Below are 57,671 nucleotides of genomic sequence, written 5' to 3' on the forward strand. Positions count from 1 at the left end.
CAAAGTCGGGCAGCTTTTCGCCGGAGGACAGAGCAAGCTGCAGCTTTTGCTTGTAAGGGTCGTTGCCGGCAGGGTACCAGGTATCCTTGTGCTTGATGCCAAGCGTCTCCAGCATCCAACGGTCATGCACGTTGTTTTCCTTTGTGTCGCCGTTGGTGTATTTTTTGGGCATAATTACGGTGCTGATTTCGATCGGCGGATCGTATTTGCCTGCGGCAAACGCCGCTTCCGCTGCGTCCGATTCCACTGCGGCCGTTCCCCCGGCGTTAGAGCCGTTGTCCTTGCCTGCGTTGTTTCCGTTGCCGCTGCTGCAAGCGCTTAAAACGATGACAAGCGACAGCAAAAGCGCAAACGTTCTTCTGAAAGTAGCCATTGCGATTCCCCTTTGAAGTGAAATATGGAGCTTATTTCTGCGTCAGGAAAGGCTGGCTTTCCTGACGGCCTCATAAACAACTTTATCAACATGGCGGGGAGGCCATCTATATGATTTTGTTAGTTTACATATCACTCTGTCATGTTGTTTGTTGCCCGTTTCGGTACTCCTGAGGCGTTACCCCAAACTGTTTTTTGAACACTTTAATAAAATAGGCAGGCTCCAAATAGCCGATTTCGGCGCTGATTTCATATACTTTTTTATCGCTGGCGCGCAGCAGATGGCAAGCCCTCTCCATGCGAAGCCGCGACACATAATCGCTGATGCCTTCGCCCGTTTCGAGCTTGTAGATTTTGGACAAATGCGTCGTATGCAGGTTCACATGATCCGCCAAAGCCCGCAGCGAGACGTCCAGATGCAGATTCCTTTCGGCAAACTGCTGCACCTTCTTCACATAACGGGAGCGGGTATCGTTCATTTCATTCGCAGTCGCCGAACGAAGCGCTGACAAAGCGCCGATGGACCAGACCCGCAATCTGCTGATGGAAGAAAAAGCTTCCCCGTTCATCAGCTGCTCCGCATTGACCCCGGGGAGTCCCGACAACGCCAGGCCGTTTCGATGGGCAATATGGGTAAATGCCGCCGCAATCAGAAATCCGGCTTCCATGCAGTGCTCCAGGGAGTCTGAATAATGTCCGTCAAGCTCCCCCAAAATATCCCCAAGCTTCTCCTCCGCCGCATCCCATCGACCCGCTTCCAGCAAATGTCCCAGCAAAGGAGGCATATGAATGCTCTCCAACGTACCGTGCGAAGGCGACTTGTCCTCTTCGCCCAGCACCATAATAAATTCACGCTCATCGCCGACGATTTGGCGGAAGCTGCTAACCGAGCGCCGGTAACGCGCCGCCAAATCCTCCGGAAATTGAAAAGTTTCCGTCATCACGATCGACAACGAGCCTTGAAGGTATTGCTTTACCTTGCTTTGCAGCCTCACCATCAACCCTTCCAGCAGCTTATCGCCGCGACTTCTGGTTGCTTCGCCTTTGCGCTGAAGCAGAAAGACCAAGTAACCATGCTCGTCTTTGACACCCCATACTTGTGCATACTCGCCTACGATTTCTTCCGCGATGTTCATGACGGCATATTCCAGCAGATGTTGCCCCTTGTTGCGATATTGACCAAACTCCTCCTCCATCCGCACCAGCATCAGCCAGCTGTCGCCAAACTCCACCGGCAGACCGTAGCTCTCCAGCTTCCGGCTCCATTCCTCGCGGCGGAGTCGCTCCCCGCGCAGCGCCCCAAGCAGCAATTGACCGCGCAGCAAAGGCAAATTCTCACGCAGCGTAAACTGCGTGCGCTCGAAGGAGCTGACGCTTGCCCACTCCGCCTGCAGCTGGTCCCGAGCGGTCCCCACCGCCGCAAACAACTCCTCGTCCGAAGGCGGTTTCAGCACATATTCCACCGCCTGATGGCGAACCGCCTCCTTGGCGTATTCAAAATCGGAGTGGCCGGACAGGATAATACATTTGATTCCTTTATCCCTTTCGCGAATCTTTTGAATCAGTTCAATTCCCGTCATTTCCGGCATCAAAATATCGGAGATGACGATGTCGATGCCGTTGGCATCAATCAGCTCCAAGGCTTCCCGCGCGGAATAAGCCTTGTGCACGCCCGTAATTCCCAATGTATGCCATGGCTTGTTCATCGCCAAGTTATCTACCCAATGCGCTTCGTCGTCAACAATTAGCAGTTGCAATATTTGTGCCCCCTTGTGATGTACGGACTGTACTAACTGTTCATACTGTTCCGGCCAATGGTGATGCTCCTTTCATTTCTGGCAGAGCCATGCCTTGTGTTTCCTTTTCCTCGGGCAGCCGCCAGATCAGCTCTGTACGGAAGCCGCCCAGCGGCGATTCGCAGAACCGCAGGCAGGAGCCCTCGCCAAATAAATGCATCAGCCGGCGGTTTGTATTCCAGAGGCCGCAGCCCATTTCCTCCTGCAGCGGCTCCAACATTTTGCGAAGCAGCTGCTCCCGTCCTTCTTTGTCCAACCCCGGGCCGTCGTCATCCACAAAAATTTTGCAATAACCGTCCCCTATGCTGCCCGTAATGGCAATTTCGCCGGAAGCATACGACTTGGAGATGCCATGAATGATTGCGTTTTCAACAAGGGGCTGCAACATCAGGCGCGGCACCTGCTGCCGCTTCATTTCCTCCGGCAGCTCAATGCTGTAGCGGATTCGGCTGTTGCGCAACATCTGAATCTCCAGATAGTTGACAACCAGCTTCATTTCCTCCTCCAGCGCCGCCGTCTCCCGCTCCATGCGAGTCGTATACCGATAATAAGCGCTCAGGTTGTAGGCCATCGAAACAACAGCCTCTTCCTCCTTCATCTGCGCCATATTGATAATAAAGCCAAGACAGTTGTACAGAAAATGCGGATTGATTTGCGCCTGTAGCTGCTTCAGGGTTGCTTCCCGCGCTCTCAGTTTTTCGCCCAGCACCTTCTCCACCAGCTCCTGGATTTCCCTGGACATTTCGTTAAACCGGTAAAACAGGAAGGAAAATTCATTGTTCACTTTTGCTTTGATTTGGACGGAAAAATCGCCCCTTTGTACACTTTGCAAGCCGCGAATAAGCTGAATGATGGGGCGCTGGACATTTCGGTACAGCAGTACGGAAGCGCTAATCCCAACCGCAAACAGCAGCCCCATGGTCAAATAAAACAGATTGCGGCTGGCGGCGATAGGCCCCAACATCTGATCCAGCGGCACCGCGTCCACCAAATACCAGCCCAACTGCGGCGACCGGATGGAGCTGACCAAATAACTTTGGCCGTCCAGCGTCACAATGTGCTGGGCCTTTTCGCCCAAATCCCGATCCTCCAGATCGCTTGCCAATTCGGACAGCAGGGATTGCGTCGCGCTTCTGTTTACAATCGGCATTTCGCCCTTGCGGTAAAGCAACGCATTGCCTTGCCCGCCCGCCTTGTATTCATCCAGCATATTCCGAATATTGTCGTGGCTAAAGCTGGCCTGGACAACCAGATTGCTGCCCTTCAGCGTCCCCTGATAACCGTAGGAATCCGTATAAAACCAGTTGAAGGTCCCATTCCCGGCAGGTTCGCTGTCCCGCCCGTCTCCATAGGTCCATTTTCCCGACATATTGGACTTCAAATAGTCCTCGTCATAGTTGACCGGAGCTGCCGAATTTGAAATCGCTTCCTTGTTTTGCTGTGAATATACGGAATAATTTACCGGCCATATGTTGTTTAATCCGGATTGAAGTCGCATTTTTTCCTGTACGACATATCTCGTCTGCATTCTGTCATAGCGGTCATCCCACATATTCAAACCGTTGAATTTCTCCACGTTGGGATCGCGCGAGAAAGAAATGACAAAGTTGACCGTTTGCGATATCCGGTTTTCCAGCTGACTCGACAAGAAGGCCAATTGCGTCATGTTGGACTCTTTCAGCTCCTTGCTGATGACATTGTTGGTCACCCCGTTGGAATAGGCAAAAAGGATGATAATGGGCACAAACAAAAGGATAATCAGGGCATTCATTTTGAGAAACAGGCTGTATCTTACTGCGGTTTTCCGATTGACGAATTCTTGGCTGCCTCCAGCTGCCATTTCTCATTTCCCCCTCTAAATGAATCGCCTAAGGGTGTGTCTTCAAGCTCGCTCAAGGACACTTGTCAGCGCCTTTTCGCCCCCTGATGCGTTACTTTTCCAAAGGCTTACCCCCGGTATGCCTTTGGAAAAGCGCCTTGCAGAGAACGAAAATTCGGCAATATTTGCTCCCTGCGGAGTTTGAAGACACACCCTAACAAAACGCTATCGATCCTAAAATTGTCTTATAGAGCGTATTCAACTCGCTTTGGTACTATTTATATCAGGGTTTGACGCAATACACAATTATGTTTTTTTGGGAGAGGGAGAAGGATGAAGGCTACAGCATTGCAGAACACACCCCCCGGACTCACGCAGAGCAAGGGTAAAAAGAGACGGAAACGACAGCCCTGGAGCCTGCATCTGATGGTGCTTCCCGCAGTCGTGCTCGTCTTTGTATTCGCCTATATTCCCATGACGGGAATTACGATGGCATTTCAGGACTATTCCGCCAGACTGGGCTTTTTGGACTCGCCGTGGGTTGGACTGAAGCATTTTCGCAGCATGTTCGAAAACGAATATTTTATCAAGATTACTTTGAATACGCTTCTGTTTGCCTGCTCCAAAATGCTGCTTAATCTGTTTATTCCCTTCCTCTTTGCGCTGCTGCTGAACGAGGTGCGGCATATGGGACTGAAGCGCGGCATTCAGACGCTGGTTTATTTGCCCCACTTTTTGTCGTGGGTAACGCTGTCCGGCATTTTGATCGACGTGCTTGCCCAAACGGGGCTGCTAAACCAATTTCTCAGCGGGGTGTTCGGCATTAAACCGATTTTTTTCCTCGGCGACGGGTTCTGGTTCCGGATTACCATCATTTTCAGCGACGTTTGGAAGGAATTCGGCTTTAATACAATCGTTATCCTTGCTGCGCTAGCGGGCATTAATCCGTCGCTGTATGAAGCCGCTGAGGTGGACGGCGCAACACGCCTGAAGCAGACGCTGCATATTACGATTCCGGCGCTTATTCCGATAATGATCGTTATTGCGACGCTGGCGCTGGGCAACGTGCTGAACGCCAACTTTGACCAGGTTTTTAACTTGTACAGTCCGCTGATCTACCAGCAAGGCGATATTATCGACACGTTCGTTTACCGGGAAGGTTTGTTAAGCGGCCAGTTCAGCTTTGCAACCGCAGTTGGCCTGTTCAAATCCGGCATCAGCCTGGTGCTGATCATTATTTCTTACCGTCTTGCCTACCAATTCGCCGGTTACCGGATTTTCTAGAAAGGGGGGAACTATCTTGTATCACAAAACGTTGTCCTATCGCATCTTCAGCATATTCAACAATATTTTTCTGAGCGTCGTTGCCGTTGTTTGTTTGCTTCCCCTATTTCACCTGCTGATGGTTTCGCTTAGCTCCGCTTCCGCAGCAAACGGCGGACTGGTCACCTTTTGGCCTATAGGCTTTACGCTGAAGGCTTATTCCATCACTTTTGAAAATGAAAATTTCATTTCGTCCCTATGGGTGTCGCTGCAGCGGACGGTGCTCGGCACAGCCTTCGCCATGCTGATTACATCGCTTGCCGCTTATGCCTTGTCCAAGGAAACCCGGGACTTCCGCGCCCGCAAGGTTTACATGTGGTATTTTGTCATCACGATGCTGTTTAGCGGCGGCTTGATCCCGAACTATATTCTGATTTTGAAGCTGGGACTGATGGATACGCTGCTGGCCCTGATTCTGCCCGTTACGGTATCCGTGTACAACCTGATTTTGCTGCTTAACTTTTTCAGGACGGTGCCGCGAGAACTGGAGGAAGCCGCCTTTATGGATGGCGCCGGACATTTCCGCACGTTTGTTTCGATTTATTTGCCAGTGTCGCTGCCGGCGCTGGCGACCATTTCGCTTTTTACGATGGTTATGCACTGGAACGCCTACTTCGACGGCTTGATCTATATCAAGGAATCCTCCAGGCTGCCGCTGGCGAGCTTCCTGCAAACCATCATCGTGCAAGCCGACATGACTCGTTTTGACCCAACCGTCGTCGAAAAGCTGTCGCAGCGCACCATCCGGGCTTCGCAAATCTTTATCGGCTCGCTGCCGATCCTTATTGCTTATCCCTTCCTGCAGCGCTATTTCGTCAAAGGCATCGTAATTGGCGCAGTAAAGGAGTAGGCGAAGGTGAAGGCGCGGACTGCGGGCAGTACTTCTCGCCGAAGATGGCGGGGACTTGGCTTCGGGCAGCTCTCCTCGCCGAAGATGGCGGGGACTTGGCTTCGGGCAGCTCTCCTCGCCGAAGATGGCGGGACTTGGCTTCGGGCAGCTCTCCTTGTCGAAGTCGGCAGGGACTTGGCTTCGGGCAGTTCTCCTCGCCGAAGATGGCGGGGACTTCAGGCGGTACTTCTAGCCGAAGTCGGCGGGGGGCCGCAGGCTGTTCTTCTAGCCTAAGGCTGCGAGGGTTTCCAACTATTATTGTAATGGATAATGGACATAAATGACCATTAGAGCACGTTTCGGACCTGCTGGTGACTTCTAACGGTCATATCTGTCCACTACAGCTCAAAATAATGCCAAAACTATTCTTTTTTAGGTTCTAATGGACAAAAATGTCCATTAGAAATTGATTTTTCTGTAAAAGCAGCTTTAATGGACAGATTTGACCATTAGAATAATTATCCTTTACAGAGTAGCCATTAACACCTTAAACCTCTATACTGCCGAATCGTTTTGCCATCTGACCATTAGCTCAATTGACATTTGCATCATAGTTATTTACACCATAGAGCTTAATTCCTCAAAATCTCAAAGTCTTGAAACATTGAAACCTTTAAACCTTGAAACCTTGAAATGATTAAACTTTGAACCTTAAAATCTTTTATTCTTTTTGACCTTTATGCCTCGAAACCATTTGATCATTTGACCAACTACCATTCGGCAGTTAACTGACCTGTGGACGATCAGTAACAGAACAGCGAACAATCAGCTGAAATAGTCAACACTTATAAGAAATGAGGTTTTATTCGACATGAGCGCAACATCACCCGAACATAATCAACAATTGCCTGAACAAGATCAGCACTCAACTGAACATGCTCAACCTCAACATTCATCGGCACCGACCGAAGGCGCGGAGAGCATCGGTTATCGGGGAAAAGGCACCTTGCCCCAGCTTGTGGCTCAAATGACGCTGGATGAAAAAATCGCCCAATTGATTCAGCTAGCCGTACCTTTTTTCGAAGGAGCGGAAAGCGCGGGACTCATTACGGGCCCAATGGAAGCGATGGGCATTACACGTGATACAGTAACAAATGCCGGGTCTGTCTTAGGCATGGCGGGAGCGGAGGAAGTGATTGCCGTACAGCGCACCCATCTGGAAAATAACCGTCTAGGCATTCCCCTGCTAATGATGGCTGATATTGTACACGGCTTCAAAACGATATTCCCGGTTCCGCTCGCAATCGGCTGCTCTTGGAATACGGAGCTTGCAGAGCGCAGCGCTGAAATTGCGGCGCTGGAAGCTGCCGTTTCCGGCGTCCACGTGACTTACGCTCCAATGGCGGATCTGGTGCGCGACCCCAGATGGGGCCGCGTGATGGAATCAACGGGCGAGGACCCTCATCTTAACGCCTTGTTCGCGCGCGCTTTTGTTCGCGGCTTCCAGGGAAGCGATCTTGCGGGCGACATGGGCCGCGTCGCGGCTTGCGTCAAACACTTTGCCGCCTACGGCGCGGCGGAAGCGGGACGCGACTACAATACAGTGGATATGTCGGAGCGGCAGCTTCGCCAGTTCTATCTTCAGGCTTACAAGGCCGCGCTGGACGAAGGGTGCGAAATGGTGATGACCTCCTTTAATACGGTTGACGGCATTCCGGCAACGGGCAACCGCCGTCTCATGCGGGACCTGCTTCGGAAGGAATGGGGCTTTGACGGCATTCTCATCTCCGATTGGGGAGCCGTCAGAGAGATTATTGCGCACGGCATTGCCGCCGATGAGCGCGAAGCGGCTCTCAAGAGTATTCATGCCGGGGTCGATATCGAAATGATGACCCCTTGTTATGTCAATCATCTCGGAGAGCTAATTGAAGCTGGCGAAGTAGAAGAGGCGCTGATCGATGAAGCCGTACTGAGGATTTTGACGCTGAAGGAAAAGCTTGGATTATTCCAAAATCCTTACCGTGCCGCGAATCCCGAACGTGAAAAAGAGGTCGTGTTCAGTAAGGAGCATCGCGAGGCTGCGTATGAGCTGGCGCTGCAATCCTGCGTGCTGCTGAAAAATGACGGCGCATTGCCGCTGCAAAGAAATGCCGAGATTGCGCTGATCGGGCCGTTTGCAACAAGCGGAGACGTGCTTGGCCCATGGTCCTGGACCGGCTCGCGCGAGGACGCCGTCAAGCTTGCGGAAGGATTGGCCGCAGGGCTGGCAACCGGCTCCGGCAAGCTGCATGTTGCGGAAGGCTGCGGCATCCTGCAGCACTCGACGGCATCCCAATGGGAGGAAGTATTGTCTGCCGCGCAAAATGCTGATGTTATTGTATTGGCACTGGGCGAAGATTCCGATATGAGCGGCGAAGCGGGATGCCGGGCCGATATCCGCTTGCCGCAGGCTCAACTTGAGCTTGTATCCAAAGTGAAGGCGCTTGGCAAACCTGTCATCGCGGTATTATTTAACGGACGCCCGCTTGATTTGCATGGTGTGCTGGATGAAGCCGATGCGGTGCTGGAAGCCTGGTTCCCCGGCTCCGAAGCTGGCCGGGCAATTGCCGACCTGCTGCTTGGCGATGCCAACCCGTCCGGCCGTCTGACGATGTCGTTTCCATACAGCGTTGGCCAGGTTCCGGTCTATTACAACGCCTTCAACACAGGCAGACCGCAAGGCGCGCCTGACGCTCAGGAACGTTACGTTTCCCAATATCTCGATATCCCTAACGAGCCGCTGCTGCCGTTTGGCTTCGGGCTAGGCTATTCCGCATTTACTTACAGCGATGCCGCCATTTCTTCCGAAATTCTGAGGGATGCTCAAGAACTGACCATATCGGTAACGGTAACCAATTCCGGCCAGATGGCGGGTATGGAGACTGTGCAGTTGTATGTACGCGATTTGTCGGGCGAAGTGGTTCGTCCCGTCAAGGAGCTGAAGGATTTCCGCAAAATAGAGCTGCAGCCAGGCGAAAGCAAACGTATCGCCTTTACTTTGACCGAGGAGCAGCTTCGGTATTATCATTCCGATCTGAGCTTGTCCAGCGATGCAGGGGCTTTCATCGCATTTGTAGGTCCAAACAGCAAGGAAAACACGGCTTTGCCGTTTCGGCTGGTCAAATAAGCAGCAGCCTTGCTCCGCCCCAATAGGATCAAAATAAAGCACGCCGCAATTGTTGTTTATTACAACAATGTTGCAGCGTGCTTTTTTTAGTCCCATTCAACTAAGACGTGAAGTTACAGGTCGGCAAGCACCTGATACCAGACTCCGCGTTTGGAATACAACGTTTCGCGAACATAATCCCAGCCGCCAAGATACGAAATATCGAAGAGACCTGAAGGAACCACATAACGATCCGCCGTCTCCTTCGCTACTTCCTCGTTAACGGCCCGGAAGCCGTATTCCACAAACTTGCGCTGCGCTTCTGGACTGTGAAGGAAAGCAACAAAAGCTTCCGCCACTTCGCGCGTGCCATGTTTGTCCGCATTTTTGTCCACCACGGCAGCTGGATTCTGAATCCGAATCGTGGATTCCGGGATCACGATATCGTAAGGAATGCCTTTGGAGATCCGCGCCAGCAATTCGTTTTCGTAGGTGACGATAACGTCCCCTACCCCGTATTCAAAAGCCGCCATGGAAGCCCGGCCGCTTTTGTCCAGCGACTCTACGTTGCGATGAATCGATTTCAGAAATTGCTTGGCGTAATCGGGCGACTTTTCGCCGGTTTGCTCCTCCGACTTTTTGAGTCCGGCGCCGTAAATTGCATTAATGTCCCATTGAGCGCCGCCGGATGTTTTGGGGTTGGGATAAAGCACTTTTACCCCGTCGGCAGCCAAGTCCTCCCAATCGGAAATGCCTAACGGATTCCCCGGCCTCGTTCCCAGAACAACAATGGATTCGGTTATCATCCCGTCATTTAGCGACCGCCAGTCATTCGTAATAAAACCTGCGTCCTCAACCTTGTCGATATCGCCCTCCATCGCCAGCACCGCGACATCAGCCTCAAAACCTCCGGCAATCGCGCGAGCCTGTGTGCCGGAAGCCTCATAGGATTCCTGGAACACGACCGTTTGTCCCGTTTCCTCCAGCCACTTCTGCTTGAACTCTGGAAGCAGCTCTGCAAAGGCGTCTTTTACGACGGAATAAGCGCCGATGACAAGCGTAACCTGGCCCTCCGCAGGCGGTTCGCCAGTCTCCGTATTATTGCCGCCATTTCCGCCGCTGCAGCCTGCAATTAGGAGCAGCAGCGCAAGCATTGCGATTGCCCGCGCCGCATTGGATCTTCCCTTTTTCATACCCATCATCACAACATCTCTTTCTCGAGAAAGTAGATTAAATCATTAAATGAACATCGGCATCGGATCTACTTTTAGCGGGTTTTCCAGCACCCAGCTCCGGGAATCATTAAACAGGTAAGCCCGATGCAGCAATACGTTAATCTGCTCTCCGGGATGAAGCACTTCCTTCTCCAGAGAACGGTATGTGATCAGCTTGGTCGAACCGATCTCCAATTCAACCATCCATTCACTGCCGCGGAAATGAAGATGTTTTACAATCGCAGGCATCGTAGCGGATGCCAGACTAATTTCTCCCGGCTTGCCCAGCTCGATATATTCAGGACGAATCAATGCCTTCGTGCCCGGTTCATTGGTTGCATGCTCAAAGCCCTTCAATTCGGACAAATTCTCCACAACGGTGGATTCTCCGATAAAGCTGGCCACAAACGGCGTTGCCGGGTCCTTGTAAATATCCCACGGACTGCCTTTTTGCTCCAGACGGCCTTTGCTGATAATCATGATTTCATCCGCTACCTCGATGGCTTCCTCCTGGTCATGCGTCACGAAGATAGAGGTAATGCCGACGCTTTCGATCATTTCCTTCAGCCACGTCCGCAGCTCGGAGCGGATTTTGGCGTCAATCGCCGCAAACGGCTCATCCAGGAGCAGCAATTGCGGCTCGGGAGCCAATGCCCGGGCAAATGCCACCCTTTGGCGTTGACCGCCGGACAGCTGATGCGGATAACGATGCTCAAAGCCTTTAAGGCCCGTAAGTTCCACCAAATACATAACGCGCTCGCGGATTTGCTCTTTGGTTTGTTTCTTCACTTTGAGTCCAAACGCCACGTTGTCATAAACAGTCATATGTTTGAACAACGCATAGTTTTGAAAAACAAAGCCGATGCCGCGCTCCTGAGGAGGAAGATCATTTACTCTTTTGCCATGAAAAACGATATCCCCGCTGGAAGGCGTTTCTAGTCCTGCCAGCATGCGCAGAATCGATGTTTTGCCGCCGCCGCTTGGCCCCAAAAGGCCAATCAGCTTGCCCTTTTCAATATCAAAGCTGACATCCCTGACCGCATGAAAGTCGCCGAAGCTTTTGTTTAAACCCCGTACCTCGATATGCATCCGCTAATGCACTTCCTTTCGTTTTTTGGACCATTCCATGAGCAGCAGCAGTCCTACGGAAAAAGCCGCAAGCACCAGCGCCACGCCATTTGCGGCGACCACATTAAAATTTTCGACATCTTGGTATACCAATGTTGTAGCCGTTTGCGTTTTATTCATAATGTTGCCCGAAACGACCAATACCGCTCCGAATTCGCCAAGCGAACGGGCTACCGTCAGCACCACGCCATAAATGACGCCCCAGCGGATAGACGGCCAGGTGACCATCCAGAACGTATACCAGGGATAAGCCCCCATCATCGATGCGGCTTCCTCCTGCTGTGACCCGATTTCCTGAAGCACCGGCATAACCTCGCGCACCATAATCGGGAATGTAACAAACAGGGTTGCCAGAATCATGCCCGGCAGCGCATAAACAACTTTAAAGCCAATATCTTCGAAAAAGGCTCCAATGACCGTATTAGGCCCCAGCAGCAGAACAATCATCAGGCCGCCGATGACGGGAGAAACCGCAAAAGGCAGATCCACAATGCTGTTCAACAGACGTTTAATCTTGGTTCCAAGCCATGTTCCGCGCACCAGATACAGCGCCAGCATGACGCCAAACAAAGTGTTGATTGCGGTAACCACCACAACAATGATGCCGGTCATCATCAAAGCGTGAAGCGATTGCGGGCGAAGCAGCGCGTCAACAAAGGACTGCGCTCCGTCGCTCCAGGCTCCGGCGGCAATTTGAATCAACGGCACGATAAGCAGCAGACCAAATACGACATACGTCAAGCCAATCCATAAACGTCTCATATTCATTGCCCCGACCTCCTGGACTGAATCATGCTGACGATCCAGAGAATCAGGAAGGAAAGAGTAAGCAGCAGCACGGAAACCGCCGCGGCTCCTTGAGGATTATTGCTTTCGATTTCTCCAAAAATAAATACCGATGCAACCAGCGTTTTTCCGGGAATATTGCCCGCCACCAGAACGACTGCGCCAAATTCGGCAAGTCCGCGCGAAAAGGCTAACATAGCGCCGCTGGCAATGCCGGGGGCCATGGTCGGCAATATTACCTGAAAAAAAGTTTTGGCTTTGGAAGCGCCCAGCGTATAGGCAGCCTCCTCCTCGGATTTATCCAGCTCCTCCAGCAACGGCTGAATGGCCCGGATCACAAACGGAAAGGTTACAAATACCATAGCTACGACGATGGCCGGCTCATGAAATACGATTTCAATGCCAATCGCTTGCGCCAAGCCGCCGATCAGGCTCCCTGGACCCAACAGCAATAGAATCAGCAAACCTCCAACCGCTGTTGGCAAAGCAAACGGCAAATCCACCAAGCTGTTCAGAATCGTTCTGCCAGGAAAGCGGTAACGAATCAGTACCCAGCCAATCATGGTGCCTAATGCCACATTAATCAGTGTTGCGATAACGGCCAGCTTGACGGTAAGCGCAACCGCCTTCCACGCAAGCGGTTCAGCGATACTTTCCCAAAATGCGGGCCAACCTTCCGATAGAGATTGAACATAAATTCCACAGATAGGCAATACAATCAGGCAAAAAAAGTAAAGCATAATTGCGCTCCGGAAACCGAAGCTCCAAGCCTTTCCCCGAAACAACGCATTCACTGTGACGTGACCCTCCAAACCATCGGCTCGTGCCGTAGGGTAATAAACCAGCTATTTTCATAATTCCTATTAAATTACTAGGTATTAATAATGTAGCATCCCGATAGCGGGTACGTCAATACGTTTTTACCACTTTGACAAAAAGAAAAGCTGTTTTTTTCTGCCGCGTTGGCAGAAAAAACAGCTTGCCAGCCAAGCGTATGGCTTGGCTGTATCTTTAACTATTCGCCTTCAATGCAATATCGGGCTTCGCCTTCCGCAATGACGGCTTGGCCTGCCGTTAGCTCCGTAATCCAAGCCATAAAGCTCTCTTTGTCGGGCTCCTCAGGCAAGCAACAAACCGTTACCTTGTCGGTAAACTCCGTGCCCCCGACACGCATGGAACGGGCATGCAGCTCATTTTCCAGCTTGCCGTACCAGGTGTAGTCTACCTCTACGAACACTTCGCGGTGCAGGACCAGCTCGATCTCTTCGGCTGCCTCAATGCCGGCGACCGCCCCATCCGTATAAGCGCGGACGAGGCCTCCCGCCCCCAGCATAATGCCGCCGAAATAGCGAGTGACAACAACCGCTACGTTTTTCAATCCTTTATTTCGGATAACCTCCAGAATCGGCTTACCTGCCGTTCCGCTTGGTTCTCCGTCGTCCGAGGCCTTCTGATGCTGATCCCTCTCGCCCACGATGTACGCGGAGCAATTATGGGTAGCCATCCGGTGTTGCCGCTTGATTTCCTCAATAAAAGCAACTGCTTCCTCTTCCGACTCCACCGGCTTGGCAAAGCCGATAAACCGGGATTTCTTGATCACGATCTCCCGGTTATTTTCCTTGCGCACCGTCCGGTATCTAATCAGCATGGAATATTGCGCCTCCGAGCCTTACAGACGTGCTTCCAGCTCTGCTTTTTCTTTTTCGTAGCCAGGTTTGCCGAGCAGAGCAAACATATTTTTCTTGTAAGCTTCTACGCCCGGCTGGTCAAATGGATTGACGCCAAGCAGGTAGCCGCTGATGCCGCAAGCTTTTTCGAAGAAGTAAACAAGATAGCCGAACGTATAAGGCGACATATCGGCGATGTTGACGATCAGGTTTGGCACTTGGCCGTCTGTGTGGGCAAGCAACGTGCCTTCAAATGCTTTTTTGTTGACAAAATCCATCGTTTTGCCAGCCAGGAAGTTCAGGCCGTCCAAATCGTCGGCATCCGTCTCAATCGTGATTTGCTCTGGAACTTCATTTACTTGAATAACCGTTTCGAAAATATTACGGTTGCCCTCTTGGATAAATTGGCCCATGGAGTGCAGATCCGTTGAGAAATCAACGGATGCAGGGTAGATGCCTTTATAGTCCTTGCCTTCGCTTTCGCCGAAGAGCTGTTTCCACCATTCCGATACAAAATGAAGGTTTGGCTCGTAGTTTACAAGAATTTCGGTTGCTTTGCCTTTACGGTAAAGAGCGTTTCTGGCAGCAGCATACTGATAAGCTTCATTTTCCGCCAGGTTAGGGTTGCTGTATTCCTTGGAAGCGTCAGCCGCGCCTTGCATCATGGCGTCGATGTCGATTCCCGCAACCGCGATCGGAAGCAAACCAACCGCTGTCAGAACGGAGTAACGGCCGCCAACATCGTCAGGAATAATGAAGGACTCATAACCTTCTTCAGAGGACAGCTTTTTCAAAGCGCCTTTTTCTTTGTCGGTAGTCGCGTAAATGCGACGGCGAGCTTCTTCCTTGCCGTATTTCTTCTCCAGCTCGGCGCGGAATACGCGGAACGCGATTGCCGGCTCTGTTGTTGTTCCGGATTTGGAGATGACGTTGATCGACCAGTCCTTGCCTTCCAGCAGCTTAAGAAGATGCGTCACGTAAGTGGAGCTGATGTTATTGCCCGCGAACAGCACTTGCGGAGTTTTGCGCTGCTCTTTGGATTGGATGTTATAGAAGGAGTTCGACAGCATTTCGATCGCGGCGCGCGCGCCGAGGTAAGAACCGCCGATACCGATTACGATAAGAACTTCGGAATCGCCATTGATTTTTTCTGCCGCTTTTTTGATGCGTGCAAACTCGTCCTTATCGTAATTGGCAGGAAGATCGATCCAGCCCAGATAGTCAGATCCGGCTCCTGTTCCGTTATGTAAATTCTCATGCGCCGTCTTAACCTGCGCCGTCAAATAATCGATTTCGTGCTGACCGATAAAACCAAGCGCTTTGCTGTAGTCAAACTTTACTGTTTTACTCATCTTGCATTGCCTCCCAACGTATTATGCGAAGCCTTGGCTTCACCTGTACAACAAATTCAACTATTCCTTAAGAATAGCCAATTTAACCCCGGAACACAAGCCTGTTCAACATGAACGGTTGATGAAGGAACATCGTGTTTTTCCTCAATAATAGGGGGATATCATCAAATACACGATTACGCCTGTGAGACTGACATACAACCAGACCGGCATCGTCCACCTGGAGATTTTGCGGTGTTTTTCGATTTGACCCGTCATTCCCCTCACCACCGACAGAAGCGCCAGCGGGACAACCACAACGGCCAGCACGATATGCGTGAGCAAAACAAAGAAATAAATGCCGCGCAGGATGCCTTCGCCGCCATAAGGCGTCGACTCCGTCAAATAGTGATAGGTCACATAGGAGGTCAAAAACAAAGTGGTTGTGAGAAACGCCATACCTACAAAAGTCCGGTGCATTTTAATGTTTTTACGTTTGATCGCAACCAGCGCCACAACCAGAGACAGGAACGTGAAGCTGTTGAAAATCGCGTTTAACATCGGCAAAATCTTAACGTTAAAGCCGATTTCGCCGTCATAGGCGGGCAGGAAAAACAGGATCGCAACGAGCGCCACGATAACCACGGTCAGGATTGCCACCAGCGGCGTATAATTCTTTTGCTTCATCAGTAAACCTCCATCATTTAATGCAGTCTATATAACTTTATCTCATTCCCCCCTTCGTATTCAATGCATTCTCTCACTTTGATTGTCACAAATTAACGAAAGTTTGCTTGTTCCAACATTTTCAGCTCGCCGTCATGTGAGTAATTGTACAAATGGTTTGCGGCAAGCAGGGTCGGGACAGGTTCCAAAAGAAAGAAAAACACGCTCCTTGCGGAGCGTGCCACTTTTAATCCGAACGCCTCTCCTTAGCTTTGTGAAGGAAACCGGACCAGTTCGTTTACCTTGACGGCTTGCCCCGTCTTGATGGAGCGATTTCCCGCAATGCCCGTCAGTATGGACATTGCTCCGTCGATATGCGACGCCGCCCGGTTGAAACGGTCGTGAGCCGGAGGTCCGAACAAATCGCGCAGCAGGACAGGATCGCCGCCGCCATGTCCGCCTTCGCCCGTCTCCACCTCGACTTCGTAAGCAGGTTCAAACATCGGAATAACCAGCAGACGTATGCCTTTTACAGCGCCCTCCTGCGATTTTTCACCGCCGCCGTTTACGTAAGGCTTTTCCACCACTCTCACTTCCAGGCGGCCTTTGCTGCCGTTAAACACAACCTGGAAGCCTTCCCAAGGCAAATACGCGTTAAGTGAATAGGTCAAAATCGCTTTGCTGCGATATTGCACCATCACACCCATCGTATCCTCAATGTTAATGCCGTCTCCGAATACGCTTTGATCGCGCTGGTAGCCGTCTTCATGCTCCGCATCCAGGTACATCGATTTCAAATAAGGATTTTGATCCAGATGCAGGGCAAAATGATCCTCTTTTGCGGCAGAGCTTCCGTGCGCCCGTTGATAAAAACGGGTTTCGCCGCGGCGTTCGGCGTTTTCTTTGCCGTAAAAGCGAAGATCGCCCATCGCAAAGACCGTCTGCGGCTCCGAACCAAGCCAGAAATTAACGAGGTCGAAATGATGCGTCGATTTGTGCACCAGCAATCCCCCGCTGTTGCGTTTATCCCGATGCCATCTGCGGAAATAATCAGCGCCATGCTGCGTATCAAGCAGCCATTCAAAATGAACCGAATTGACTTCGCCGATTACCCCGTCCATGATCAGCTCGCGGATTTTCGTATTATGGGGAGCATAACGGTAGTTGAACGCAACCCGAAGCGACTTGCCTGTCCGCTCAACAGCGTCCAGAATGTCCTGGCATTTATCTTCGTCGATGGTCATCGGCTTTTCCGAAATAACGTCGCAGCCGAGCTCCATCGCTTTTATGATATAGGTATGATGCGTGCGGTCCATGGAGGTTACGATGATGCAATCCGGCTTTTCCCGGGAAATCATCTCCTCGAATTGCTCTGCCCGGTACGTCTGAACCGGTGCATGGTCATATCGCTCCTGCAGCAAGGAGTTGGCGTAGTTCATCCGGGTGACATTGCTGTCGCAGAATGCGACAAGCTCGCCCTGATCCCTGAAGTCCCGTACCAGCGCCCCGTAAAAAAACTCTGCCCGCGAACCCGTGCCAACCAGTGCATATCTCTTTTTGCCCATATCTCTATTCCCGCCTTCGCCATTGGATTGTCTTAACCTTGAAACCATCTTAGAACAAAATAAGTCATCTTTCTTCTGAATATTTGCTGATCTTTTAAAAAAGATGCATATCTTGTGCTAAAATAAGAAAAAACCTTATCAAGAAACCCCTTATAGGGAAAGGCAGGCGTTAAGGATATGGAGAATTCCTTGTTCAAAATCGAGAGGCTGAAGCGCGCGGGCCATTTTACGATGGAAGAGGATGAAATCCATGACTTTTACGAGCTGTATTATTTGCTGCACGGAGAGCGAAGATACTTTATTCACGACATCAACATGCTCGTGCAGGCGCGCGACCTGATCTGGATTCCGCCCCATATCCTCCACCGCACCCTGGATACCGGAAAGCCGGATCACGAACGGATTTTGCTTCAGTTTCACGGCCGTTATCTCCGGGAGAATCTTGGCATAGATCCCGATTTGATGTTATCGGCATTGTCGGCAAGCCGCAGATTAACTCCAGATGTTAAAGAGCAGGAGCTGATCGAGTTTCTTTTGAACCAAATGATCGCCGAATCCCGCAAACCCGACCATTCGACTCCGCTATATCTGGCGTCCCTGCTGACTCAATTATTGATTCAGGTGAGGAGAATTGCGGAAAAGACGTCGGAGAAAAGCCCGGAACAGCCAACCGTGTGGGAAGGGATGATCCATTACATGCATGAGCATTTTGCCTCTCCGTTAACGCTTACGGATATTTCCAAACACTTCTATATGAGCCCTTATCATGTCAGCCGCAAATTCAGCCAATATACGGGCTTTCAGTTTACGGAGTACCTGGTTTGGCTGCGTATCAAAAAAGCCCGCGAGCTGCTGGCGGAAACAAATTTGCGGATAGTCGATGTCGCCCATGAGTCCGGCTTCAATAATCTTGCTCATTTCCAGCGCGTATTCAAGCGGCTGCTGCGCTGCACGCCCTTGCAGTATCGCAAGCTTCACGCGGCGAAGAAAGAATGATAGGACATACTAAGAAAGATTGAAAGCCCCCAAGTCTCGGGCAATAAAAAAGGGCCTCCGCGAATGCCGCGAGGCCCTTCTTGTTCATTACTCGTAGATGTACGAGCAGCAATAGTCGGTTACTTCCGCTACCTGCAGCTTAAACTTGGTGTTTGCAGGCACCTGGAATTCGCCTTCTCCCTGGATATGCAGCCATTCGGTTTCTCCTGGCAGCAGCACCTTGAGATCCCCGCCGAGAATCTCCATAATTTCCACGCAGTCCGTGCCAAATTCATAATCGCCGGTAAGCATGATGCCTAACGTTTTTTTCGTTCCGTCGGGGAACAAAACGACGCGGCTTGTCACCTTGCCGTCGAAATAGACATTGGCTTTTTTAACAACCGTTACATTTTCGAATTGCGACATATGAGGGGATTCTCCTTTATGTTGGGATTACAGAAGCGCTTTGACTTTGCTTACTACGTTTTCAACGGTAAAGCCGTATTCCTTGATTACGCGGTCGCCAGGAGCCGAAGCGCCAAAACGGTCGATAGCCAAAATGTCGCCGCCATCGCCTGTGTAACGCTCCCAGCCGAACGGATGCGCCATTTCGATAGCAAGACGGGCTTTTACGTCTGGAAGCAATACGGAATTTTTATATTCCTTGGATTGCTTCTCGAACAGATCCCAGCTTGGCATGCTGATGACGCGAACCTGGATGCCTTCTTCAGCCAGCGCTTTTTGAGCCGCTACCGCCAGTTGAACCTCGGAGCCTGTAGCCAGCAGTTGGGCTTGCGGCTTGCCGTTTGCCGCATCGGAAACAACATATGCGCCTTTGCGCAGGTTTTCGCGAGCGCCTTGAACGGTGCCTTCCAGAATCGGCAGGTTTTGGCGAGTCAGCACCAACGCAACCGGATTTTCTTTGTTTTCAACCGCATACGCCCATGCAGCGGATGTTTCGTTGCCGTCAGCAGGACGAATAACCGTCAAACCAGGGATGATGCGAATGGAAGCCAATTGCTCGATCGGCTCATGCGTAGGTCCGTCTTCGCCTACAGCGATACTGTCATGCGTCAGCACGTAAACGACCGGCTGGTTCATCAGCGCAGCCAAACGGATTGCAGGACGCAGGTAGTCCGTAAAGACGAAGAACGTTCCGCCGAACACTTTGATACCAGTGTGCAGGCTGATGCCGTTCATTGCTGCAGCCATACCGAATTCACGTACGCCGAAGTAAATGTTGCGGCCGTCGTAGCTGCCCGGCTTGAATTGCGTCAAGCCTTTCAGGTGAGTCATCGTGGAGCTTTCCAGGTCGGCGGAGCCGCCTGCGATGCTAGGCACGTTTTTGGCAAGGCCATTCAGTGCGTTACCGGAAGCTACGCGTGTCGAAACCGCATTGGATTCGGTCGTGTAATGCGGAAGGTCGGCATCCCAGCCCTCTGGCAGATCGCCGCTTGTAGCCAATTCAAATTGCTTGGCCAGCTCCGGATGTGCTTCCTTGTAAGCCGCAAACAGGGCATTCCATGCTGCATTAGTCGCTTCGCCTTTTGCTTTTACATCAGCAAAATGAGCGCGAACTTCGTCAGGCACATGGAACTGATGCTCTTCATTCCAGCCGTAGAATTGTTTGGTCAGCTTGGTTTCGTCAGCGCCGAGCGGGGAACCGTGAGGACCTGCATGGCCGCCTTTGCCGCCTTTGTTCGGGCTGCCGTAGCCAATAACGGTTTTAACCTCGATCAGGGTTGGCTTGCCTGTTTCCGCTTGCGCTTCCGCTACTGCAGCAGCCAAAGCTTCCACGTCGTTGCCGTCAGCAACGCGAAGCACTTGCCAGCCATAACCTTCAAAGCGGCTTTGAACCGTTTCGGAATACGACAGATTCAATTCGCCGTCCAGAGAGATATCGTTGGAATCATAAAGAACAACCAGCTTGCCCAGCTTCAAGTGGCCTGCGAGGGAAGCTGCTTCATGGGAAATGCCTTCCATCAAGTCGCCGTCGCCGCAGATGGAGTAAGTAAAGTGGTTAATGACGTCAAAACCGTCTTTGTTATATACAGCGGAGAGATGAGCCTCTGCCATCGCCATGCCAACTGCCATCGCTACGCCTTGGCCCAGCGGTCCAGTTGTTGCGTCAACGCCGGCCGTATGACCGAACTCCGGATGGCCCGGCGTCAGGGAACCCCATTGACGGAAGTTTTGCAGTTCTTCCAGCGGCAACGCGTAGCCGGACAGGTGCAGCAGGCTGTACAGCAGCATCGAACCATGTCCAGCAGACAATACAAAGCGGTCGCGGTTCACCCATTCCGGATTGGATGGATTGTGATTCATATTTTGAGCAAACAATTGATACCCCATCGGAGCTGCGCCCATCGGCATGCCCGGGTGGCCGGATTTAGCTTTTTCAATCGCGTCAATCGCAAGCGTACGAATGGTATCGATTGAAAGCTGTTGAATCGATTTTTGACTGACTGTCATTTCATTACCCTCCTGTTTTCTGCTTAAATCTCATTTTGACAATTTCAAAATCTGTATTCATTGTATCACTCATTGTCAATTAAACACAACAGTCTTGTTCTGGTGTACGAGCACGCGATCTTCAATATGCCATTTGACGGCCCTTGCCAGCACGACGCGTTCAATCGTTCTGCCTATTCTTTTCAAATTATCCACATTGTCGCGGTGAGTGACGCGTTGGACGTCCTGCTCGATGATTGGCCCGCCGTCCAGCTCCTCCGTCACGTAATGAGCTGTTGCGCCAATGATTTTGACCCCCCGGGTATAAGCTTGGGCATAAGGCTTGCCGCCGACAAAAGCAGGCAGGAAGGAATGGTGGATGTTAATAATCCGGTTAGGGAACTGCTCGATGAACTTGGGCGAAATAATCTGCATGTAGCGAGCCAATACAATCAGGTCCGCTTTGCCTGCCACAACCTCCATCTGCTTGCGCTCCGCCTCCTGTTTAGTCGATGGCGTGACAGGAATATGGTGGAAAGGAATGCCGAAAGGCTCTACCAGGGAACGCATATCGGGATGATTGCTGACCACCATAGCGATGTCGGCGTCCAGATCGCCGGCTCTCCACTGCCACAACAGCTCAAGAAGGCAATGATCCTCTTTGGATACAAAGATCGCCAGCCGTTTTTTGCGGCTTTCGCGGAAAATATGCCACTTCATCTGGAAGCGGTCCGCCACCCGCGTAAAATCTTCGACCAGTATCGGCAGCTCAGTCTCCACATCGTTCAAGTCAAATTCAAAGCGGATAAAAAACATGCCGCCTTCAGGGTCCATCGTATATTGATCCGACTGCACGATGTTGGCGCCGTGCTCATGCAGGAAATGGGATACGGCAGCCACGATACCTGAGCGGTCCGGGCAAGAAATCAACATTCTAGCGCGGCCGCCTTTGCCGGTTTGATTATTGTTTACATCAGCTTGCGTCACATTCATCGTCCTTTTCTCACATGAATTTGGAGCAGGGTACTAGGGCGTGTTTGCTAACACGCCCTAGCCTGCAAACCACGCCGTCAGGCGCTGGTTGATTTCTTCTTCGCTCAAATCTGCGCTGATTGGCCGTTCAGCCACCACCAGATCGTATAACCGCTCCATCGGCTCGCGCGGATCGGCTTTTTTGGCTTTGGCATCAGTTTTCAGCAGGTTCCAGGTATCCAGCACGAACTGGCGCCGGTCAATTTCACGCGTGGCAAAAAAATCGTTCAGGCGTTCAACATCCTCCAGGAAGCCCGCGCCAAAGCGCGCCTCCGCTTCGCCGCGCAGCAGCGCAATCTCGATCTCGTACATCGGACGAACCTTTTTGTCATCCTTCCCGATCCATGGCGTCTCCAGAATAAACGGACGTCCTTGCAGCTTCTCGTGATGAACAAGCGCCGACAACGCCTGGTGACCAAGCCATCCGGCACCGATTGGCGCATGGCGGTCCTTGCCCGCGCCGCGACCGTTTTTGCTGTCGTTGACATGAACGACGGCTACTCGGTCAAGGCCAACCACCCGGTCGAAATCCTCAAGCACGCCATCCAGATTGTGAATTAAGTCATACCCTGCATCATGCATGTGGCAGGTGTCCATACATACTGTCAGACGTCCATTGTTCCGCACCTTTTCTATAATAGATGCGATTTCCTCAAAGCTGCGGCCGATTTCCGTACCTTTGCCGGCCATCGTCTCCAGCGCGATATTGACGTCCAGCCCGTCCGTGCCTTCCAGCACCATATTCAAGCCTTCTGCAATGCGGTTAATCCCGTATTCGGCATCCTTGTCCGTATAAGCGCCTGGATGCAGCACGATATTGCGCACGCCAATGGCAGCTGTACGGCGAATTTCCTCCTGCAGGAAATTAACCGCCAGCTCGAAGGTGTCTTCTTTATAGGAGCCCAGATTAATGATATAAGGCGCATGCACAACGATTTCATTGATGCCCGCCCCTTCCATCAAGGCTTTTCCTTCATCGATATATAGCGATTCTATCGGCTTGCGGCGTGTATTCTGCGGTGCGCCGGTATAAATCATAAATGTGCTGGAGCCGTAGGAAATGGCTTCTTTGGCTGCAGTGACCAGCCCCTTGTCCGAAAAAGATACATGGGAACCTATCTTCAACATGAGCAAACACCCCTTTATAAGACTGTACAATTAACGTACGATTGTTGATCAAAGCTTATTTTACAGGGAATGCCGAAATAAATCTAGTAAGCGGCCTTAAACGAAAAGCAACGCTTAACGTTTTAAATCGTTAATAAATAAAGAGAAGTTTTCAAAAAATAAATGAAGCATCTATTTAAAAAAGTTGTTCAAAAAGTCCACTTCCCATTACACAGAATGCCTAGCGGAGTCAACTTCGATTATGACATCCAGCCGAAATCTCCAGTGCTCACTTAGCTTCCACTAAGCTCTGCTCCTCGATTTCTAGCTTTATGCCATCTTCTCGGTACTGAAATCCGAACTTTTTGAACACATACATAAAGGAGGAACTTTATAGTTCATGAAAATCAAGATTCATTTTAATGTCGCACCGGCTATTTGCACGGTATGTATAATAAGCTTCGGATTAATAGGCGTATTCATATCCAATGAGAAGGTCGCACATTTTGATCAAAACTTAATTAGTTTCATACAAGGGCTCGAACATCCGACTATCACCCGGATAATGAAAGTGTTCACGTTTATAGGAAGCGGCGTTCCAGTCGGCGTGATTACTGCAATTTCAATTTTATTTTTATATAAGGTGCTCCATCACAGAGTGGAGTTGGTATTATTAATGGGTGTCATCATTGGTTCGGCTCTGTTAAACCCTGTGCTTAAAGAAATTTTCCATAGAGCCAGACCAATGATTCACCGCATTATTGAAGAAAATGGATTCAGCTATCCAAGCGGACATTCAATGGCTGCCTTCAGTCTGTATGGAGCGTTGACGTATTTACTTTTGCGCCATATCAAGTCAAGTTCAGGTCGAACCCTTCTACTAATAATCAGCGGCATAATGATTTTGCTTATTGGTTTAAGCCGTATCTATCTCGGCGTACATTATCCAACAGATGTGCTTGGAGGTTTTCTAGCGAGCGGCGGTTGGTTAGCGATTGCGATATGGTTTTTTCAGAGGCGGTATCGAAAACAATCCGGGAATACGGTATAATTTATAACTGAGGTGACAAAGTCGTATGGGTGATACTTCCAGCGGGTTTATGTATTTTATCGTGTTTTGGGCGATTATCATGATTCTTGCTATGTCTGTCGGCGGTTTTTTTATGTTCCGCAAGTTTTTGAAAGTGCTTCCCATGCGGGACGGCAAGTCAAAGCTGGATTGGCAGAATTACTGGGTCGAACGCAGCCGCAGCATGTGGGGCGACGACGCCAAAGCGTTATTGGATGAATTGGTATCCCCTGTTCCGTCCGCCTTCCGCGATATCGCCAAACATTCCATCGCCGCCAAAATCGGCCAGGTGGCAATTGAGCAAGGCGCTGAAGCCGTAACCAGAGAACATTGCATAGAGGGATACATTCGGGCAACCCCAAGCCGCGACTACCGCAGCCTGGTTAATTTCCTGAACCGGAAAGGCATCGATTACAGCGCATACGAGCATCTTCTGAACAAATAGCACTCCCGATTTCAGTGCCGCCATCAAAAAAAGTGCAACCCTATAGGCGGCAATTTCGTTAAAACAATGAGGAGGTGCTTCATCATGAATACATCAAAAGCGAAAAAACGCAGAGATGCCGGAATAGCCACAGCCGTATTGTTAGCTGTCGCACTCACCTTGTCGGCATGCGGAACAACCAAAATCGACCCGATATCAGTGGAAAACGCCGGAGGAAATAACACCGGCGAAGGCGACCAATTGCCTTCAGACAACGGTATTATGGAGCCGGGTTCACCGGGAAGCAGCAATAGCGCTGACGGCGAAGCTGCAAACGAGGGAACACAAGACGGCGAAACGGGCAATCAAAGCTCTCAAGGGGATCCCGATACGGCAGTTGTAGTCGCAACGGGCACATTTAGCGGAATAATAGATAACAATTCGATCGAGATCATTACGGATGCCGGAGCAGACGCCTACCGGATTACGGAGGAGCTGGCTTCCGTTGTAAACGAACTTCCGGCAGATGCCAAGGTGCGCTTCCAATACACGGTAACTCCCCTGGAAGACGACCCTTCCGCACATCAGAACTGGCTTAAAGCCATTGAGCAGATAACACAATAACGCTTTAACTTACAAAAAACCGTTTCCAGTCCGCGAGCCAAGCTCGCGGCCGGAAACGGCCTTTTTATTTTTCAGATGATATCATTATTACAAGGTCGTAATTTTGAATACGACAGGGAAGGAGCTTTTAACTTCCTTGGTTTTAAGCACGAGAGCTTCTTCCGTTCTTGTCCATTCCGGCTTTTCATCAAAGCCCAATATCTCGATATCCTTGATGGCGCCTTGGAAATGATGTCCTTTTTCCTTCAGCGTACGGATTTGCACCTCGCCGTTTTCCGGATACGCCAGAACCGTTGCATATAACAAATTGCCTTTGTTGGTGAAGCGAATGTCCTCCGGCGTGAAAAACTTGGCTTCGCCGTCCGTGAACTGGCCTTCTGCGACAACTGTAGGGCCTTCACCGCTGATGCGCCAATAGGACGACCCATAAATAGCTTCACCATTAACGCCGAGCCATTCCCCTATTGCCAGCAAAATGTCGCGGTCCTCTTCCGGGATGCTGCCGTCGGCTCGCGGACCAACGTTTAACAGCAAATTGCCATTTTTACTTACGATATCGACCAAGCCTTGAATAAGCTCAACCGGAGATTTATAATCGTTGTTAATTGTGTAACACCAGGAATTTCTGGCTACCGCGGTATCCGTCTGCCAGTAATAAGGCTTCATTTCGGCAAATTGTCCCCGTTCTACGTCCGGGACAGCGCTTCCGAATGCAAACGCTTCATGTTTGTAGTTGATAATGCCCTGAAAACCTTGGCTTGCCGTTTTATTATAATAATAAGCAGCCAGCTTTTGGAGATAAGGCTTAAAGGCCGAATGCTGAATCCACCAGTCAAAATAAAGCACCTTGGGCATGTAATTGTCCACCAATTCGCAGCAGCGGATCAGCCAGTCCTCCAGGTACTCCTGATGTGGAGGAGATTCGTAAAGATTGTGGTGATCCGGTTCAGGCATTGCCGGCCAATAGAAGTCTCCACATTGCATCGGCTCCTGAATATCGGAAGGAAACTCCTTGCCATGCGACATAAAGAACCAATGCTCCGCCCGGTGGGTGGAAGCGCAAAATACGAGGCCTTGCTTCTCGTACGCTTCTTTCATTTCGCCAATCAGATCGCGTTTGGGTCCCATTTCGGCCGCATTAAAGACAGAAACATCGCTTTTGTACATCTGGAAGCCGTCATGATGCTCCGCTACCGGCATGACGTATTTGGCGCCGGACTTGCGGAACAGCTCCGCCCATTCATCGGCGTTAAATTTTTCCGCCGTAAACATAGGAATAAAATCCTTGTAGCCAAACTCGGTATGCTTGCCATACGTTTCGATATGATGCTGATACTCCCTGCTGTCTTTGATATACATATTTCTGGAATACCATTCGTTGGCAAATGCGGGTACAGAATAAAGTCCCCAATGAATAAAAATGCCGAATTTGGCTTCCTTATACCATGCCGGCACTTGAAAATGGCTTAATGATTCCCAATTATCCTGGTACGGGCCTTGCGCAATTACGGCATTAATTTGATTTAAATAAGCCTGCTTATCCATTATCAATCAACCGTCCTTTCCTGTTTAGAGGCACACCGTCATTTTAACAGGATGGATAACGGCCAAACATGTTGCTCGCTAACTTTTTTTTGTAAAAAACTAACCAATGATTCTACAAATCAATAAATGCGGGGTGCAGAATGAAATCCCAATACCTGCTGAACTATTATTTGTCCAACCTTCATGTGGATCTGTTTCTGGCTCATTGCACCACCGTGCACGACGGCTGGCGCGATATTGATTATACGCCCGGCTACAGCAAGTTCTATTTCTTTTTGGAAGGGAGCGGGTGGGTCCGCATCGGCGATCAGGAGTTTTACCCCAAGCCGGGACAATTCCTCCTCATGCCGGAGGGCGTATCCCAATCCTACTCCTATATCGGCGGGGAGCCTTACTACAAATTTTGGTGCCACTTTACCGCAAAAGTCGGAGAGGTCAACCTCTTTCAGCTTATCGACCTTCCTTTCCTGTGTACGCCGGAGGAACCAGATTTGACGAAAAAGCTGTTTGATGAGCTCGTTTATTACACAAACAGCAGCGAGTTGAATGCCGGCCTTCTTGCAAAAGCAAGATTGCTTGAGCTGTTCTCCCATTTTATTAGCCAGCACGCCAATGAAACACTTTCGCTCAAAAATGTCGCTCCCGTGCAAAGACTCAACGAAATTCTGGATTTTATCCATCAAAATATTCACAGGGAGATTTCAATCGGTGAACTTGCGGCGCGAGCCTGTCTGCATCCCAACTATTTTATCCGGATGTTCAAGGAACAAATGGGTGTGCCGCCCATCCATTATATAGGCCGAAAAAAGATGGAAAAAGCAAAAGAATTGCTGGCCCAATCCTCCTATTCGGTAACCGAAATCGGCGAAATGGTTGGCTTCCGGGATATGTATCACTTTTCCAAGCAATTCAAAAAAATAGCCGGGCTTGCGCCATCCGATTATCGAAAACAGCGGCTCGGTCATGGTGCAAATTCACTGGAATAAAGCCGGTGCCGGCCGCATTCCGCATTAAACAAGACTATATTGCGGGCCTTTTTCTCCGCCAAGATGAATAATATCTCCCCTAACAAGTTTATAAACTTTGTAAGGAACCATCAGGTTTCCGTTAAGTATACTTCCGTTGCGGGAGCCCAGATCTTTGGCGTGATGCTCCTCGCCGCTTCGCCCGATCTCCAGGTGCACCCGGGACACGCCATCCGCATTTTCCATATAGTTCGTGTTTTCGCCGGACCTTCCAATTCTGAAGATATCGTTGGACAAATGGATATCCTCTTCCACTCCGTTCCATTTTCTTCGCAATGCGGCGGGCAAAACCTCGTTGGTCGCGATGCCGCCTGGCTCTTCGCCGCCGCGGGAGAGCAGCACAGTAGGTTCGTATTGGGCTGATTTGACAGACCGTTGTCCAAAATCGCCAAAATCAGCCGAATTGCCTTGACGTTCTCCATACGTTAGGGATGCACCCGAGGGAAGACTATAATCCCCTATCGAAGCGGTCGTTCCTTCCCCTGCTTCAAGCCCGCTTTTTTTGATAGGCTCATCCCGCTGTTCCAACGCTCGAAAACGCCGGTTTGAGGCAGGCAAATAACCTGTATCTGGTTCAAGCGAGTTCCAGTCTCCTTCAACATCCTCATCTAGCTTTTGCACAAAAAACCGCTGCCCCCGCTTTATGATAAACAAAACAATCGCCAATAAAGCCAGAGTAAGTCCCAAGCTCAAATACAGATTTCGGGAAGATGGCTCCGTCATGTAGATAAACCGCCAAACCAACGCCGTGCCGATAAGGAATGCCGCCGCCCCCAGCCATCCCCGTGCCTTCCCTTGCTGATTTTCGGCAGTTTCATCCGGCTCCGGAAATGAAAAATCATTCTCCGAAGAACGGGTTGTTTCCTCTTCTGGAGCAGAAGCTTTGGAGGAAAACTGAAATTCAGCCTCCTTTAACGCCTGCTGCTTCTCGGCCTTCCCAAGCCTTGTTTCCCTTTGGGTAGCCGTTGCTAGCAACGGCTCATCGATAGACGGTATTACGTTTAATGGTTTTGCTCCTAAAGTATTTTCGTTAGATGGAGCGGATTTCCCGATAAGCTCCAATAATAATGCGCGCAGCCGTTCCAACGGCCATTTGCTGGTGCCAAACAGTTGCAAAATGCTGCGCAAGCCTTCCCCGTCAACCAGTTCTACATAAGAAAGCCATTTTACGGCCAGCGAAAGTAAATCCCCGTTGTTATAGCCATAATAACCTTTATGGTCAATGGGCACATAAACAAACCGCAATTCATGCATACGCTCGCCAACATAAATGAGCGATTCATCCAGCAGGCATCCTTCCGGCCGAAGCATATAATCGCCGCATTCCGTCAATGCGTCCACCGTACTGAGCAGCAAGCCGTAATATTGCTCCATTGTGATAGCATGTTGCTGAAGACGGTGAAGCAGAAGCTTGCTGCCGGATAACGCGTAGCGGAACGTTACAGCGCCATCGATATTGACCCAATCCATACGCAAAAGAGCCGAAATATCAGCAGCTTGCAGCATGTTAAGCTCCAACTCGTACAATTCGCTTCTCTGTATGCCAGGTTCACGCCCAAGCGTCATCTCATGTCCGGCATTCATTTCAAAATCGACCACAAATCGCGACATCATCCCGTTCTCCTCTCTTCAAATGCGTGGCTGCCGCTTAATGAAAAGCAGCCATCCATAGCAGTGTGACAGCAGCAGGCGCCACTGCCAGCATAAAAGGGAAGCTTCGACCTTCCTTCAGCCAAGCAACTCTCTCTACAAAGCCTTGCCGATAGCGAAGTTGTGGGGTACCCTTATTCCTCCCATCCCCGGCATTCTGCTGCCCTAGTCCCCCAACAAGACCCAGCTTGCGGACAAAAAGCAAAAGGGCCGCTAACGCTCCCGCATACAGGAAGGAATACAGCATTAGCTGAAGCACGGGCAGCACACCTAACCAGGCTCCTGCGGCTCCAAACAGCTTAACGTCCCCCGCGCCGATTCCTTTTGCCCAATAAAGAAGAAGAAGCGGAATAAAACCTGCTGTAGCGCCAAGCAAAGAAGCTTTTAAACCGTTCATTCCTTCAGAACAAACAAAAAACAGAAGAGCTGCGCAAAAGAAGATCAAATTTAGACCGTTCGGAATCTTCTGCGTTCGCAAATCGGAGGCAAAAGCGATCAGCAGCAGCAATGAAACGGCGGCAGTTGCCATACTACTCCACCTCCGCCCCGTCAGTTTGTTTTTTCTCCACCAGAAAATGCATCTTTTTCTCCCCTCTGCCATCGGCTGCCGCAGCCGTCACTTCCCAAACGCCGGGCGTTGTATTGCCGGATACATGCCACGTCCAGCTGATATAACCGTCGCCATCAGCCGTTGCATCGCCCAAATTTCGCGCTTTGCTTGCGCCGCTTTTATACACAACGCCTAATGACACTGTCATGCCCGGCTCAGTCAATGCTACAACGGTAGCTTTGCGCCCAGGCCGAACCGGTGAAGGGTCGATTGAAATAATCTGAAGAAAAAACGGATCATCATCACTCGTAGCGCCATAAGTCGCTGCTAAAGCATCGCTAGTCCACACACGCTCATAGGCGTATGCTTGCAATTGAATCTTTTTCCCCAGCAGCGGCACCGCAATGGGATAATCGTAGGTCAAGGCGATGCCGGCATACGGTTTTTCTTTTTTTTGCAGGTCCGGCAGCGTTAATCGGAGCAGAGATATCGCTTCAGGGTCGAGCAGGTAAGAATTGGCCTGCCTTCTAATAAACGGCTCCATTACCGAACGTCCAAGCTCTGTCGCGGCAATATCCCTTGCAGGTCCCCAATCTCCCCTCAAGCCTGAGGACAACACCTCGCCAAACGGCTCTGGCAGCCATTCAGCCGCGTCTGCCGCCGCTTCGCTCCATTCAGGAAGTTTCCTGCTGTCGGCGGGTTCCTCTGTTTCCCCATCTTTTCCGCCCATTTCAACTAAAGCGAGCTCTACGGGGCGAATATGAGCCGTTAGTTGAAGAAGAGACTGGGAAGCTGCGGATTGCAGCGCCATTTGCGCAGCGCATAATGAAATCAGCATTGAAAATGCAAGCAGCGCCAACAAAATTAGCGGCATAACAATAGCCGCTTCCAGCACAATGGAGCCGCTATTGCCGGAGCAGCTGCCGCCGGCTATTCCTGGTGAGCAGTTATCAATGCGGCGAGAACGGCCTTTAGTACGAATGACCCGCCAAATGATGAGCTTCATACCGGTTGCCAACCACCCTTCCCCCCATGCCTTGAGCGCGGTTCAACAGCTTCATGACGCCCGGCAGAAACCAAAGCTGCATGGAAACCGTCGCTTCGCCCGTCACTCCTGAGGGAACCTCTGCAAGCGTTATGCCGCAATTTTGTTCAATCACCGCAATCATTCGCGCCAGCCGCTTGTCCTGGCTTCCGCCGTGGAGCAGCATAAACAGTCGCAAATAGTCCTTATAGGCAAGCTCAACCTTGACGTATTTAGACAAAGGCGCAGACCCCTTTTGCGCGAATGAAAGCATATCCTGAATGGTGTGTTCCAATCCATAAATAATAGCTGCCGACAAAACAAGCAGCGGATGGCCCAGCGACCGGCTTTCAATCAACCCCTCCATCGTTCTGACTGCCAGCCTGACGGCAAACAATTCGCCGTATGCCGCAAGCAGATTGCCCTTGGTATTATGGAAGCCGTACAAAACATACTCCATCTCCTGGTTATAAAAAGAGGAGGCGGACGACAAGGCCTCCGAGCTTCCAGCCTCCAGCAAAGAGCGAAGCTGGAGCGGGTCAAAGGACGTAAACCGAGCGGCTGCGTATTCACCGTAATAAAAATAGTCCCTGCTTCGCGCAAGCATATCCGCCATGCCTGAAAATAAGCCGTCCATTTCTGCGGAAGCTTGAACCGCACCTTCATTGGCATCGCCTGCACGCGGAAAATCCGCCGCTCCCGCTCCTTCCCCTGCTGTATCCCCCGCACCGTTATATCGCAAGTTGCGCTCGTACTTTAGCTGCACCTGCCGAAACACTTCCGCATGCTCCTCAGACTCCTTGCTATTCGCCATTCCTTTAAGCAATTGTCCGGCTTCCGACCATAAGCTCCCTTTCTTTTTCTCCTGCTCTCTCAACTGGCGTTTGATATCCTGGTCTTCCAATTCCGCGGCCCGCCGGCTCAAAACGGTGGCTGGGGATACATACCTCTGCCCATATTTGTTGTAAGCGGAGGACAAGCTTCCCGCCAAAGCTGTCATATCCGAGGCATGAGAAGAAGACTGGACGCCAGAAAGCACTCTTCTGCCGAATTGCTGCAGTAGTCCGGATAAGACAGCGATTTCGCCCGTTTGCCCATCCAGTTCATTTACGTAGGCGGCAAACCAGACCTCATCTCTTATGAGCTTGCTTCCGTCTTTAACGATGTCTTTGATTTCATCGCCTCCGGAAATTTCGGCTGACACCGATCCCGGCGCTTCGCCGGCCGCAACCTCCTCATACCCTTGAGCAGCGGCATGCTCAGCCTTCTGCAACACGGTTTTCATAGATTGATTCACCTGCTCGGCTTCTTGTATACGCTGCTTCGCAAGCTCCAGCTTAGCTTTATGATTTTGCTCCATAACCGCCGCTTCCTCTTGAAGGGCAGCCGACAGCTTTCCTGCTTCGTACTGGAAGCGCCAAATTTCCGCCGTAAATTTCCTTTTCTCTTCCGGAGGCAAAGCAGCATCGTATTGCATCATGCTGACGTAACCTTCTACACCGGATGCGTACCCCGCTGCCGTCATGTAAGAAAAAGCTGACCCGCTGCCCGCAGGAATCAAGCTGACGGCTTTATTGGCTGCTGCTTCCCGGCCCGCCGACTCCTGCTGATGCAGCGCTTCTTCCAGCAGCTTCTCCCGCTTTTCGTAAAGCGCCCTTAGTTGATCCAGCGAAGCAACGGCTGCCGAGCTTTCCTTCAACGTTTTGGCGAGCGGAGTAAACTTCGATAGTAATTCCAGCGTAAAATCAACGGGCGCCTTATATTTCATTTCCTCCAAAACGCCTCTGGCAAAAACATCATGCCTACCTAACGTCAAGGAGGTGTTAAGCGATGTCCCCTCCACGCGGGTTGCCGCGAGATCAAAACCGCCATCCAAAAATACAGCCTTCTTTTCCAGCGTTTGCTTCAGCACTTCCTCAAAAATAAGGCCGCCTTCGGTACCGCCTCGTCCAAATAACCCATACTGTTCATATAATGTCTCGTCATAAGCCGACATAACGGAACGAATGGCCGAACGAACGCCGCTTTCCGACTGAAGCTGAAAAGCAGCAATTCGTGCATAATCAATAAGAACGCCAAAAAACAACAGCAGCGAAGAAAGGATAATCACTCCGAAAATAGACACCGTTCCGTCTCTTTTCACCAGCACGTCTTTCATCCGGCACCTCGCCCTCCTATCTGTCTTCCGGCCGATACGGCGCCAGCACTTTGCCTGCATGATCTCTGCCGCTCCCGGATTGCTCCGAGTCCCCGGCAAACTTTTGGACGTAATATCGCAGAAGATCAACACTGCGAATAAACTCGGCCGGATCAACAAGATAACTTCTTCCCGCTCCAGCCGGCTCGTCCCATGTCCAACCGGATTGCTGAGGAGCCATTTCCATCGGTTTTTTCAGCTTCACTTCCACATAACGGCTAAGCCCGGCATTGATAACCGACGCTTCCCCTCTAAAAGTAAACCCTCCTGCCGTTATGGATTCTGCAGCAAGAGCCAGCTTTCTGTCACCGAGTCCGGCTTCCCCATCCCTGGCCATGACAATTTCCTCAGGCAGCTTCACATTTGCCGATTCTCCCTGCCAGCCGGATTTCAGCAAACTTCCCAATACGCCATTACTGCCAATACGCCAATAGAGCGGATCATATGCCGGCTCGGCCAACAGTCCCGTCACGGGATCGCGATTGCTGTTGTCCCAGCTAAATGCCACCCTTTCAGCAATCGCAGAGGCATAATAAAATACAATGGTTTTCTGGTAGAGGTAACAGCCAAAAACAATAAAAAGCATTACCATCGCAAACAAAACGGGAAATACAAATGTTGACTCAAGCGTAAAACTGCCCCGTTCATCCTTCAGCCACCGTTTCACGGGGCTACTTCTCAAAAATGCGGGATGCCTCGTCATCGGCTTTGCCCATCAACGTTTCGATCAGATCGATAATCCAATCCTTGAACAGCAGCGCAATAATGATAACAACGGCAATGATCAAAATAATTTCCAATGTGCCAAGTCCTTGCTCATTACTCCAAAACGATTTCATTTTTCCATATAGTTTTAACATGAAGCACCATCCTTTTCTTTTTGTAAACACCATTCAAGACATCATCAGCACAGCCGGAGCGGCCACAATAATCATCATAATGAACAAAATGGCTGCAAGCGGAAAAACCAGCTTGGACGAAGCTTCTTCTCCTCTGGTTCTGGCCAAGGCTTTGCGCTTCTCCCACAATGAATAAGAAAGCTCGCGCAGGGCCAATGTAAAATGCTCCCCGCCCCGCTTGTAATTCAAGAGCAGCACCGCTGTAAAAACGGCAGCCTCCTGAACCGCGCATTGCCGACTGAAGCGCTCCATCACAACACCGAAGCTTTCTCCATTGGCAAGCGAAAGGCTTGCTTTGGCCCATTCCCGATCCAGCGGATGTTTGGAACTGGCCTCATAGCTCTCCGCACATCGGTGAAAAGCGCCTTGGACTGTCTCGCCTGCGCCTACAAGCAGCATCAGCTTGCTCAATTTGTCCGGCAGGGCAGCCACAATCAGCCTTCTCCTTTTTTCCAGCTGGCGCCCCGCTTCCACATGGGTCCGGAAGGCCAGAACAATAAAGAGCAGGAATCCAATCAGGAGCACAAGCCCCTCCCCGCCGATCCAGGAAAGCCAGGAACAGCACCAGAGAAGGGCAAATCCTGCGCCAAACGCCTGGGCTAATTTTTCTCTGGATGCCTCGCCCGTCCAGGCAGGACCGTTCAGCACCAGCATCCTTGCATGATAACTATTGGTGTATTGCTGCACCAAATGCCACTTACATGCCCGCGCCAACGCATAAACAAACGGCTCTGTCAGCAGCCTTGATTTCAGAAGAGATGTATGTCCGCTTACCGCCTTGGACGCTTTTCCCTTTGAAGTTCTGCCCTTCTTCCTTTTCTCCGATGGCCCAATAAACAGCGCCACCCATGCTGCCGTGAGCAAGCAGGCAAAAATCACTCCCATAGTAGCCTCCTAGATTTCAAACGACATGAGCTTGCCCATCGCCCAATAACAGCAAAGCAGCAGGCCCAATGACACCGTCAGCAATACATAACCAATCCCGCTGTAGAGAGGCGTCATATAATCCGGGGCCGCGAAGGACAGGAACCCCATAAAAACAAACGGTACCGCCATCATAATGCGGGATTCCAGCCGCTTCTGGGCAATGAGCACCATAAGATCCGACTCGACTGTCAGTTTTTCGCCTATTACCGTAGCGGTTCGCCGCATTACCTCTACCAGGTCGCCGCCGGATCGTTTGCAGGCCCCGATTACATCGGCGAATTGAGTAATTTCCTCGCTATGGGCGCGTTCGGCAAAATGGCGAAGCGCGGCTTCCACCGGTTCTCCATTATCCAATCTGCGGCAGATCACCGTAAATTCAGCGATAATATCACTTTTAGAGTCGCCATAGAGCATTTGCAAATCCTCTAGCGATGAACGAAACGCATTTTCAATGGACCGACCCGCAGCAAGCGATGAAGTTAGCGAAAACAACGCCTCCTTGAATTGAAGCTTCAGCTGCGTTTTTCTCCGTTTCAGCAGCATGGCGCGTCCAAATCTCGGCGCGGCAACACCAAGCAGTCCCAGGAACGCCGCAATCCAGACCGATTGATAAAAGATATAAGCCCCGCCGTATAATCCTCCACAGCCGATGAAAGCAAACAGCAGCAGCTCTTTGGCGCTTAATGTGTAGACGCCGTAATTCACGGCGCTTGTTCGGTTTGGCGACTTGGTCCCGGGCAAGACGCTTTCCCATCCGCACCAATAAGCCCATCTCGCCAGAACCCCATGCTCAGCCTTTAACATATCGCCCCTTTCCGGCAAGCAGCAGTTTATCGGTATTGCTTAACGTCTCCCCGGTTGATTTCAACCCTCCGATAATTCTACCGTTCCGCTCGCCCTCTTCTTCAAAATGGAAAAGACGCTTCAGCTTGATTTCACCGTCCTCAATTCCGCATACCTCGCAAATTTCCGCAACCTTCCGGGTTTTGTCCCTGTACCGCGAAAGATGCACAACAATATCCAGCGCCGAAGCAATTTGCGCCCGGATGACCGGCAGCGGCAGCTCCGCGCCTCCCATCACCATGCTTTCCAGACGCAGCATCATATCCCTGGCGCTGTTGGCATGGCCGGTGGAGATCGATCCGTCATGTCCGGTATTAAGCGCCTGCAGCAGATCATAAGCTTCCGCGCCCCGCACCTCCCCGATAATAATCCGGTTTGGACGCATTCTGAGCGATGCGATAATCAAATCTCCGATTCCGATCTTGCCTTTGCCCTCCGTATTGGCGTTTCTGGTTTCAAGGGACACCAGATTGGGCACCGTTCCAATCTGCAGCTCGGCGGAATCCTCAATCGTCACAACCCTCTCATCAGCCGGAATATATCGGGACAATGCGCCAAGAAAGGTTGTTTTCCCCGTTCCCGTACCGCCGCTTATAAAAATGTTGTATTTGGACTCCACCAGCACCCGAAGAAAATCGGCGGCTTCAGCGTTTAATGCGCCAAGCTGCACAAGCCGCTCCAAGGTAATGGGCTGATCGCTGAATTTCCGGATGGTCAAACAGGGTCCCTTAAGAGCGATTGGAGGCAAAACAACATGAATCCGCGAACCGTCCCGAAGTCTTGCGTCAACGATGGGCGAGGACATATTTACAACCCGGTTAACTTCCGCTACCACGTTCTGAATCAAATCCTCCAGCCTCTCCCGGCTTTCAAAGCAAGCGCCATGGCGCTCCATTTCCCCGTTCCGCTCCACAAAAATATCCTCATGGCTGTTAATCATAATTTCCGTGACGGAGGGATCATCCATTAGCGGCTGCAATATATCCAAGCCTCGAAAGGAATGGTAAACGCGGCGCACCAGACTGACCTTTTCTGCTGCCGGCATGGGCTGTCGGCTGCACCAGTCCAGCACGGCTTCCTCCGTTTTCCGCAGCAGCTCCTCGTCGGTAATCGCGCCGCCAAAGTCGATTTCCGAGCGGATAACCTCTTTCAGTTCGCGAACAGTCCCGTCAATGGACATAGCGGGCCACCTCGTTTTTCAGCGCCAGCTTTAGCAATTCCGCCGAGGCGGCGCGGAAGGCCGGCGACTCCAGCAGCTTGCCTCGCCGTCCCTGCCGCCAGACCTCCACATCGGGCAGTCCGCCCGGCGCGCTGCGATAGCTTTGCGGAAGCGCAAACGTCCCTCCGCCAGCCGTGCGATTGCGCACAACCCAATTGTTTTCCAGCATGCGGGTATGGCGTTCGCCCCATTTGTGGTTGGCGTAGCCCCAAGCAAGCGACAGCTTGCCAAGGGAGGATGCATCATCCGCCACAACATAGAAACTGTAGTTGCAGCGCTCCAGCACCGACAGATGCAATTCGCAAAGCTCGTGATCCAGATCAACGACAATCACTTTGTAACGGCCCGAACCAGCAATGTAATCAATCAGGGCAACGGCATCTTCAGCCGTCAGGTTTTCGCGGTCCCCAGGATGGCTGAAGCCGGTCAAATAATCTCCTTTGAGTGTGGCATTGTGGTTGCGGTTGGCGCCAAGCCATTCCTTGTCCGCCTTTCCGTGCGCCTTGATTTCATATAGCAATTCGGATAATCCCCCGCCCCTGGCGGCATGATGTCCATCGAGCCAGGAGTTTGCGGTATTCCAGCGCTCCAGATTGAGATAACAAGTATGCAATCCCATACTCCCGGCGCCGTGAGCCAGATGGAGCGAAAGCGCCGTAACGCCAACGCCGCCGGATACTGAGCTGACGCCAATAACAACCGGCCCCTCCTCATATCCGCCGATCGCGCTTCCCGCAATCACTTTGCCTGCCAAGGCGGCAACGTTGCGTTCCAGCAGAGATTGCAGCAATTGCGGCAGCGCTTGGTAGCGAAGCGTTTCCTCCTGCAGCTTGCTTTCGCCCAGCCGTCCAACCAGAGCAACCTGCCTTGTCTGCGCCAGATCAGGACTCAATTCCTCCAGCAGAGCTGGCTCGCCCGCAACAAGCTCCATCGGAAAACCTTGCTTGATATAATGTCTGCATGCTTCCGCATTCGTAAAGGCAACAAGCTGGCAGCGGTCGCGGAACGGTCCGCTTCGCACATATTCCGCAAGCCTTCGCGTATATTCCATATCTCTAACCGCCAAACCCAATTGAATCTTGCCCACCTCTATTCCTCCCTTCCTGAATACTCGGCTCCCGTGCAGCCCCATTGGTCTGAGCCATAGCAAAACACGCAAAAAAAGCACCCTATAAGGACAGCGATCAGCTGCGCTTATACGGTGCTTCCGTGTTTGCGTATTTACTTGGTAAAAATCTACCACAAAAATTCGCTTCCCGTCAACTACTCCTTGCCGAAAAAGCGTTCAATTTCAATTTCGGCGTTTTCAGCGGAGTCGGAGCCATGAACGATATTGGCCTCCACATCAAGCGCGAAATCGCCTCTAATGGTTCCCGCTCCCGCTTCGGAAGGGTTGGTTGCCCCGATCAGCAGCCGGGCATTTTTAATGGCGTCTTTTCCTTCCAGCACCATGGCAAACACCGGACCGGAAGTGATAAAATCAACAAGCTCTCCAAAAAACGGCTTTGCGCGCAAATGGCCATAGTGTATTTCGGCCTTTTCTCTGGAAAGCTGCATCAGCTCGCCCTTCGCCAGCTTAAAACCTTTATTTTCAAAACGGGCCACAATGGCTCCGATTAATCCCCGTTCCACGCCGTCAGGCTTTACCATCACAAATGTTTTTTCCATGAGAATTCCTCCGTTTTATTGATTTATAGGAGTTGAACAAAAGAATTTCAGCGAAGAGGCCCGACATGTGAATAGTTCCTCCGATCTACCGCTTGTTTCAATTTTTCAACTTTAGTCCGTGGTCCTTACCGGTTCAACCATTCCAGAATAATGCCGGCCGTTTCCTCAATCGCGCGATTGGTGACATCAATAACCGGACAGGATAGCGACTCCATTACGGATTCGGCATAACGAAGCTCGCTTTGAATTCGTTCCATCGAAGCATATTGGGCGGAAGCCGGCAAACCCAGGCTTTTGAGCCGTTCCGTACGAATTTCGTACAGATGCTCCGGCTGCATAGTAAGCCCCACAATCATCCGCTCTGGTCCCGCTTGGAGCTCCACGGGCACGTTGACCTCCGGCATTAACGGCAAATTCGCTACTTTGACTCCTTTATGGGACAAAAAGATGCTAAGCGGCGTTTTGGAGGTGCGTGATACGCCGATTAATACGACCTGGGCTTGGGTCAGCCCTCTGGCATCCTTGCCGTCATCGTATTTTACCGCAAACTCAATTGCTTCCATACGCTGGTAATAGTCCTCATTGACGGAATGAAGCAGCCCCGGCTGCTTGCTGGGAAAGTCTCCGAACGTATCGATGTAGGCCTGCATCATTGGTCCCATCACGTCAACCGCGCGCACGCCAAGCCTCACGGCCTCTTCCTTCATCAGTTCCCTGAGCTCCGGCTGAACAAGCGTATAGCTGATAAAGCCGCCGCTTTCCGCCGCCTCTGATACGATGTGTATTACCTCTTCTTCACTCCGGATGTGTCCATACCGCTTGATTTTTACATCGCCAGCGGCAAACTGGCGAAGCGTGGCTTTGGCAACCGCCTCTGCGGTTTCGCCTACTGCGTCAGAGCAGACATAAATCGTTCCTTTGGTCATCGTCCCGGCCCCTCCGATTCTCCGCCCAAGGCCATATCCGCCATAATGGCAATAATATTGGACTTGGAAACCCAACCCGCCAAAACCGGATTTGTCCCCGGCTCCTCCTCTGGTATAAGCACCGGCAAGCAATCCAGCTGATGCTGCGACATTTTGCTAATGGCGTCCATAACGGAATTTTCCGGGTTAAGAGTGACAATATTGGGATACCGGGTCATCACCATACTGACGGGGATGGAGGCCGCTCCGGCATTGCCCAGCGTAATTTTGAGCAAATCCTTGGGGGTAATGATTCCGGCAAACCGGTTGCTTTCCGTTACGACCAGCAAGGTATCCGCATTTTCCATAAACAAAGTAATGACGGCATCATGCACAGAAAGCGTTTCAGGTATATTGACAGGAACGCCTTGAACTTCCCTTACTTTCATGTTGTGAAAACGTTGGAATGGCGCGCTGCCGGCACGGTATTGGGTTCCAAGAAAATAACCGACCTTCGGCTTGGCATCCAACATGCCCAGCATAACCAGCAGCGACAAATCCGAACGAAGCGTCGGGCGGCTGACGCCCAAATATTCCGCAAGCTGTTCGCCAGTCACTGGCGCATGCTGCTTAACGAGCTCAAGCAGTTCCAACTGTCTGGATGTTAGCTGTATTATTCTCCCCTCCCGAACTTTATGAACATGTACTATAAGATAATTAAAGTGTACCATTTTTCCAACTGTTGACCTGTATAAAATATCACATTGCAATATCATGTACAACATATGCCTTGCTTTACAAAAAATAAAGCCCCCTTACGCAGCATGGTCAATGATCCTTCGATCAATACCTAGCGCTTGGGAGCTTTAAAAACAATCGTGTTTTCCTGATCCGTTTATTTTTCCGTCAGCTCCAGGAATAAAGCTACATCATTTGCTGTCAGAGCAACGGCTTCGTTCCAGAAATGCTGCTCCTCCAGATTTACGCCAAGATGTTTCTCTGCAAGCTGCTCAACAGTCAAACAGCCGGTGTCGCGAAGCAATGCCACGTATTTGTCGCGGAAAGCTTCTCCCTCCTGATTGGCGCGCACATACAAGCCCGCGCTGAACAAGTAGCCGAATGTATAAGGGAAGTTGTAAAACGGGACGTCGGTTAAGTAGAAATGCAGCTTGGCCGCCCAGAAATGCGGATGGAGCTCGCCCAAAGCATCGCCAAACGCTTCTTTTTGCGCATCCGCCATGAGCACATTCAATTCATCCTTTGAGACCAGCCCTTGCTTGCGAGCCTCATAAAAACGCGTTTCAAAAAGGAAGCGGGCATAGATATTGGAGTAAAACGCCACCGCGTTGCCGATTTTGCTCTCCAGCAAGCTTATTGTTTCGTCCTTGTCTGTGGAAGCTTTGAGAGCCCGGTCAGTAACGATGATTTCCGCAAAGGTCGATGCCGTCTCCGCTACGTTCATTGCGTATTCGTGGGCAAAAGGCGGGAGATCATTCAGGACATGCTGATGGTAGGCATGGCCAAGCTCATGCGCCAGCGTCGACAAATTGTCGGTGGTTCCGGAATAAGTCATGAATATGCGCGTCTGCTCGCTTTTCGGGAATGAAATACAGAAGCCGCCTGGACGTTTGCCGGGGCGATCCTCCGCCTCGATCCAACCCTCTTTAAACGCTTTTTCGGAAAATTCGGCAAGCCGCGGATCAAACTCGCGGAACTGCTCCAAAATAAAATCGGCGCCTTCCGCAAACGGAATTTTCCGCTCCGAGGTGTTGACGGGAGCGGCGACATCATGCCAATCCAGCCGTTCCAGGCCAAACAGCTCCGCTTTGCGCTGGAAATAAGGCTGCAGCAGCTTTTGCCCTTCCTTCACGGCATCCCACATGGCAGAGAGTGTTTTTTCGCTCATGCGATTGATTTGAAGCGGGTCCTGAAGCACTTGATCCCAGCCTCTGCGCTGGTACAATTTCAGCCGGAAGCCGGCGATGCGGTTCAGCACATCGGCGCATAAATCGCCATTTCGCGCCCACTCACGCTCCCATTCCTGGAAAGCGGCTTTACGAACTTCGCGATCGGTATCGCTTAGCCGGTTAAACATTTGGCCGGCGGAAAGCAAAACTTCTTCGCCGTTGCTTTCCTCTGACTTGAACTGAGCTTGGGCAACAATGGTGTTGTAGAAATCTCCCCAGCCGTGATAGCCGTCGATCGACAGATCCCCCACTAACGCCTCCAGCTCCGGGGACAGCTTGATTTTTGCCAGTTCTCTGCGTTCGTTTAACTGAAAGGCGACGGCTCTCAGCTCCGGATCGGCAAGCATCGCCTCCCAATCGTTGTCGCCGATGTTCCGAAGAATATCGTCATATCGGGCCATAGCAGACAAATAATCGGCGCTTAATGTTTTGACGCGGTCACTTAATGCCGCAGCAGCTTGATCTTTTACATTTGCCGCCAGCAAACAGCTTGTGAACGACTCTGACTGGCGCAGCGCGAATAAAATCTGCTGAGCAAGCCCGGTCATTTCTTTGATGAGTTCAAGCGTAGGAGAGCTTTTTTCATCCAGCAGGGCCAGCAGCTTCCCTATGCCGGTCCCAATGCCGGCGAGCTCTGCGGCAAACTCAGCGGAGGCCGAGCCGCCAGGATAGATGGAATCCAGATTCCAGGTTAAAGGATAATGATTGGACATAATTGTACACCTCGTTATAGAATTATGGATACAGTATAACCCAAATGGAGGAAAAACTCATGTCAAAGCCATTACAAATCTCAGCAGACACAGCAATTAAGCTTTCCAAGCAACTGGGTGTTCCGATCGAGCATCTTATGCATATGCCTCGCCATATCTTGCTGCAGAAGCTGGCAACATTGAATAGCGGGGAACTTTCCGCCGTTCAGGACAATACCGATTATAAGCCTGCCGCTAAACAAGCGGAAACGGAGAGCGGAGAAACCCAAGGTCCAGGCAATTCCGGCGAAAACGACGGTGACAAGGCAAATGGTTCCGGCCAATGATGCATCCTTTTCAGAATACCTGGCCTTACGAAACGGTCATGGGCGACCTCTATGTATCCCAGTGCCCTTTCTGTGATGCAGAAAATGTGCTTCTGCCGTTGAAGCCAGCGGAATTAAAGGTGATTGCGGACGGCAAAAAAAAGCGGCTCGTTTTCCCATGCTGCCGCAACGTTCTCACCATTATTGATGCCGACCAGGATTACCTGCTTTCCGACATCATCCTGCGCAAATAATAAAGCCTGAAGCAGCTGCTTCAGGCTGAGGTAACGGTTTGCGAAAGGCTTTCGTTGTCCACTTCTCCGCGCAGCATGGATTCTTCGCGGATCAGCTGCCACTGTTCGCGGCTTGCTCTGATCATGGCGGCATCCATAATGCGTTTGTCGTTGATGATACGAGAAAACCACTTTACGGCTTCCTTTTCATGGCCCACCCGTCTGTTTAATTCCCCGATCAGGAACATCAACCGTGCGTTATTCAGCGAAACGCCTTCTGTTTCATACACGCGAATATAAGCATCCAGTGCATAGACCAGAAAACGCCGTTCCTCGCTGACATTTTTTTCGTACCTGTAAAGCCATGCGATATGATGGAGCAATCCCGCTATAACGCGATCCTTAGCGCCAGTTGTCTGAGCCGTCAACAAAGCAAGCTTGTAGCAATACATTGCCGTTTCCTTGCTACGCTCGCCGTTGAAATCCCCGCCCTTCCAATTAATGCCGATCCGTTCGTAATAGAGCATCTTTTGCGCGTCACTCAGCTTATCCAGACCGTTCTCCGTAGACGCAAAGCCGCAATTGGGACATACCCGCACAACATAAAAGTCCGGATTCACGCCGTTTGTATAATGTCCGCAAAAATCGGAGTCCGTGACCGTCGCCCTTTTGAAACTGGGGCGAACCCGAGAGGTGGCAAAGGTGGTTTCACAGCAGATGCACTCCATTTTCGACTCATATAGCGGCTCCATAACATCACGTCTCCTACTCTGTTGTGTTTACAAAATGATGAGCCGGACCCGAAAGTCGCTCCAGAGCAAAAGCGGCAAGCTCAGAATCAATGCCTACTTCCTTTAAAGCCTCCCCCATGCAGGACAGCCATGCTTCCGCCCGTTCCGGCGTAATGGGGAAAGGCATGTGTCTGGCGCGCATCATGGGATGGCCGTGCTGCTCCGAATACAAATGGGGCCCGCCAAAAAATTGGGATAGAAACAAATATTGTTTTTCCTTGACTGGATTAATATCTTCCGGAAAAAGAGGACCCAGCAATGGATGACTTTGCACCTTTGGGTAAAAACACTCGACTATAGACCTAATTCCAACCTCGCTGCCCAATGCTTCATAAAGGCTTATATTCCTATTCATCGGCATATCCAACTCCATTTTGTAGGTATTTTGAATTATAACACACTTTCCCTCTGTTTGTCCGCGAAGAATATCACACTTTTTATCCTACTTGCGGCCTGTTTAAGGCGTGTCTGAAAACTCCGCAGGGAGCAGACATCGATGCACTTGAGCGAATTTTCAGAAACGCCCCAGAGGTGCCCAAATAAAAACAACCCGCATGCATGCATGCGGGCGCTATACGGTGACGCCAAGCTTCGAGAGGTTGTTCATAAACAGTTGCTTCAGGTTTTGTAATCCTCTTCGTTTGGCGATGCAATAGACTCACGGATGACGTAGACAAAAGCGCAGACAAGAATGCCAGCGATAATACTCATACTCACCACTCCAAGCATTAAGGATAGTTTTATTGTACCATAAAACAGGTCCTATAACACCCAAAATGATAGCGTTTTCCAAACTGTAATGACATTGTAACATTTCAAAGTCGGTGATGGCTGTCCAACTCTTTACATAGGATGTAGAAGTAGCCTTTATCTTTATGGTTAGAAAGCCGAGGAGGTCCCGAAGATGCTCCGAGCCCTATTTCATCCCTTGTCGCTGGTAGCTTACGCGGCATTTCTCCTATGCCTGCTGATGGCCGTTTTTCCAGAAGCGGCTCTGCAATCCTCCCTTAGAGGACTTTCGATCTGGTGGCAGGTGCTGTTTCCGGCCCTCTTCCCGTTTTTCGTCATTTCTGAATTACTGCTGGGACTTGGCATCGTCCACTTTTTTGGCAGGCTTCTGGACCCATTGATGCGCCCGCTATTCCGCCTGCCCGGAATTGGAGGTTTTGTGGTAGCCATGGGCTACATATCCGGCTATCCCGTAGGAGCTCGCTTAACGGCACAGCTCTGGGAGCAGCGGCTGATCAACCGGGCGGAAGGCGAACGGCTTGTCGCTTTTACAACAACCTCGGATCCCATTTTTTTAATCGGCGCCGTATCGGTCGGTTTTTTCCACCAGGCCGCTTTGGCCCCTGTACTTGCGGCAGCGCATTACGGTGGAGGGCTTGTCATCGGCTTGCTGATGCGGTTTCATGCCTCCAAGGACGGCTCCAGCCCCTCCTCGGCCGTAAAAATTGCGGAAGGCGGACGTCCGCCTTCAGGCGGCAGAGTATATGGCGGACGGCTCAAATCTGCGTTTCGCGCTATGCACGATGCCCGTCTGCTGGACGGGCGGAATTTTGGCCAATTGCTGCAGGAATCCATCCAATCGGCTCTGAGGCTTATGATTGTGGTTGGCGGTCTTGTTGTGTTTTTTTCCGTAGTCATGGAAATGCTTAACCATGCGGGTCTATTGGAGGGATTATCCAATGTTCTTCGGTTGCTGTTTGATCTTGCAGGCATGCCTGCGCAGCTGGCGGATGCAGTGGTGTTTGGTCTGTTCGAGGTAACGCTTGGAGCAAGAGCTGCCGGTGGCGCCGGGTCCGGCGCTAGCAGCCTCATGCACCAAGCCGCCATAGCGGCCTGGGTCCTTTCTTGGGGCGGATTGTCCGTCCATGCCCAAATCGCAAGCTTGCTCAGCAGAACGCAGGTGCGCTACACACCTCTGCTGATGGCCCGTCTCCTGCATGGTTTTATCGCTATGGGACTGGTCTATCTGTTATGGGGAGTTCTTGGTCCCTAATCATTGAATTTAACGCCTGTTTCCGATATCATTTAATAAGGATGTTCAAAAAGCTTGCTTTCCATAATATGACTATACAAAAGAAAAACCTCGTAAAACCCGGAAGGAGATTTCCACGTTGAAATATGCAGTAGTTGACAGAGGGGACGATCGTTCAAAGGAACTGGCCCGGCGCTTTCACGAACTTGCCGCGGAGAACAGCTTCCAGTTGGATGAGGTCAAGCCGGATATCGTCATTTCTATCGGGGGAGACGGCACCTTGCTTCAGGCGTTTCACAATTATGTTAATTCCATCTCCGATGTTGCATTTATTGGGATTCATACCGGACATCTCGGCTTTTATGCAGACTGGAATGCAGATGAGCTGGAGGAGCTGGTAGCTCTGATGGCCAAGGAAACCCCTATTATGGTTCGCTATCCGTTAGCCCAGATCGAGGTGGAAACCAGTACGGAAACCTTGAATTATTTGGCCTTGAACGAATTTACGCTTAAAGGCGTCGACGGCACGCTGGTTGCGCAAATCGATGTCAACGACGAATTGTTCGAGATGTTCCGCGGAGACGGCATCGTCATCTCCACCCCTTCCGGCAGCACCGCTTACAACAAAAGCCTGGGAGGAGCAGTCGTCCATCCCTCGATTGAATCGTTGCAGATTGCGGAGATTGCATCCATCAATAATCGGGTTTTCCGCACGCTTGGCTCATCCGTCCTGCTGCCCAAGCACCATCATTGCGATATTATTTCAAAAAAAGAACAGCGGATTCAGCTTAGCATTGACCATGTCAGCATGATGTACAGCGATATTCGTTCCATCCGCTGCAGTGTAAGCAACCGTAAGGTAAGTTTCCCAAGGTACCGGCCTTTTCCATTCTGGAACCGGGTTCGCGAAGCGTTCCTTGGTTACGATGTACAATAATGCAAAAAAAGTTGGAGGAAACGAAATCGTTTCTCTCCAACTTTTGCTTTTGGGACATATTCTTTTTTTAAAGAGAGGCAGGTTTATTCAGTGCTTCCCTTGTGAGAGGCTCCTCTGCTTTGCCGCGGCTCCGATGAAGCCGATTCCTGTGAACCGTTTCCATTTGGACCGCCTTTAGACGGCTTTTTGCCTCTGTGCTCGTGAGGGCGGCTGTTCCCCTTGCGATGTTGATGCTCCTTGTCGCGTCTGCGGTTATCGCCTTGACTGTTCCGGGATTCCCGTGGGCTTCTCCCTTCCCTCTCCTGCTTTCCGCTATGTCCCTGCTGCTCCTGATGCTCGTTTCCCGCTTCAGTACGCGGCTGATAACGATGGCGATTGCGCTGAGGGATGACAGCAGCCTCTCTTGATATCGCCAAGACTGCTCCGTCCGCTTCAGCCGCAGCTGCGGACTCGGCGGCTGCCCTCAGGTCCATGCCATCCAGCGCGATAACAGGAGGAGCTTCGTTCAGATCAAGATCGTCAGCTCCAAATTCCTTTGCCGCCCCTTGCTTTTTCTCCAAAATGAAATAAGCGCAGCCGAAATTGCAATATTCGTTAATGTAATCGCTTATGCTCGAAAACGAGCAATCCCGATTGGCCTTCTGGTGGTTATCGCGAAAAAAACCTTTAAGCCGCAGCTGATTGTAGCCCCAGTCGCCAATGATAAAATCATAACGCTCCAGCACTTCGCTGTATCGGCTCCGGAAGGATTCCGGATTCCAGCCGTTCCTGTTTTCGTGGACAAGCTCATAGGATTTGCCCCCGATATGAATCAAAGCCATAGTTTCACCTCGCTAAAAACTGCATTACTTGATGCCTACCGCAGCGCTTGCGCATGAACCGGAGGGCTCTAGCACAAACTCGTTCTCTATCCCTGTAGAAATTTCGGCGGCCATGGCTGCATGGGCGGAATCCGTCTGTTCATGCGCATGGTACGAGCTGCGTACAAGCGGCCCGGACTCCACATGGCGGAATCCTCTTTTTTTGCCTTCGATTTTAAGCTGGGCGAACTCGTCGGGATGAACGTAGCGCTTGATCGGCATATGCTTTGGCGTAGGCTGCAAATATTGCCCCAACGTCAAGATATTGCAATCAGCCGCGCGCAAATCATCCATCGCTCCCAATATTTCATCCCATTCTTCGCCAACGCCCAGCATAATGCTGGACTTCGTCGGAATTTTTGGTTTCATTTCCTTGGCCCGCCGCAGCAATTCCAGCGAACGCTGGTATTTGGCTTTGGCCCTTACGCGATCGGAAAGACGGGAAACCGTCTCGATATTGTGATTAAGAATGTCGGGATTCGCATCCATGACGACTTGAAGAGCGTCCCAATTGCCCATGAAATCGGGAATAAGAACCTCGACCCGGCAAGATGGCATCCGTTTGCGAATAGCGGCAATGGTTGCCGCAAAAATGGAGGCTCCGCCGTCAGCCAGGTCATCCCGCGCAACGGAGGTAACCACGCAGTGCATCAGGCCCATGGATTCAGCCGCTTCCGCAACGCGCTCCGGTTCCTGCAAATCCAGCTCTGTTGGCAGACCTGTTTTGACCGCGCAGAAACGGCAAGCCCGCGTACAGATATCCCCTAGAATCATAAACGTAGCTGTGCGATTGGACCAGCATTCGTAAATATTGGGGCAGCGCGCCTCTTCGCAGACTGTATGAAGCGTCTTGGAACGCATCATGTCCTTGATCTCGGAATAGTGACCGTCGGTCGTAAGTTTGATGCGAAGCCAGTCCGGCTTTTGCAACTTTTCACGCTGATTCATTTATCATTACCTGCTTTCGCGTCCAATTATAAGAAGTTGTTCAAAAAGTCCACTTTCCATTACGAAACATGCCTCGCTAAATAGCAGCATCGAATATGGCATTCACTCGAAGTAAGCGCATGCTTGCGAAGGAGGTTTCCTCCTTTGAACACGCACTATAACTCATCGCACCCATTATAACACGCTTTGCCCATAAAAAGTAATGACAAGTCCTCTGTCCCCGCGGCAAATAATGATAGCTAATTATTATCTGTTTTATCTCAAAATGAGATACATTGGCAATATGGACTTCCCGCATTTCTCCATATAGGGATAAAAAAAGTCTCTCTGCAAACCATATCTGTATCATTTATATGGTGAAAGGGTGGGACTATTGAGACTGATCTTTCATGCAACGGTCGTTGCTGTCGCGCTGCTGTCTGTCCCGGCTTTGCCGGTCAATCAGTCGGGGGAGGAAATGCCGGCAACTCGATTACAGGAGAAGCGGACGTTGCAGCAGGCCGATGCGGTGGGTGCGCAGGCGCTGGAAACAGCGTCATTAAGCGCCGGAGATTTCGATGCCCGCAGAGAGTTGTACGACCGGCTGGAATTAGTAACGGGGGTCCCCTGGTATTGGTCCGCCGCCGTTGATCAATATGAGCGGTCCATGTCAAAAGCCAAACCAAAAGCAAGGATGACGTTGGGCCAGCATTCAGGCGTGTTCGTAGAGCCCGAACGCTGGGCTGGCGGGTTAAATCCCGATCAAGATGATGTCTACCCGCTGTCCATTGGATTGTTCGGGGGCATCGGGAAAGACGGAGACGGCGATGGAACGGCAGCGCGCAGCAGCGATTTCGACCTGCTCTACTCGCTAATCTCCTTTATGTCCTCGTACGGTCCGACAGAAGCGCGCTTTCCGGCCGGCGTTTGGGAATATTACCGCAACAGCCGCGCGGTTCAGCGAATCGGACAGTTTGCGGCCATTTACGGCCACTACGGCCAATTGGATTTGTTCCAAAACTCCTTCCCGCTTCCAAAAGGAGTGTCCTATTCCTTCAAGGATACATGGGGCGACCGGCGCGGATGGGGCGGACGGCGAATTCATGAAGGAACCGACATCTTTGCCAGCCACGGCACGCCGGTTCGAAGCACCTGCTACGGCATCGTTGAAAGCAAGGGCTGGAACAAATACGGGGGCTGGCGCATCGGCATTCGCGATTTGAATAACCATTACCACTATTACGCCCATTTGTCCGGATTTCAAAAATCGCTTGCAGCCGGCCAAATCGTGGAGCCGGGTCAAGTGATCGGCTGGGTCGGCAGCACGGGCTACGGCAAACCCGGTACTTCCGGAAAATTTCCGCCCCATCTGCACTACGGCATTTACAGCGACCGCGGGCTTGTGGAGTGGGCGTTCGACCCGTTCCCATTGCTGAAACGGTGGGAACAAGCCGAACGCAAGCGTTAGGCTGCCTGCTACTCACTCTCCATCTGCAAACCGCCGGAGGAATGTCCCTCTCCTTCGCCACCGCTCTCCTCCTTATTGCCGGAGGAGGAGATGCCGGTTCCGGGTACCAGAGGAACAGAAATATTAGGTGCTTGCGGCGCAGATTCGCCTACCGGCTTGCCGCTGCCGTCGTAATAATACATCGGCACATCCCCAACAACCAGCAAATAAGAAATCGGAATTTCCGTTTGCACCAGCTCCGGGGCCGTATCAAAAGGAATGATGATGGAAACCTCTGTCGTAACGGTGATATAAACCTCCACCAGCACCATATTAATGCCCGAATTTCGTTCGCGCGTCCCAAGCTCGACCTTCACCGCTCCCACCGGCTCGAACTTAACGGGCACGCGTGGGCCGAAGGAGGAAATAATCGCGCTGTTTAAGGCATGGCCGATAGGAATATGCTCCGGTATATTTTTAATTTCGCCAAGCGTCGATTGAACGGTCTTGATCGTTTCCGAGGTAATCGCCATATGCTCTCCGTAATTCAGCATAAACCCCGATATTTTTCCATTGTCGTTCATTTTCCATTCGATCAGCTTTTCCGTTTCCGAATGGCGGGCAACCTGCTCCGTAATGGCTTTGTTGATTGCCTGTGTCGCAACCTGCTTGATTCTGACCTTGGCAATATTCATCAGTGGAGGCCGCAAATTGCGCTCGATAAACACAAACGACGGCACAGAAAACAAAAGCATTGAAACCAGAAACAGCAGCACTATCGTCCGTTTTCGCAACACCGGCCGTCTCGCTCCGGGAGGACGCGGTGCTACCGCAGGCGCTGGCCGCCTTGAATTACGCGGCTTTCCCCCCAATGTTGACGAAACAAAAAAACCGCCGGATGGTTTCCCCCATGGCTTCGGAGGTTTGCTTCCAGCACCGCGCGAAAGCAGCGTCCCGCCTTGCTTTCCCCCGCTGCCCCAGCGAACGCCCTTGCCCGGGCGATTGCCACTGCCGCCTCCAAAGAGGGGGCTCCGCTTTTGACGCTTGCCGCGCCATGGTCTGAGGTCGATCACCAGCCGTGGCAGCAGCTTTCTTTTTCCCCATTTTGCCATCGTTGCCTTCCCCCGATCCTGTCCAACCTTACCCATACCTATGCGGCTTGCGGACAAAAAAGAAGGCAGGAAGAAGCTAGCTGCGCTAACTGTAATGGCAAGTATTACGAAAAAGAGAGAGCACTGTTATGCCCCCTCATAATCTTACGCTTATTCCCATTCCAAAATGGACTCGCCACTAATTATTGTGCCATTACCTTTCCCCTCGCAAATTTCTTTCATAGAGCCCGGATTGTCAAAATTCTTTTGTACCTTGTCAAATAATCACCTCCGCGCAAATAAAAAAGGGGCTGTCCAAAAAGTCAAACGCTCTAACGGACACGGAAGTCCGTTAGACGCGTAAAACGCAGATTTTGAAATTCTAACGGACATCCTTGTCCGTTAGAGCCCCAAAATGGGTAATTATTGGATAATTTTCACTGTAACGGACATCAATGTCCGTTACAAACGCAAAAAGCTAAAAAATAAGCGCTAACGGGCACGGATGTCCATTAGCGTTTTTAATTGAATCAGATACGCGGATCGGCTTTTTGGACAGCCCCTCTTACTGGAATGAAAATATGAAAATTGTAACAATCGATTTATCAAGACACTTCCCTTTCAACCTCATATTCCCACTCCTTTCAGTAATTTTTTTCAAATATTCTATACTGCGATAGGATAAAAGGCAACACCGAAATACGTCGAACTGCTCGACGTGGATGTGGACTTCATGCATACGAAGTCGCGGTGCTGTATGACAATGTTGCCATGACCGGCGACTTTAGGCGCCTGACGTTTGCAGGAGGAATGAAAGCATCCCCTTGTGCACAATCTCCGGCTGCTCATGATTGATGGCATGTCCGGCCCTTTTTACAATGGAATATCGTAGGCCTTCGAACTCCAGCAGCCCGACAAAAGAAGGTCCCGCCACCGTATGATGATCTCCCAGCAGAAAATAAAGCTTATGCCTCAAGCTCGCCGCTTCGCCGGAGATATATTTTTGCGGCTTGTGCGGGAACATGGCGCGTTGATTATGGCTTCTCATCAGCAATACAAGATGCTCCGCCAAGGCAGGATAACGCTCGAAAACATCGCTTTCCGGCGAACTCAGCTTGGCTATGACCCGGCGCAAATTCCGGTCCGTCGGCCACAAAAGCTCAGGAAACATCATTTTCACCGTGCCGAACATCGCTTTGAGGGGATCGGGAATCATTCCGCCCTCCATACAAACCGCTTTAAGCACAATGTCCGGCTTGGCCGCCGCATACCGATACGCGATGTAAGCGCCGTTGGACACGCCTGCCGCATAGAGACAGCCCAGCCTGAGGCCTTCCCGCACCTCTTCCAGCCACGAAATACAATCGAACTCCGCTTGATTAAATCGCGTTCCCGGCTCGCTTTTTCCCGGTCCGCCCAGCGTATCCACCGCAATGCAATAGAAATGATCCGACAGCGCCCCTATATTAAGCGCCCACATTAACGCTGCATTGTCGCCAACTCCGTGAAACAGCATAAGCGGCGGATTTTCCGGTTTGCCGGCCAGAAGCACATGCGTCCTGCCATAAGAGCTCTCAACATAACGCGATTCCACTTGGGCATCCCACAGCTTCAGCAGTTCGTCGTATGAATCCAATACCTTGGAGCGCTGACGGTCGTTTTTGAAAGGCGATAGCATTTTCAACGATTCTCCTCCTTTTTTCCGTACACGTCGGGAAGGCTTGGGATGAGGCTTTATGTTTGCCGCTTCATCAAACGCAGCGCCATCTCCACGGATGGAAACAAGCCGTCGTCGCTTTCCATCCCTGCCCGGGTTAATCCCAATCCCTGCATCAGCGAAAAATAAGCGATAGCCAGCGAAACCGGATTGCCCTCCGCGATTTCCCCAATCGCTTGGCCCTCCAGAAGAAGAGGGACCAGATTTGCAATGGGCTCGCTCCTTTTTTGCTCCGCCAGAGATTTGGCTTCCTCCGGAACGCCATCCGCCGCAGCGGACAGCAACAAATTGAACCGCCAATGCTGAAGGGCAACACTATCACTGGCCAAATAGGCCTCGGTCAGCCATGTGATCCGCTCTAGCGGAGAACCAGGCAGCCGGGATGCCCAAATCACCGATTGGGATGCTCCATTTAATGCGATTTCCGCGATTTTGACAAACAACTCGTCTTTGGACTTGTAATAGCTGTACACATACCCCTGACTAAATCCCGCAGACGCGGCAATGTCTTTGATTTTGGCACCTGTATAGCCTTTTTTTGAAAATACATCTACCGCATGAAGCATAATGTTGCGGCGGTTCGCATCCCCCGCTCCATTCTGAAAAGCCTCCATAAATTGCTGCATCAGCAGCTTGCTTTGCTCCGACATTCCTTTGTCCGCCTCCCGGAATCTTTTGAATGAACGTTCATTCAAAAATATATCAAAAAAAGGAAGCCCTTTCAACCCACCCCATTTCCTTATTGCGTTGTTCAAAAAAAGGGGGCCGAAAACTCCCCCTTTACCTGCTTTATTACAAGTCCAGACCGTTCAAAACAGTGCGTTTTTCAGCGGATTCAAAAATGGCTTCGATCAAACGAAGCACCCGGAGCGCTTCTTCATTTTTGACAAGCTGTGGCGATGTGCCTTCGATGGCAGCGATAAAGTTTTCGTAGAAGCTTTGCGCAGGCACTGGCGGTTTCTCCAGCGGCAGCTTCAATGTCGACTCCTCGGATGGAGGAGCCATCGTTTTGGTCAAGCCTTGTCCCGCTTTGATCGGCTTAGGCTCAACTTTGGCTACATCGGGATTGTTGCGTACAATTTCGCCGCTCAAATCCCAGTCCTTCAGTATCGCGGAGCCTTCCGTACCCTTCACGTACCAGCGGGGAAGCTTGATGTAGTTGGTTGTTCCCACTTCGATCAGCGCAGTCAAGCCGTCCTTGAACTTGATAAAGCTGGTGAAGCCGTCATCCACTTCCGTGCCGAGAATACTGCTTAGCTCTGTCCATACGCTGTCGATCTTGCTGTCTGTAATAAGAAGCAGCTGATCCAGCAGGTGGACGCCCCAGTCCAGAAGCATGCCGCCGCCCGGAGCTTTCACTTGGCGCCAGTCGCCTGGAATGCCGTTTGCACCTTGAACGCGGGATTCCAGATGGAAAGTATCCCCGATTTGTTTGGTGTCAATCAGATGTTTGATCGTCAGGAAATCTTCATCCCAGCGACGATTTTGGTGAACGGAGAACACCCGGTTTGTTTCCTTCTGAACTTCAATAATATCCAGCAGCTCGCTGCTTGTAATCGTCACGGGTTTTTCACAAATGACATGTTTGCCGGCTCTCAGCGAGGAAATCGCAATATCCCGGTGCACGTCGTTAGGCGTTGCGATCAGGACAATGTCTACCGTGCCGTCTGCCAGCAGCTCGTCCAGGCTGCCATAAGTTTTGTACCCTTGCTCTGCGGCCGCTTTCAGCCGATCCTCGCTAATATCGAACGCGCCTGTTACCTGGATGCCATTCACTGGCTCTACCAGCCTTGTATGATAAGAGCCCATCCCGCCGTAACCAACAATCGCCATGTTATATGTTTTGTTTGCCATATTAATCCTTCCTTTCTCCTGTACAAATGCATATGATCAAGCATTTAACGTTAACATGTCTTTAATTCTACAGGGATTTTATTGTTTACGATACGGTAAAATCACGTCATTTTTGCAGGATATTTATGCTTATTTGTCCTCTTTTCTAACCTCTAAGCTTTCGGAACTGGTCGGGCGTCATTCCTTCCGACCTTCGGAAGACTTGAATGAAATAAGAGCTTTCCGCAAAACCAGCCGTCTCGGCGATGGCTTTGATTGTCAGCTTGGTTGAAACGAGCAGCCTTTTTGCATGGAGAACCCGGCATTCTGTCAAAAATTGAATCGGCGACGAACCGATCACTACATGGAACCTGCGGCTAAAATGGGACATGCTGCAGCCCGCCGCCTTGGCCATTTGCGGGAGCGCCAACGGCTCGCGGCTATGCTCCCTTATCCATTCCGCCGCTTCCAGAAAGCGGCTTCGCTGCACGCCGGCGGCATTTTCACCCGCCTCTTCTCCGTGCTGAGCGAGCTCCGCGAGCAATTCGTAGAGCAGGGCTGAAACACTGGCCTCGCCGCTGGATAACGAAGGAATGCCTCCTTCCAGCAGCCTTTTCCATAAAGCTTCGATCTCGGGACGCCCGCGCCAGAAAAACAGCCAAGGCTCCCCCTCCCCCTTGCCTTGGAGAAGCAAAGGAACCGCCGGACCAACAAAGTGGACCCAGCCAACCTCCCAAGGATCTTCGGCATCCGCGCAATAGTTCTGCTCCAGGCCCGGCCCGTACAGGAAGCCCTGTCCCGCTTCCAATGCCGTCTTTCTTCCGCCTAACTCCACATATCCCCTTCCAGCAAGGACAATATGAAGGTTGTAGGCGGCAAACCGGCCTTGCTCCCGAAGTTCGGCATGGGCCGGTTCATTCTTATAATGGCCGAAGGACTCCGGATAACAAAGAAACCTCCGAAACCGTGGTTGCGGCAAAAAATGATTAATTCTCATTCCTTCCTCCCAAAGAGCAAAATATTCATACTCCGGATCAAAAACATCGCATTTACCGTTAGTATACCTCATTTTATAATGAAGACATAACTTGTAGTTCAAGCAAAATAATCACATATCCATTAAAACAAGAAAAGAGGTAACTGTATGTACTTTGGCGTAGATTATTATCCGGAGCATTGGCCGGAGGAACGTTGGAAGATCGACGCGGCCATGATGCGCGAAGCCCATATCAATATCGTCAGGCTTGCGGAGTTTGCCTGGTCGGTCATGGAGCCGGAGGAGGGCGTCTACGACTTTGCCTGGCTGGACCGGGCTATAGACGTTTTAACCGCGCAAGGCATCAAAATCGTATTGGGCACGCCAACCGCGGCGGCGCCTAAATGGCTGATGGACAAATATCCCGATATGTACCCCGTCGACGTGTACGGCCTTACCAAAGGTTTTGGCACGCGGCGCCATTATTGCGTCAACCATCCCGTCTATCGGGAATACTCGCGTCGGATCGTCGAAGCGATGGGCCGCCATTACAAGGATCATCCCCATGTCATTGCCTGGCAAATCGACAACGAGTTTGGCGGGCCTTGCTTTTGCGAGAGCGATCTATTGGGCTTCCGGTTGTGGCTGCGCCGCAAATACGGCACCATCGACAAGCTGAACGCCGAATGGGGCACCGTCTTCTGGAGCCAGACGTACCGCCACTTTGACGAAATCATTCTGCCGGCCTATTCCTCCAGCGACGGTTTTTCGCAGAATAACGGCTCCGGCGGTATCCAGTCCACGCCGAACAACCACAACCCCGGACTGCTCCTGGATTATTATCGCTTCTTCTCGGATGCCACGGCGGATTACCAAAGCATGCAGATCGGCGCGCTTCGTTACTTTACCGATTTGCCGATCACGCATAATTTGATGGGCCATTTCAGCGAGCTGGATTATTTCGACCTGGGCAAAGATCTCGATTTTGTTTGCTGGGACAACTACCCCAATAACATGTGGGGCAAATCCGACCATCATACCGTCGGGATGGCGCATGATTTGATGCGGGGCATCAAGCAAAGGAACTTCTGGATGATGGAGCAGCAAAGCGGTCCGTGCGGCTGGCAAGCCATGGGCGACACGCCTGAGCCGGGACAAGTGAAGCTGTGGACCTATCAAGCCATCGCTCACGGGGCGGATGCCATGGTATATTTTCGCTGGAGAGCCTGTACGGTAGGCATCGAGCAGTATTGGCACGGCATTCTGGATCATGACGGCGTTGGGCGCCGAAGATTGCGCGAAATTACGGGAATAGGCAAAGAGCTCAAGGAGCTTTCGCCATGGTATGTAGGCGCCCGAAATCAAAATGACGTTGCCCTGATCAAAAGCTATGACAACTTGTGGAGCCATCGCGGCCAGCCGCATAACCGCAAATTTTCATATAACGGCCTGCTGGATTCCTATTATCGCGCGTTCAACAGCAACCATGCCGGCATGGACGTTACAAGCGTTGAAGCCGATTTTTCGCCGTACAAGCTGGTGCTTATGCCGGCCTTTAATTTGATGACGGAAGAAATCGCGTCAAAATGCGAACAGTATGTGCGTGAAGGCGGAGCGCTGCTGATTACATTCCGCTCGGGCACCCGAACCTGGAACAACGCCATGACGACCTTGACCCTTCCCGGCTTGTTCAGGCCGATTGCCGGCGTGGAGCTTGAGGAATACGATTCGTTATTTTCCGAGCGGACAGTAACAGTGGAAGGTTCATTTGGCAGCGGAAAAGCGGAGGTATGGTGCGACGTGCTGAAGCTTGACGGCGCGGAGTCGCTTGCCGAATACGGAAGCCATTATTATAAAGGTTCTCCTGCCGTCACGGTTAACCGCTATGGCAAAGGCCGTGTTTATTATGTCGGCTGCGACCTCGACCAAGCTGCACTTGTGCCGCTGGCGGAAATGATTATGGATAAAGAAGGAATAAGCGGCGCTTTGAATGAGAAGCATGCCGGCATCGAGGCGGTAACCCGCACGACGGCGGAAGGCGTGCCTTATCTAATGCTGATGAACCACAATAATGTTGCCGCCTCCGTTTCACTGGACGGTGTTTACCGCGACGTGCTG

Annotated in this window: 53 protein-coding genes and 1 pseudogene (2 of these 54 cut by a window edge); 15 read left to right on the forward strand and 39 right to left on the reverse strand. The window is 51.2% G+C overall.

All coding sequences use genetic code 11. The features are described 5' to 3' along the window. The 3 genes from ACX93W_RS10280 to ACX93W_RS10290 all read right to left on the reverse strand — a co-directional run. A protein-coding gene (locus ACX93W_RS10280; protein ID WP_459392275.1) for a type 2 periplasmic-binding domain-containing protein crosses the window boundary here: on the reverse strand, positions 1 to 373 show its 5' end (the start). It extends 1,319 nt beyond the left edge of the window; only the first 373 of its 1,692 coding nucleotides appear in the window; the start codon lies at positions 371 to 373; its stop codon lies off the left edge, out of view. Between the two features lie 139 nt (positions 374 to 512). Continuing rightward, complete coding sequence (locus ACX93W_RS10285) at positions 513 to 2,129, reverse strand: response regulator (RefSeq protein WP_459392276.1); 1,617 nt, start codon at positions 2,127 to 2,129, stop codon at positions 513 to 515. 40 nt (positions 2,130 to 2,169) lie between these two features. Then, on the reverse strand, positions 2,170 to 4,008 hold the full coding sequence (locus ACX93W_RS10290; RefSeq protein ID WP_459392277.1) for a sensor histidine kinase: 1,839 nt from the start codon (positions 4,006 to 4,008) through the stop codon (positions 2,170 to 2,172). Positions 4,009 to 4,413: 405 nt separating this feature from the next. Between ACX93W_RS10290 and ACX93W_RS10295 the strand changes: the two genes are divergently transcribed. The 4 genes from ACX93W_RS10295 (at position 4,414) to bglX (ending at position 9,305) form a co-directional block, all read left to right on the forward strand. Further along, entirely contained in the window at positions 4,414 to 5,271 is an 858-nt protein-coding gene (locus tag ACX93W_RS10295) for an ABC transporter permease (protein WP_459392372.1), read from the forward strand. 16 nt (positions 5,272 to 5,287) lie between these two features. Further along, a complete protein-coding gene (locus ACX93W_RS10300; RefSeq protein WP_459392278.1) occupies positions 5,288 to 6,160 on the forward strand; it encodes a carbohydrate ABC transporter permease in 873 nt (290 codons plus the stop codon). Positions 6,161 to 6,166: 6 nt separating this feature from the next. Then, on the forward strand, positions 6,167 to 6,433 hold the full coding sequence (locus ACX93W_RS10305; RefSeq protein WP_459392279.1) for a hypothetical protein: 267 nt from the start codon (positions 6,167 to 6,169) through the stop codon (positions 6,431 to 6,433). A gap of 733 nt (positions 6,434 to 7,166) precedes the next feature. Next, positions 7,167 to 9,305 (forward strand): beta-glucosidase BglX, encoded by a 2,139-nt coding sequence (gene bglX / locus ACX93W_RS10310; protein ID WP_459392373.1) that lies wholly within the window; start codon positions 7,167 to 7,169, stop codon positions 9,303 to 9,305. Between the two features lie 113 nt (positions 9,306 to 9,418). On the opposite strand, the gene ACX93W_RS10315 is transcribed toward bglX, so the two are convergent. The 8 genes from ACX93W_RS10315 to ACX93W_RS10350 form a co-directional block, all read right to left on the reverse strand. Further along, a complete protein-coding gene (locus tag ACX93W_RS10315) occupies positions 9,419 to 10,477 on the reverse strand; it encodes a sulfate ABC transporter substrate-binding protein (protein ID WP_459392374.1) in 1,059 nt (352 codons plus the stop codon). Positions 10,478 to 10,522: 45 nt separating this feature from the next. Next, the gene (locus ACX93W_RS10320; RefSeq protein WP_459392280.1) at positions 10,523 to 11,587 is read right to left on the reverse strand and encodes a sulfate/molybdate ABC transporter ATP-binding protein; all 1,065 of its coding nucleotides are present in this window, start codon (positions 11,585 to 11,587) and stop codon (positions 10,523 to 10,525) included. Between the two features lie 3 nt (positions 11,588 to 11,590). Continuing rightward, positions 11,591 to 12,388, reverse strand: a complete 798-nt coding sequence (locus tag ACX93W_RS10325) for a sulfate ABC transporter permease subunit (RefSeq protein WP_459392375.1) — start codon at positions 12,386 to 12,388, stop codon at positions 11,591 to 11,593. A 2-nt stretch (positions 12,389 to 12,390) separates the two neighbouring features. After that, positions 12,391 to 13,206: a sulfate ABC transporter permease subunit CysT gene (gene cysT, locus ACX93W_RS10330; protein WP_459392281.1), complete on the reverse strand. Its 816-nt coding sequence runs from the start codon at positions 13,204 to 13,206 to the stop codon at positions 12,391 to 12,393. A 221-nt stretch (positions 13,207 to 13,427) separates the two neighbouring features. Next, positions 13,428 to 14,060 (reverse strand): YigZ family protein, encoded by a 633-nt coding sequence (locus ACX93W_RS10335; protein WP_459392282.1) that lies wholly within the window; start codon positions 14,058 to 14,060, stop codon positions 13,428 to 13,430. Between the two features lie 21 nt (positions 14,061 to 14,081). Then, complete coding sequence (locus ACX93W_RS10340) at positions 14,082 to 15,431, reverse strand: glucose-6-phosphate isomerase (protein ID WP_459392283.1); 1,350 nt, start codon at positions 15,429 to 15,431, stop codon at positions 14,082 to 14,084. Between the two features lie 144 nt (positions 15,432 to 15,575). Further along, on the reverse strand, positions 15,576 to 16,097 hold the full coding sequence (locus tag ACX93W_RS10345) for a DUF420 domain-containing protein (protein ID WP_459392284.1): 522 nt from the start codon (positions 16,095 to 16,097) through the stop codon (positions 15,576 to 15,578). Positions 16,098 to 16,342: 245 nt separating this feature from the next. Further along, complete coding sequence (locus ACX93W_RS10350) at positions 16,343 to 17,641, reverse strand: Gfo/Idh/MocA family protein (RefSeq protein ID WP_459392285.1); 1,299 nt, start codon at positions 17,639 to 17,641, stop codon at positions 16,343 to 16,345. A 177-nt stretch (positions 17,642 to 17,818) separates the two neighbouring features. On the opposite strand from ACX93W_RS10350, the gene ACX93W_RS10355 reads away from it, so the two are divergent. Beyond that, positions 17,819 to 18,637 carry a helix-turn-helix transcriptional regulator gene (locus ACX93W_RS10355; protein WP_459392286.1) on the forward strand — a complete coding sequence of 273 codons (819 nt, stop codon included), beginning with the start codon at positions 17,819 to 17,821 and terminating at the stop codon, positions 18,635 to 18,637. A gap of 87 nt (positions 18,638 to 18,724) precedes the next feature. Here the strand turns inward: ACX93W_RS10355 and ppnP are convergent, their stop codons facing one another. The 4 genes from ppnP to ACX93W_RS10375 form a co-directional block, all read right to left on the reverse strand. After that, complete coding sequence (ppnP, locus tag ACX93W_RS10360; protein ID WP_459392287.1) at positions 18,725 to 19,042, reverse strand: pyrimidine/purine nucleoside phosphorylase; 318 nt, start codon at positions 19,040 to 19,042, stop codon at positions 18,725 to 18,727. A 27-nt stretch (positions 19,043 to 19,069) separates the two neighbouring features. Then, on the reverse strand, positions 19,070 to 21,088 hold the full coding sequence (tkt, locus tag ACX93W_RS10365) for a transketolase (protein WP_459392288.1): 2,019 nt from the start codon (positions 21,086 to 21,088) through the stop codon (positions 19,070 to 19,072). 75 nt (positions 21,089 to 21,163) lie between these two features. Next, entirely contained in the window at positions 21,164 to 22,060 is an 897-nt protein-coding gene (gene purU / locus ACX93W_RS10370; protein WP_459392289.1) for a formyltetrahydrofolate deformylase, read from the reverse strand. A 57-nt stretch (positions 22,061 to 22,117) separates the two neighbouring features. Beyond that, positions 22,118 to 23,227, reverse strand: coding sequence for a deoxyribonuclease IV (locus ACX93W_RS10375; RefSeq protein ID WP_459392290.1), 1,110 nt, complete (start codon positions 23,225 to 23,227; stop codon positions 22,118 to 22,120). A gap of 379 nt (positions 23,228 to 23,606) precedes the next feature. Between ACX93W_RS10375 and ACX93W_RS10380 the strand changes: the two genes are divergently transcribed. The 3 genes from ACX93W_RS10380 to ACX93W_RS10390 all read left to right on the forward strand — a co-directional run bounded on the left by ACX93W_RS10380 (position 23,607) and on the right by ACX93W_RS10390 (position 25,323). Beyond that, complete coding sequence (locus ACX93W_RS10380; RefSeq protein WP_459392291.1) at positions 23,607 to 24,257, forward strand: phosphatase PAP2 family protein; 651 nt, start codon at positions 23,607 to 23,609, stop codon at positions 24,255 to 24,257. 25 nt (positions 24,258 to 24,282) lie between these two features. Then, positions 24,283 to 24,720, forward strand: coding sequence for a DUF2621 domain-containing protein (locus ACX93W_RS10385; RefSeq protein ID WP_459392292.1), 438 nt, complete (start codon positions 24,283 to 24,285; stop codon positions 24,718 to 24,720). A gap of 84 nt (positions 24,721 to 24,804) precedes the next feature. Next, positions 24,805 to 25,323, forward strand: a complete 519-nt coding sequence (locus ACX93W_RS10390) for a hypothetical protein (protein ID WP_459392293.1) — start codon at positions 24,805 to 24,807, stop codon at positions 25,321 to 25,323. Between the two features lie 87 nt (positions 25,324 to 25,410). Here ACX93W_RS10390 and ACX93W_RS10395 read toward each other — a convergent pair whose 3' ends face one another. Then, on the reverse strand, positions 25,411 to 26,868 hold the full coding sequence (locus ACX93W_RS10395) for an alpha-L-fucosidase (protein WP_459392294.1): 1,458 nt from the start codon (positions 26,866 to 26,868) through the stop codon (positions 25,411 to 25,413). Between the two features lie 140 nt (positions 26,869 to 27,008). Here ACX93W_RS10395 and ACX93W_RS10400 point away from each other — a divergent pair, with 140 nt between their 5' ends. After that, positions 27,009 to 27,854, forward strand: a complete 846-nt coding sequence (locus ACX93W_RS10400; RefSeq protein ID WP_459392295.1) for a helix-turn-helix domain-containing protein — start codon at positions 27,009 to 27,011, stop codon at positions 27,852 to 27,854. 24 nt (positions 27,855 to 27,878) lie between these two features. Here the strand turns inward: ACX93W_RS10400 and ACX93W_RS10405 are convergent, their stop codons facing one another. From ACX93W_RS10405 to ACX93W_RS10470, 14 genes are all read right to left on the reverse strand, one after another. Then, the gene (locus ACX93W_RS10405) at positions 27,879 to 29,507 is read right to left on the reverse strand and encodes a DUF6382 domain-containing protein (RefSeq protein WP_459392296.1); all 1,629 of its coding nucleotides are present in this window, start codon (positions 29,505 to 29,507) and stop codon (positions 27,879 to 27,881) included. A 34-nt stretch (positions 29,508 to 29,541) separates the two neighbouring features. After that, positions 29,542 to 30,072 carry an A24 family peptidase gene (locus tag ACX93W_RS10410; protein ID WP_459392297.1) on the reverse strand — a complete coding sequence of 177 codons (531 nt, stop codon included), beginning with the start codon at positions 30,070 to 30,072 and terminating at the stop codon, positions 29,542 to 29,544. 1 nt (position 30,073) lies between these two features. Continuing rightward, positions 30,074 to 31,111, reverse strand: coding sequence for a hypothetical protein (locus ACX93W_RS10415; protein WP_459392298.1), 1,038 nt, complete (start codon positions 31,109 to 31,111; stop codon positions 30,074 to 30,076). Then, positions 31,065 to 33,275: a hypothetical protein gene (locus ACX93W_RS10420; protein ID WP_459392299.1), complete on the reverse strand. Its 2,211-nt coding sequence runs from the start codon at positions 33,273 to 33,275 to the stop codon at positions 31,065 to 31,067. Before ACX93W_RS10420 ends, ACX93W_RS10415 begins: the two co-directional genes overlap by 47 nt. Positions 33,276 to 33,291: 16 nt before the next feature. Next, positions 33,292 to 33,981, reverse strand: coding sequence for a TadE/TadG family type IV pilus assembly protein (locus ACX93W_RS10425; RefSeq protein ID WP_459392300.1), 690 nt, complete (start codon positions 33,979 to 33,981; stop codon positions 33,292 to 33,294). A 4-nt stretch (positions 33,982 to 33,985) separates the two neighbouring features. After that, positions 33,986 to 34,174, reverse strand: a complete 189-nt coding sequence (locus ACX93W_RS10430; RefSeq protein WP_068681997.1) for a Flp1 family type IVb pilin — start codon at positions 34,172 to 34,174, stop codon at positions 33,986 to 33,988. Between the two features lie 33 nt (positions 34,175 to 34,207). Next, positions 34,208 to 35,098, reverse strand: a complete 891-nt coding sequence (locus ACX93W_RS10435; RefSeq protein ID WP_459392301.1) for a type II secretion system F family protein — start codon at positions 35,096 to 35,098, stop codon at positions 34,208 to 34,210. 9 nt (positions 35,099 to 35,107) lie between these two features. Continuing rightward, positions 35,108 to 35,944 (reverse strand): type II secretion system F family protein, encoded by an 837-nt coding sequence (locus ACX93W_RS10440; protein ID WP_459392302.1) that lies wholly within the window; start codon positions 35,942 to 35,944, stop codon positions 35,108 to 35,110. Beyond that, on the reverse strand, positions 35,931 to 37,163 hold the full coding sequence (locus tag ACX93W_RS10445) for a CpaF family protein (RefSeq protein WP_459392303.1): 1,233 nt from the start codon (positions 37,161 to 37,163) through the stop codon (positions 35,931 to 35,933). Before ACX93W_RS10445 ends, ACX93W_RS10440 begins: the two co-directional genes overlap by 14 nt. After that, positions 37,153 to 38,289 carry a P-loop NTPase family protein gene (locus ACX93W_RS10450; RefSeq protein ID WP_459392304.1) on the reverse strand — a complete coding sequence of 379 codons (1,137 nt, stop codon included), beginning with the start codon at positions 38,287 to 38,289 and terminating at the stop codon, positions 37,153 to 37,155. Before ACX93W_RS10450 ends, ACX93W_RS10445 begins: the two co-directional genes overlap by 11 nt. Before the next feature lie 176 nt (positions 38,290 to 38,465). Continuing rightward, positions 38,466 to 38,870, reverse strand: coding sequence for a nucleoside-diphosphate kinase (gene ndk, locus ACX93W_RS10455; protein WP_459392305.1), 405 nt, complete (start codon positions 38,868 to 38,870; stop codon positions 38,466 to 38,468). A 125-nt stretch (positions 38,871 to 38,995) separates the two neighbouring features. Further along, positions 38,996 to 39,796, reverse strand: coding sequence for a pyruvate, water dikinase regulatory protein (locus ACX93W_RS10460; protein WP_459392306.1), 801 nt, complete (start codon positions 39,794 to 39,796; stop codon positions 38,996 to 38,998). Beyond that, positions 39,793 to 40,506 (reverse strand): helix-turn-helix transcriptional regulator, encoded by a 714-nt coding sequence (locus ACX93W_RS10465; protein ID WP_459392307.1) that lies wholly within the window; start codon positions 40,504 to 40,506, stop codon positions 39,793 to 39,795. Before ACX93W_RS10465 ends, ACX93W_RS10460 begins: the two co-directional genes overlap by 4 nt. A gap of 164 nt (positions 40,507 to 40,670) precedes the next feature. Beyond that, the gene (locus tag ACX93W_RS10470; protein WP_459392308.1) at positions 40,671 to 42,455 is read right to left on the reverse strand and encodes a M3 family oligoendopeptidase; all 1,785 of its coding nucleotides are present in this window, start codon (positions 42,453 to 42,455) and stop codon (positions 40,671 to 40,673) included. 59 nt (positions 42,456 to 42,514) lie between these two features. Here ACX93W_RS10470 and ACX93W_RS10475 point away from each other — a divergent pair. Further along, a pseudogene (locus ACX93W_RS10475) lies at positions 42,515 to 42,655 on the forward strand (YycC family protein); the annotation flags it as partial. 125 nt (positions 42,656 to 42,780) lie between these two features. Next, positions 42,781 to 43,014 (forward strand): hypothetical protein, encoded by a 234-nt coding sequence (locus ACX93W_RS10480; RefSeq protein ID WP_459392376.1) that lies wholly within the window; start codon positions 42,781 to 42,783, stop codon positions 43,012 to 43,014. A gap of 20 nt (positions 43,015 to 43,034) precedes the next feature. On the opposite strand, the gene ACX93W_RS10485 is transcribed toward ACX93W_RS10480, so the two are convergent. Continuing rightward, positions 43,035 to 43,745, reverse strand: a complete 711-nt coding sequence (locus tag ACX93W_RS10485; RefSeq protein ID WP_459392309.1) for a DUF2225 domain-containing protein — start codon at positions 43,743 to 43,745, stop codon at positions 43,035 to 43,037. Between the two features lie 13 nt (positions 43,746 to 43,758). After that, positions 43,759 to 44,139: a globin domain-containing protein gene (locus ACX93W_RS10490; protein WP_459392310.1), complete on the reverse strand. Its 381-nt coding sequence runs from the start codon at positions 44,137 to 44,139 to the stop codon at positions 43,759 to 43,761. A 549-nt stretch (positions 44,140 to 44,688) separates the two neighbouring features. Between ACX93W_RS10490 and ylbJ the strand changes: the two genes are divergently transcribed. Continuing rightward, the gene (ylbJ, locus tag ACX93W_RS10495; protein WP_459392311.1) at positions 44,689 to 45,786 is read left to right on the forward strand and encodes a sporulation integral membrane protein YlbJ; all 1,098 of its coding nucleotides are present in this window, start codon (positions 44,689 to 44,691) and stop codon (positions 45,784 to 45,786) included. 118 nt (positions 45,787 to 45,904) lie between these two features. After that, a complete protein-coding gene (locus ACX93W_RS10500) occupies positions 45,905 to 46,702 on the forward strand; it encodes an NAD kinase (protein WP_459392312.1) in 798 nt (265 codons plus the stop codon). Between the two features lie 83 nt (positions 46,703 to 46,785). On the opposite strand, the gene ACX93W_RS10505 is transcribed toward ACX93W_RS10500, so the two are convergent. Both ACX93W_RS10505 and lipA read right to left on the reverse strand, forming a co-directional pair. Next, positions 46,786 to 47,523 carry a YutD family protein gene (locus ACX93W_RS10505; protein ID WP_459392313.1) on the reverse strand — a complete coding sequence of 246 codons (738 nt, stop codon included), beginning with the start codon at positions 47,521 to 47,523 and terminating at the stop codon, positions 46,786 to 46,788. Positions 47,524 to 47,547: 24 nt separating this feature from the next. Further along, positions 47,548 to 48,510 carry a lipoyl synthase gene (gene lipA, locus ACX93W_RS10510; RefSeq protein ID WP_459392314.1) on the reverse strand — a complete coding sequence of 321 codons (963 nt, stop codon included), beginning with the start codon at positions 48,508 to 48,510 and terminating at the stop codon, positions 47,548 to 47,550. A 364-nt stretch (positions 48,511 to 48,874) separates the two neighbouring features. Here lipA and ACX93W_RS10515 point away from each other — a divergent pair, with 364 nt between their 5' ends. Then, positions 48,875 to 49,957: a M23 family metallopeptidase gene (locus tag ACX93W_RS10515; protein ID WP_459392315.1), complete on the forward strand. Its 1,083-nt coding sequence runs from the start codon at positions 48,875 to 48,877 to the stop codon at positions 49,955 to 49,957. 8 nt (positions 49,958 to 49,965) lie between these two features. Here ACX93W_RS10515 and yunB read toward each other — a convergent pair whose 3' ends face one another. The 5 genes from yunB to ACX93W_RS10540 all read right to left on the reverse strand — a co-directional run bounded on the left by yunB (position 49,966) and on the right by ACX93W_RS10540 (position 55,574). After that, positions 49,966 to 51,048, reverse strand: a complete 1,083-nt coding sequence (yunB, locus tag ACX93W_RS10520; RefSeq protein ID WP_459392316.1) for a sporulation protein YunB — start codon at positions 51,046 to 51,048, stop codon at positions 49,966 to 49,968. 763 nt (positions 51,049 to 51,811) lie between these two features. Next, positions 51,812 to 52,705, reverse strand: coding sequence for an alpha/beta fold hydrolase (locus tag ACX93W_RS10525; protein WP_459392377.1), 894 nt, complete (start codon positions 52,703 to 52,705; stop codon positions 51,812 to 51,814). Positions 52,706 to 52,761: 56 nt separating this feature from the next. Then, on the reverse strand, positions 52,762 to 53,394 hold the full coding sequence (locus ACX93W_RS10530) for a TetR/AcrR family transcriptional regulator (RefSeq protein WP_459392317.1): 633 nt from the start codon (positions 53,392 to 53,394) through the stop codon (positions 52,762 to 52,764). 142 nt (positions 53,395 to 53,536) lie between these two features. Next, the gene (locus ACX93W_RS10535; protein WP_459392318.1) at positions 53,537 to 54,598 is read right to left on the reverse strand and encodes a Gfo/Idh/MocA family protein; all 1,062 of its coding nucleotides are present in this window, start codon (positions 54,596 to 54,598) and stop codon (positions 53,537 to 53,539) included. Between the two features lie 145 nt (positions 54,599 to 54,743). Then, positions 54,744 to 55,574, reverse strand: a complete 831-nt coding sequence (locus tag ACX93W_RS10540; RefSeq protein WP_459392319.1) for a helix-turn-helix domain-containing protein — start codon at positions 55,572 to 55,574, stop codon at positions 54,744 to 54,746. A 147-nt stretch (positions 55,575 to 55,721) separates the two neighbouring features. Here ACX93W_RS10540 and ACX93W_RS10545 point away from each other — a divergent pair, with 147 nt between their 5' ends. Continuing rightward, positions 55,722 to 57,671 carry the 5' portion of a beta-galactosidase gene (locus tag ACX93W_RS10545; protein WP_459392320.1) on the forward strand. Its footprint extends 75 nt past the window's final position, so 1,950 of the gene's 2,025 nt are visible here — the first part of the coding sequence; its start codon is at positions 55,722 to 55,724; its stop codon lies beyond the right edge, outside the window.

Source organism: Paenibacillus sp. CAU 1782 (genome assembly GCF_054551715.1).

Bases quoted from the DNA above. Each gene is read 5' to 3' on its own strand.
- ACX93W_RS10470 (WP_459392308.1), bottom strand. From the start codon at position 42,455: ATGTCCAATCATTATCCTTTAACCTGGAATCTGGATTCCATCTATCCT.
- ACX93W_RS10460 (WP_459392306.1), bottom strand. From the start codon at position 39,796: ATGACCAAAGGAACGATTTATGTCTGCTCTGACGCAGTAGGCGAAACC.
- ACX93W_RS10320 (WP_459392280.1), bottom strand. From the start codon at position 11,587: ATGCATATCGAGGTACGGGGTTTAAACAAAAGCTTCGGCGACTTTCAT.
- ACX93W_RS10535 (WP_459392318.1), bottom strand. From the start codon at position 54,598: ATGGCAAACAAAACATATAACATGGCGATTGTTGGTTACGGCGGGATG.
- ppnP (WP_459392287.1), bottom strand. From the start codon at position 19,042: ATGTCGCAATTCGAAAATGTAACGGTTGTTAAAAAAGCCAATGTCTAT.
- ACX93W_RS10315 (WP_459392374.1), bottom strand. From the start codon at position 10,477: ATGAAAAAGGGAAGATCCAATGCGGCGCGGGCAATCGCAATGCTTGCG.
- ACX93W_RS10345 (WP_459392284.1), bottom strand. From the start codon at position 16,097: ATGAAGCAAAAGAATTATACGCCGCTGGTGGCAATCCTGACCGTGGTT.
- bglX (WP_459392373.1), top strand. From the start codon at position 7,167: ATGACGCTGGATGAAAAAATCGCCCAATTGATTCAGCTAGCCGTACCT.
- ACX93W_RS10440 (WP_459392302.1), bottom strand. From the start codon at position 35,944: ATGTTAAAGGCTGAGCATGGGGTTCTGGCGAGATGGGCTTATTGGTGC.
- ACX93W_RS10505 (WP_459392313.1), bottom strand. From the start codon at position 47,523: ATGGCTTTGATTCATATCGGGGGCAAATCCTATGAGCTTGTCCACGAA.
- yunB (WP_459392316.1), bottom strand. From the start codon at position 51,048: ATGGCAAAATGGGGAAAAAGAAAGCTGCTGCCACGGCTGGTGATCGAC.
- ACX93W_RS10385 (WP_459392292.1), top strand. From the start codon at position 24,283: ATGGGTGATACTTCCAGCGGGTTTATGTATTTTATCGTGTTTTGGGCG.
- ACX93W_RS10540 (WP_459392319.1), bottom strand. From the start codon at position 55,574: ATGAGAATTAATCATTTTTTGCCGCAACCACGGTTTCGGAGGTTTCTT.
- ACX93W_RS10435 (WP_459392301.1), bottom strand. From the start codon at position 35,098: ATGGGAGTGATTTTTGCCTGCTTGCTCACGGCAGCATGGGTGGCGCTG.
- ACX93W_RS10390 (WP_459392293.1), top strand. From the start codon at position 24,805: ATGAATACATCAAAAGCGAAAAAACGCAGAGATGCCGGAATAGCCACA.
- ylbJ (WP_459392311.1), top strand. From the start codon at position 44,689: ATGCTCCGAGCCCTATTTCATCCCTTGTCGCTGGTAGCTTACGCGGCA.
- ACX93W_RS10400 (WP_459392295.1), top strand. From the start codon at position 27,009: ATGAAATCCCAATACCTGCTGAACTATTATTTGTCCAACCTTCATGTG.
- tkt (WP_459392288.1), bottom strand. From the start codon at position 21,088: ATGACAGTCAGTCAAAAATCGATTCAACAGCTTTCAATCGATACCATT.
- ACX93W_RS10405 (WP_459392296.1), bottom strand. From the start codon at position 29,507: ATGATGTCGCGATTTGTGGTCGATTTTGAAATGAATGCCGGACATGAG.
- ACX93W_RS10380 (WP_459392291.1), top strand. From the start codon at position 23,607: ATGAAAATCAAGATTCATTTTAATGTCGCACCGGCTATTTGCACGGTA.
- ACX93W_RS10445 (WP_459392303.1), bottom strand. From the start codon at position 37,163: ATGTCCATTGACGGGACTGTTCGCGAACTGAAAGAGGTTATCCGCTCG.
- ACX93W_RS10530 (WP_459392317.1), bottom strand. From the start codon at position 53,394: ATGTCGGAGCAAAGCAAGCTGCTGATGCAGCAATTTATGGAGGCTTTT.
- purU (WP_459392289.1), bottom strand. From the start codon at position 22,060: ATGAATGTGACGCAAGCTGATGTAAACAATAATCAAACCGGCAAAGGC.
- ACX93W_RS10485 (WP_459392309.1), bottom strand. From the start codon at position 43,745: ATGGAGCCGCTATATGAGTCGAAAATGGAGTGCATCTGCTGTGAAACC.
- ACX93W_RS10490 (WP_459392310.1), bottom strand. From the start codon at position 44,139: ATGAATAGGAATATAAGCCTTTATGAAGCATTGGGCAGCGAGGTTGGA.
- ACX93W_RS10410 (WP_459392297.1), bottom strand. From the start codon at position 30,072: ATGGCAACTGCCGCCGTTTCATTGCTGCTGCTGATCGCTTTTGCCTCC.
- ACX93W_RS10290 (WP_459392277.1), bottom strand. From the start codon at position 4,008: ATGGCAGCTGGAGGCAGCCAAGAATTCGTCAATCGGAAAACCGCAGTA.
- ACX93W_RS10480 (WP_459392376.1), top strand. From the start codon at position 42,781: ATGCATCCTTTTCAGAATACCTGGCCTTACGAAACGGTCATGGGCGAC.
- ACX93W_RS10395 (WP_459392294.1), bottom strand. From the start codon at position 26,868: ATGGATAAGCAGGCTTATTTAAATCAAATTAATGCCGTAATTGCGCAA.
- ACX93W_RS10295 (WP_459392372.1), top strand. From the start codon at position 4,414: ATGGTGCTTCCCGCAGTCGTGCTCGTCTTTGTATTCGCCTATATTCCC.
- lipA (WP_459392314.1), bottom strand. From the start codon at position 48,510: ATGAATCAGCGTGAAAAGTTGCAAAAGCCGGACTGGCTTCGCATCAAA.
- ACX93W_RS10335 (WP_459392282.1), bottom strand. From the start codon at position 14,060: ATGCTGATTAGATACCGGACGGTGCGCAAGGAAAATAACCGGGAGATC.
- ACX93W_RS10355 (WP_459392286.1), top strand. From the start codon at position 17,819: ATGGAGAATTCCTTGTTCAAAATCGAGAGGCTGAAGCGCGCGGGCCAT.
- ACX93W_RS10420 (WP_459392299.1), bottom strand. From the start codon at position 33,275: ATGAAAGACGTGCTGGTGAAAAGAGACGGAACGGTGTCTATTTTCGGA.
- ndk (WP_459392305.1), bottom strand. From the start codon at position 38,870: ATGGAAAAAACATTTGTGATGGTAAAGCCTGACGGCGTGGAACGGGGA.
- ACX93W_RS10325 (WP_459392375.1), bottom strand. From the start codon at position 12,388: ATGAGACGTTTATGGATTGGCTTGACGTATGTCGTATTTGGTCTGCTG.
- ACX93W_RS10525 (WP_459392377.1), bottom strand. From the start codon at position 52,705: ATGCTATCGCCTTTCAAAAACGACCGTCAGCGCTCCAAGGTATTGGAT.
- ACX93W_RS10340 (WP_459392283.1), bottom strand. From the start codon at position 15,431: ATGAGTAAAACAGTAAAGTTTGACTACAGCAAAGCGCTTGGTTTTATC.
- ACX93W_RS10350 (WP_459392285.1), bottom strand. From the start codon at position 17,641: ATGGGCAAAAAGAGATATGCACTGGTTGGCACGGGTTCGCGGGCAGAG.
- ACX93W_RS10375 (WP_459392290.1), bottom strand. From the start codon at position 23,227: ATGTTGAAGATAGGTTCCCATGTATCTTTTTCGGACAAGGGGCTGGTC.
- ACX93W_RS10430 (WP_068681997.1), bottom strand. From the start codon at position 34,174: ATGTTAAAACTATATGGAAAAATGAAATCGTTTTGGAGTAATGAGCAA.
- ACX93W_RS10465 (WP_459392307.1), bottom strand. From the start codon at position 40,506: ATGGTACACTTTAATTATCTTATAGTACATGTTCATAAAGTTCGGGAG.